Source organism: Pseudomonas sp. P867 (assembly GCF_019891455.1).
Taxonomy (GTDB): domain Bacteria; phylum Pseudomonadota; class Gammaproteobacteria; order Pseudomonadales; family Pseudomonadaceae; genus Aquipseudomonas; species Aquipseudomonas synxantha_A.
Genome location: NZ_JAFLXB010000007.1, coordinates 172,800 through 229,311, shown reverse-complemented (window position 1 = coordinate 229,311; position 56,512 = coordinate 172,800). Strand labels below are relative to the sequence as shown.

General features: G+C 58.0%; 55 protein-coding genes (2 of these 55 only partly in view). 22 read left to right on the top strand and 33 right to left on the bottom strand.

Translation table 11 applies throughout. The annotated features are described in order from the left end of the window. From ada to J1G33_RS15230, 4 genes are all read right to left on the bottom strand, one after another. On the bottom strand, positions 1–843 hold the 5' portion of the coding sequence (gene ada / locus J1G33_RS15245) for a bifunctional DNA-binding transcriptional regulator/O6-methylguanine-DNA methyltransferase Ada (RefSeq protein WP_032875492.1). Its footprint begins 207 nt before the window's first position; the window shows 843 of its 1,050 coding nt (coding positions 1–843); it begins with the start codon at positions 841–843; the stop codon falls past the left edge of the window. A 75-nt stretch (positions 844–918) separates the two neighbouring features. Then, positions 919–1,584: a DNA oxidative demethylase AlkB gene (gene alkB / locus J1G33_RS15240; protein ID WP_032875491.1), complete on the bottom strand. Its 666-nt coding sequence runs from the start codon at positions 1,582–1,584 to the stop codon at positions 919–921. A gap of 3 nt (positions 1,585–1,587) precedes the next feature. Next, positions 1,588–1,755, bottom strand: a complete 168-nt coding sequence (locus J1G33_RS15235; protein ID WP_164699482.1) for a hypothetical protein — start codon at positions 1,753–1,755, stop codon at positions 1,588–1,590. Positions 1,756–1,780: 25 nt separating this feature from the next. Further along, positions 1,781–2,083: a DUF1883 domain-containing protein gene (locus J1G33_RS15230; protein WP_003173824.1), complete on the bottom strand. Its 303-nt coding sequence runs from the start codon at positions 2,081–2,083 to the stop codon at positions 1,781–1,783. Positions 2,084–2,296: 213 nt separating this feature from the next. On the opposite strand from J1G33_RS15230, the gene J1G33_RS15225 reads away from it, so the two are divergent. Both J1G33_RS15225 and J1G33_RS15220 read left to right on the top strand, forming a co-directional pair. Continuing rightward, entirely contained in the window at positions 2,297–2,647 is a 351-nt protein-coding gene (locus tag J1G33_RS15225; protein ID WP_005788197.1) for a hypothetical protein, read from the top strand. Positions 2,648–2,846: 199 nt separating this feature from the next. Continuing rightward, entirely contained in the window at positions 2,847–3,077 is a 231-nt protein-coding gene (locus tag J1G33_RS15220) for a hypothetical protein (protein ID WP_032875489.1), read from the top strand. A gap of 9 nt (positions 3,078–3,086) precedes the next feature. Here J1G33_RS15220 and J1G33_RS15215 read toward each other — a convergent pair whose 3' ends face one another. The 11 genes from J1G33_RS15215 to J1G33_RS15165 form a co-directional block, all read right to left on the bottom strand. Further along, positions 3,087–3,368: a hypothetical protein gene (locus tag J1G33_RS15215; protein WP_032875487.1), complete on the bottom strand. Its 282-nt coding sequence runs from the start codon at positions 3,366–3,368 to the stop codon at positions 3,087–3,089. Between the two features lie 149 nt (positions 3,369–3,517). Next, positions 3,518–4,489, bottom strand: coding sequence for a fimbrial protein (locus J1G33_RS15210; protein ID WP_032875484.1), 972 nt, complete (start codon positions 4,487–4,489; stop codon positions 3,518–3,520). A 117-nt stretch (positions 4,490–4,606) separates the two neighbouring features. Further along, positions 4,607–5,146 carry a fimbrial protein gene (locus tag J1G33_RS15205; RefSeq protein WP_103735139.1) on the bottom strand — a complete coding sequence of 180 codons (540 nt, stop codon included), beginning with the start codon at positions 5,144–5,146 and terminating at the stop codon, positions 4,607–4,609. Between the two features lie 11 nt (positions 5,147–5,157). Next, entirely contained in the window at positions 5,158–5,637 is a 480-nt protein-coding gene (locus J1G33_RS15200) for a fimbrial protein (RefSeq protein ID WP_032880956.1), read from the bottom strand. 29 nt (positions 5,638–5,666) lie between these two features. Then, a complete protein-coding gene (locus tag J1G33_RS15195) occupies positions 5,667–6,161 on the bottom strand; it encodes a fimbrial protein (protein ID WP_032875478.1) in 495 nt (164 codons plus the stop codon). A 10-nt stretch (positions 6,162–6,171) separates the two neighbouring features. Beyond that, positions 6,172–6,744, bottom strand: a complete 573-nt coding sequence (locus J1G33_RS15190) for a fimbrial protein (protein WP_032875475.1) — start codon at positions 6,742–6,744, stop codon at positions 6,172–6,174. 20 nt (positions 6,745–6,764) lie between these two features. Further along, positions 6,765–7,526 carry a fimbria/pilus periplasmic chaperone gene (locus tag J1G33_RS15185; RefSeq protein WP_103735141.1) on the bottom strand — a complete coding sequence of 254 codons (762 nt, stop codon included), beginning with the start codon at positions 7,524–7,526 and terminating at the stop codon, positions 6,765–6,767. Then, complete coding sequence (locus J1G33_RS15180; RefSeq protein ID WP_223018338.1) at positions 7,523–10,135, bottom strand: outer membrane usher protein; 2,613 nt, start codon at positions 10,133–10,135, stop codon at positions 7,523–7,525. Before J1G33_RS15180 ends, J1G33_RS15185 begins: the two co-directional genes overlap by 4 nt. Before the next feature lie 19 nt (positions 10,136–10,154). Next, complete coding sequence (locus J1G33_RS15175; RefSeq protein WP_032875469.1) at positions 10,155–10,715, bottom strand: fimbrial protein; 561 nt, start codon at positions 10,713–10,715, stop codon at positions 10,155–10,157. 47 nt (positions 10,716–10,762) lie between these two features. Beyond that, the gene (locus tag J1G33_RS15170) at positions 10,763–11,284 is read right to left on the bottom strand and encodes a fimbrial protein (RefSeq protein ID WP_032875466.1); all 522 of its coding nucleotides are present in this window, start codon (positions 11,282–11,284) and stop codon (positions 10,763–10,765) included. A 507-nt stretch (positions 11,285–11,791) separates the two neighbouring features. Continuing rightward, positions 11,792–11,977 carry a hypothetical protein gene (locus tag J1G33_RS15165; protein ID WP_032875460.1) on the bottom strand — a complete coding sequence of 62 codons (186 nt, stop codon included), beginning with the start codon at positions 11,975–11,977 and terminating at the stop codon, positions 11,792–11,794. Between the two features lie 311 nt (positions 11,978–12,288). Here J1G33_RS15165 and galU point away from each other — a divergent pair, with 311 nt between their 5' ends. Together galU and gorA are read left to right on the top strand one after the other, a co-directional pair. Beyond that, the gene (galU, locus tag J1G33_RS15160; RefSeq protein ID WP_003173830.1) at positions 12,289–13,128 is read left to right on the top strand and encodes a UTP--glucose-1-phosphate uridylyltransferase GalU; all 840 of its coding nucleotides are present in this window, start codon (positions 12,289–12,291) and stop codon (positions 13,126–13,128) included. A 105-nt stretch (positions 13,129–13,233) separates the two neighbouring features. Further along, a complete protein-coding gene (gene gorA / locus J1G33_RS15155) occupies positions 13,234–14,592 on the top strand; it encodes a glutathione-disulfide reductase (RefSeq protein WP_032875457.1) in 1,359 nt (452 codons plus the stop codon). Here the strand turns inward: gorA and J1G33_RS15150 are convergent, their stop codons facing one another. Next, the gene (locus J1G33_RS15150; protein ID WP_032875454.1) at positions 14,593–15,600 is read right to left on the bottom strand and encodes a DNA-binding protein; all 1,008 of its coding nucleotides are present in this window, start codon (positions 15,598–15,600) and stop codon (positions 14,593–14,595) included. 169 nt (positions 15,601–15,769) lie between these two features. On the opposite strand from J1G33_RS15150, the gene J1G33_RS15145 reads away from it, so the two are divergent. The 3 genes from J1G33_RS15145 (at position 15,770) to ahpF (ending at position 19,095) form a co-directional block, all read left to right on the top strand. Next, entirely contained in the window at positions 15,770–16,702 is a 933-nt protein-coding gene (locus tag J1G33_RS15145; RefSeq protein ID WP_223018337.1) for a site-specific integrase, read from the top strand. 133 nt (positions 16,703–16,835) lie between these two features. Beyond that, positions 16,836–17,399 carry an alkyl hydroperoxide reductase subunit C gene (gene ahpC / locus J1G33_RS15140; RefSeq protein ID WP_005788226.1) on the top strand — a complete coding sequence of 188 codons (564 nt, stop codon included), beginning with the start codon at positions 16,836–16,838 and terminating at the stop codon, positions 17,397–17,399. A 130-nt stretch (positions 17,400–17,529) separates the two neighbouring features. Continuing rightward, entirely contained in the window at positions 17,530–19,095 is a 1,566-nt protein-coding gene (ahpF, locus tag J1G33_RS15135) for an alkyl hydroperoxide reductase subunit F (protein WP_032875448.1), read from the top strand. A gap of 83 nt (positions 19,096–19,178) precedes the next feature. Here the strand turns inward: ahpF and gloA are convergent, their stop codons facing one another. After that, positions 19,179–19,700 carry a lactoylglutathione lyase gene (gene gloA, locus J1G33_RS15130; RefSeq protein WP_005788230.1) on the bottom strand — a complete coding sequence of 174 codons (522 nt, stop codon included), beginning with the start codon at positions 19,698–19,700 and terminating at the stop codon, positions 19,179–19,181. Between the two features lie 178 nt (positions 19,701–19,878). On the opposite strand from gloA, the gene J1G33_RS15125 reads away from it, so the two are divergent. Next, positions 19,879–20,415, top strand: coding sequence for a DUF4946 domain-containing protein (locus J1G33_RS15125; protein WP_223018387.1), 537 nt, complete (start codon positions 19,879–19,881; stop codon positions 20,413–20,415). Positions 20,416–20,527: 112 nt separating this feature from the next. Here J1G33_RS15125 and J1G33_RS15120 read toward each other — a convergent pair whose 3' ends face one another. Together J1G33_RS15120 and J1G33_RS15115 are read right to left on the bottom strand one after the other, a co-directional pair. Continuing rightward, positions 20,528–20,893, bottom strand: coding sequence for a histone-like nucleoid-structuring protein, MvaT/MvaU family (locus J1G33_RS15120; RefSeq protein ID WP_032875443.1), 366 nt, complete (start codon positions 20,891–20,893; stop codon positions 20,528–20,530). 174 nt (positions 20,894–21,067) lie between these two features. Continuing rightward, positions 21,068–22,609, bottom strand: coding sequence for an EAL domain-containing protein (locus J1G33_RS15115; protein WP_223018336.1), 1,542 nt, complete (start codon positions 22,607–22,609; stop codon positions 21,068–21,070). A 425-nt stretch (positions 22,610–23,034) separates the two neighbouring features. Here J1G33_RS15115 and hppD point away from each other — a divergent pair, with 425 nt between their 5' ends. After that, the gene (gene hppD, locus J1G33_RS15110) at positions 23,035–24,111 is read left to right on the top strand and encodes a 4-hydroxyphenylpyruvate dioxygenase (protein ID WP_032875438.1); all 1,077 of its coding nucleotides are present in this window, start codon (positions 23,035–23,037) and stop codon (positions 24,109–24,111) included. 164 nt (positions 24,112–24,275) lie between these two features. Continuing rightward, positions 24,276–25,505 carry a DUF6543 domain-containing protein gene (locus J1G33_RS15105; protein ID WP_223018335.1) on the top strand — a complete coding sequence of 410 codons (1,230 nt, stop codon included), beginning with the start codon at positions 24,276–24,278 and terminating at the stop codon, positions 25,503–25,505. A 54-nt stretch (positions 25,506–25,559) separates the two neighbouring features. On the opposite strand, the gene rarD is transcribed toward J1G33_RS15105, so the two are convergent. From rarD to J1G33_RS15090, 3 genes are all read right to left on the bottom strand, one after another. Continuing rightward, entirely contained in the window at positions 25,560–26,441 is an 882-nt protein-coding gene (rarD, locus tag J1G33_RS15100) for an EamA family transporter RarD (protein ID WP_032875435.1), read from the bottom strand. A 127-nt stretch (positions 26,442–26,568) separates the two neighbouring features. After that, positions 26,569–27,585: an aldo/keto reductase gene (locus J1G33_RS15095; RefSeq protein ID WP_005788244.1), complete on the bottom strand. Its 1,017-nt coding sequence runs from the start codon at positions 27,583–27,585 to the stop codon at positions 26,569–26,571. A gap of 81 nt (positions 27,586–27,666) precedes the next feature. Continuing rightward, on the bottom strand, positions 27,667–28,569 hold the full coding sequence (locus J1G33_RS15090) for a LysR family transcriptional regulator (protein ID WP_078821340.1): 903 nt from the start codon (positions 28,567–28,569) through the stop codon (positions 27,667–27,669). Between the two features lie 101 nt (positions 28,570–28,670). On the opposite strand from J1G33_RS15090, the gene J1G33_RS15085 reads away from it, so the two are divergent. Further along, positions 28,671–29,375: an SDR family oxidoreductase gene (locus J1G33_RS15085; RefSeq protein WP_223018334.1), complete on the top strand. Its 705-nt coding sequence runs from the start codon at positions 28,671–28,673 to the stop codon at positions 29,373–29,375. Positions 29,376–29,399: 24 nt separating this feature from the next. Here J1G33_RS15085 and J1G33_RS15080 read toward each other — a convergent pair whose 3' ends face one another. Then, on the bottom strand, positions 29,400–30,272 hold the full coding sequence (locus J1G33_RS15080) for a hypothetical protein (RefSeq protein WP_032875424.1): 873 nt from the start codon (positions 30,270–30,272) through the stop codon (positions 29,400–29,402). A gap of 179 nt (positions 30,273–30,451) precedes the next feature. Then, positions 30,452–31,762 (bottom strand): MFS transporter, encoded by a 1,311-nt coding sequence (locus J1G33_RS15075; protein ID WP_032875421.1) that lies wholly within the window; start codon positions 31,760–31,762, stop codon positions 30,452–30,454. A gap of 160 nt (positions 31,763–31,922) precedes the next feature. Between J1G33_RS15075 and J1G33_RS15070 the strand changes: the two genes are divergently transcribed. After that, positions 31,923–33,038, top strand: a complete 1,116-nt coding sequence (locus J1G33_RS15070) for a sugar diacid recognition domain-containing protein (RefSeq protein WP_032875418.1) — start codon at positions 31,923–31,925, stop codon at positions 33,036–33,038. Positions 33,039–33,138: 100 nt separating this feature from the next. Next, positions 33,139–34,278 (top strand): glycerate kinase, encoded by a 1,140-nt coding sequence (locus tag J1G33_RS15065; RefSeq protein ID WP_223018333.1) that lies wholly within the window; start codon positions 33,139–33,141, stop codon positions 34,276–34,278. Here J1G33_RS15065 and J1G33_RS15060 read toward each other — a convergent pair. The 4 genes from J1G33_RS15060 to J1G33_RS15045 form a co-directional block, all read right to left on the bottom strand. Further along, a complete protein-coding gene (locus J1G33_RS15060) occupies positions 34,268–35,380 on the bottom strand; it encodes a class II histone deacetylase (RefSeq protein WP_223018332.1) in 1,113 nt (370 codons plus the stop codon). The genes J1G33_RS15065 and J1G33_RS15060 overlap by 11 nt on opposite strands. Then, on the bottom strand, positions 35,377–36,531 hold the full coding sequence (locus J1G33_RS15055) for an MFS transporter (RefSeq protein WP_223018331.1): 1,155 nt from the start codon (positions 36,529–36,531) through the stop codon (positions 35,377–35,379). The genes J1G33_RS15060 and J1G33_RS15055 overlap by 4 nt, the downstream gene beginning before the upstream one ends. Positions 36,532–36,553: 22 nt before the next feature. Further along, the gene (locus J1G33_RS15050) at positions 36,554–37,429 is read right to left on the bottom strand and encodes a transporter (protein ID WP_223018330.1); all 876 of its coding nucleotides are present in this window, start codon (positions 37,427–37,429) and stop codon (positions 36,554–36,556) included. Between the two features lie 99 nt (positions 37,430–37,528). Then, a complete protein-coding gene (locus J1G33_RS15045) occupies positions 37,529–38,500 on the bottom strand; it encodes a LuxR C-terminal-related transcriptional regulator (protein WP_223018329.1) in 972 nt (323 codons plus the stop codon). Between the two features lie 234 nt (positions 38,501–38,734). Between J1G33_RS15045 and J1G33_RS15040 the strand changes: the two genes are divergently transcribed. Then, on the top strand, positions 38,735–39,247 hold the full coding sequence (locus J1G33_RS15040) for a GNAT family N-acetyltransferase (protein ID WP_223018328.1): 513 nt from the start codon (positions 38,735–38,737) through the stop codon (positions 39,245–39,247). On the opposite strand, the gene J1G33_RS15035 is transcribed toward J1G33_RS15040, so the two are convergent. Further along, positions 39,244–39,936 (bottom strand): aspartate/glutamate racemase family protein, encoded by a 693-nt coding sequence (locus J1G33_RS15035; protein WP_103735153.1) that lies wholly within the window; start codon positions 39,934–39,936, stop codon positions 39,244–39,246. The two genes, J1G33_RS15040 and J1G33_RS15035, sit on opposite strands and share 4 nt — an antisense overlap. A 165-nt stretch (positions 39,937–40,101) precedes the next feature. Here J1G33_RS15035 and J1G33_RS15030 point away from each other — a divergent pair, with 165 nt between their 5' ends. After that, a complete protein-coding gene (locus J1G33_RS15030) occupies positions 40,102–40,596 on the top strand; it encodes a hypothetical protein (RefSeq protein ID WP_032875395.1) in 495 nt (164 codons plus the stop codon). 105 nt (positions 40,597–40,701) lie between these two features. Beyond that, on the top strand, positions 40,702–41,373 hold the full coding sequence (locus J1G33_RS15025) for a DUF3313 domain-containing protein (protein ID WP_005788271.1): 672 nt from the start codon (positions 40,702–40,704) through the stop codon (positions 41,371–41,373). A gap of 19 nt (positions 41,374–41,392) precedes the next feature. On the opposite strand, the gene J1G33_RS15020 is transcribed toward J1G33_RS15025, so the two are convergent. From J1G33_RS15020 to J1G33_RS15005, 4 genes are all read right to left on the bottom strand, one after another. Then, positions 41,393–42,793 carry a DUF1254 domain-containing protein gene (locus tag J1G33_RS15020; protein WP_223018327.1) on the bottom strand — a complete coding sequence of 467 codons (1,401 nt, stop codon included), beginning with the start codon at positions 42,791–42,793 and terminating at the stop codon, positions 41,393–41,395. A gap of 128 nt (positions 42,794–42,921) precedes the next feature. After that, positions 42,922–43,278, bottom strand: a complete 357-nt coding sequence (locus tag J1G33_RS15015) for a response regulator (RefSeq protein ID WP_216091395.1) — start codon at positions 43,276–43,278, stop codon at positions 42,922–42,924. 197 nt (positions 43,279–43,475) lie between these two features. After that, a complete protein-coding gene (locus J1G33_RS15010; protein ID WP_223018326.1) occupies positions 43,476–43,625 on the bottom strand; it encodes a hypothetical protein in 150 nt (49 codons plus the stop codon). A 129-nt stretch (positions 43,626–43,754) separates the two neighbouring features. Continuing rightward, on the bottom strand, positions 43,755–47,063 hold the full coding sequence (locus tag J1G33_RS15005) for a hypothetical protein (protein ID WP_223018325.1): 3,309 nt from the start codon (positions 47,061–47,063) through the stop codon (positions 43,755–43,757). 283 nt (positions 47,064–47,346) lie between these two features. Between J1G33_RS15005 and J1G33_RS15000 the strand changes: the two genes are divergently transcribed. From J1G33_RS15000 to J1G33_RS14975, 6 genes are all read left to right on the top strand, one after another. Continuing rightward, positions 47,347–50,844: a response regulator gene (locus J1G33_RS15000; protein ID WP_223018324.1), complete on the top strand. Its 3,498-nt coding sequence runs from the start codon at positions 47,347–47,349 to the stop codon at positions 50,842–50,844. A gap of 15 nt (positions 50,845–50,859) precedes the next feature. Further along, positions 50,860–51,675 (top strand): protein-glutamate O-methyltransferase CheR, encoded by an 816-nt coding sequence (locus J1G33_RS14995; protein ID WP_005788281.1) that lies wholly within the window; start codon positions 50,860–50,862, stop codon positions 51,673–51,675. Continuing rightward, positions 51,672–52,271: a chemotaxis protein CheB gene (locus J1G33_RS14990; protein ID WP_005788283.1), complete on the top strand. Its 600-nt coding sequence runs from the start codon at positions 51,672–51,674 to the stop codon at positions 52,269–52,271. Before J1G33_RS14995 ends, J1G33_RS14990 begins: the two co-directional genes overlap by 4 nt. Beyond that, positions 52,265–53,458: a hybrid sensor histidine kinase/response regulator gene (locus J1G33_RS14985; protein WP_078821356.1), complete on the top strand. Its 1,194-nt coding sequence runs from the start codon at positions 52,265–52,267 to the stop codon at positions 53,456–53,458. Before J1G33_RS14990 ends, J1G33_RS14985 begins: the two co-directional genes overlap by 7 nt. Positions 53,459–53,536: 78 nt before the next feature. Next, on the top strand, positions 53,537–53,914 hold the full coding sequence (locus J1G33_RS14980; protein ID WP_005788286.1) for a response regulator: 378 nt from the start codon (positions 53,537–53,539) through the stop codon (positions 53,912–53,914). A gap of 361 nt (positions 53,915–54,275) precedes the next feature. Then, positions 54,276–56,512: the 5' portion of a hypothetical protein gene (locus tag J1G33_RS14975; protein WP_223018323.1), read on the top strand. It continues 1,603 nt past the right edge of the window; 2,237 of the gene's 3,840 nt are visible here — the first part of the coding sequence; its start codon is at positions 54,276–54,278; its stop codon lies beyond the right edge, outside the window.

Genomic DNA, 56,512 nt, shown 5'->3' with positions numbered 1-56,512 from the left:
TACCGGGATTTCGCGCAATGCCTGCCATACCCGTTCCTGAAAGGCAGTGCCGCGCAGGTCCAGAGGCAGATCCAGGCCCAGGGCAGGGGCTTCGACAAAGCCCACCACCTGGGCGACCAGTTGTTCGAAATCCTGATCCGCGCCAACCAACTCTGCCTTGGGAAACTGATCTTGCAGGTCGCGCACCAGTTTATCCGGATCATCCCCGAGCAAAATCGCACACACGCCACGCTGACTCTGCGCCACCAGAATTGCGCCCAGCGAGCATTGGCCAACGGCAAAGCGAATGGTGTTATTGACGCCGCCGCCTTTGTAGTCCTTGGGTTTCATGCCGAGTAGCTGGTCAGCCGCTTCATAAAAACGGCTGTTGGCGTTAAAGCCTGCGTCATACAGGGCGTCTGTCACCGACTGCTGCCCCTTGAGGCCGTCGCGGACCTTGCGTGAGCGCAGGGCGCTGGCGTAGCGCTTGGGGGTCAAGCCGGTGCCGGCCTTGAACACACGGTGGAAGTGGAACGGGCTCAACCCGGCCTGGCTTGCCAGTACATCCAGGCTCGGGGGCGTTTCAGCCTGTTCGATCAGCCGGCAGGCGTCGGCGACTAACTGCGCATGGTAAGCCGCCAGTTGAGTCTGATCGCCCGTAGCGCGTTTGCTGGCACGATAACCCGCGGCTTCGGCCTGGGCCGGTGTGTCGAAGAACTCGATATTCTCAGGGCGTGGCAAACGCGAAGCACTGCTGGGGCGGCAATACACGCCCGTGGTTTTCACGCCGTAGACAAACAGGGCATCTGCCTTGGCATCGCGGGCAATGATGGCGGCCCAGCGCGGATCGTGTTCGTTGTTCATGGCCTGCACTCCAGACGGTTCAGGGGCAGATTAAGCGGGTCGCCCACCGGTAAAACTCCGAAGCTTGCGGTCAAATTAGCCGGCGGTGCGAAAGGTCAGGTTGATGCGCTGTGCCCCCATGACCGGATGCTCGCCGGCCTTGATCGGCATCACCCCATGAAAGCGCAGGCGATCAACCCCGCCCCACACCACCACATCGCCATGGAACAGCGAGACTTTTTGCGTTTTGTCACTGCGCTCATGGCCGCCGAACAGGAAAATCGCCGGCAGGCCAAGGGACACCGAGACCACCGGCGCGCTGTAGCTGCGCTCGTTCTTGTCCTGGTGCAGAGACATCTTTGCCCCAGGCACGTAACGGTTGATCAGGCAGGCGTCAGGCAGAAAGTCGCGGAAGCCGGCCTCGGTTGCCGCCGCCATGGCCAGTTGGCGCAACGCATCCGGCATGGCCGGCCAGGGTTGCTGGTTGCGCGGGTCGAGTGGGCTGTAGCGATAGCCGCGGGTATCGGTGGTCCAGCCCAGTTCGCCGCAACTGCTCAGCGCTGCCGACATGGTAAAGCCACCGGGCGTGACCATTTGCCGAAAGGGGGACTGGGCCAGCACGCGCCGCAACTCAGGTAGCAGCCGCTCAATCCAGGGCAGGGCATAGCCCCTTAGAACGTAGGACTCTTCACCGATCTGCTCGCGCCCGGCAGGTTGTTGCAGGGCATCATCGGCGAACAAATCGGCAGTAGGGCCCGGCATGACTTACAGCGCCTTGCTCACGGTGATGTCGGTAATTACGTCGCTGGCATCGTGACTTTCCGCCAGGGCTTGCTTGGCTTCTTCGACGCTGTTGCTTTGCAACTGGGCAAATTCGAAGCGGCGTTCGCCGTTGAGCTTGTACTTGATGACGTATTTGGTCGTAGGGGTCACTGCTTTTTTCCTGTCAGTTGCTGGTTCAGCTCAGCTTGGTGCTGGTGCGGCGAACGATGCGGATCTTGTGGGACAGCGCAGGCTTGCGGGTCACGCTGATGGCGCGACGGGTCACCACATCAAGGGTGATGTTCCAGAAGCCGGTGCTGGGTGCAGTGATCTTGGCCGGGAATTTATCGAATGCACCGCCGTGGTAGGTATGGCGCCCGCCATTTTTGAAGCTGCGAAAGTTCGCATCGCTCATCAAGCGGATGTTGCAGGTCTGTGAGCATTCGATAACGACAATGTCTCCCTCGTTGAGGTGCTCACGCTGGTGAATGAATTTCATGCGGGTGTCTCCAGAAGGGCTTTTTCTGAAAAATCAGAACGATACGTAGGTTAAGATGGAGTTTATCAGCCCCAGCGCGTTTATTATCGGGCCGTCGTCGACGACTTCGACAATTAAAAACAGTTATTTACCGTGTTATCAGAGATAAATCCTACGTTGCTGGGAGAAATTTACCATCCCCGCTGTCGTAGGGTCTTTATCGGAGGTTTTAGTATGAAGTGGAGTGTGTTGGTGCTGGCCTTGGCAATTGCTGGGTGTGCTTCGGTTGCAGATATCAAGCAGACCCCGCCAACGTTGGTGGTCATCTCAGGGAAGAAACCGCAGGAATATGCGGCGTGTGTTGTGCGCAAACTGGAGGCGACCCGTCGGCCGCCACAGATCGAACCCCATAAAGACGGTATCCAGGTCATCGTGCCGCAGAAGTTTTCGGCGGACCCTTCTGCGATCTTCGAAATCGAAGACCGCTCCAGTGGTAGCAGTATCAAGCTCTATGAAAGCATGTCCAACGTGCCGATCCGGCCGGGCGACGTGAAGAAAGCTGGGGAAGAGTGCATTTCCGGCTGAGTCTGGTTGCGCTGGCAAGGCGTCTCACCCTACGCACTGAATCCGATAAAAAGCCCCGATCCTGCAGGATTGGGGCTTTTTTTGCCTATGTGTCCGTGCTGATCGGGCAGGGCATCCGTTAAACTATCGTGCATTCACTATAAAGATGCCGCTCAAACCTTGGGTTCGAGCGGCATTTGTTCTTTCTGGAAAGCCCGTTATGAAACGAGAACACGTCAAAGCCCGTCAGGCCGAAGGTCAGATTTCGGCGACCCATGTCATCCAGAACCCCGCCGATCTGGGCGAGTGGATCGTATTCTTCAAGAAAAGCGGCGGCCGCAGTTACTTCCTGGTAGACGATCAGGACGAGGTCGAATCATTTGCACGCCTGGATGACCTCATCGAAATCTTGCGCGGCCTGGGTATCAAGTTTGCCGAAGTGCATCTGTAGCCCGGCGGTTTACTTGCACACCACCACCACACTGCGGCCCTTGAAATTGCCTACGTCCTGGCCCAGGGTCTTGTCGCTGTCCTTGAGGGCTGGCGTGCCGTTGGTGCCGACGATGCGGTAACCGGTGCCGGCACAAGAGGCGTCAGCTTTCTCGTAGCAACTGGCCCATGAGTTGGCCTCGCCCGAGCAGTCGATAGTCAAGCCTTGTTCGCCATTTTTCAGCAAAGTGTCGGAAGCGGTCGTGCAGCCGGCAAGTGCTAGTACCGCAGTCAGTGCCAGGATTTTTTTCATAAAAGGTCTTCGTCGAGAGGGTAGAGGGCGCTGACACTATCGTGGGGCGTTGGCGCGGATTATAGCGAACTGCCACCTGGTGTGCAGTCGCCGTTGCAAGTACTGCGCTTGCGCACCTTTGGTTAGCGTAAGTCAGCTGTTGGTGGCCGTCAGGGCACTCCCATCACCAGCACGCCGCTCCCGCTGATTGCCCCAGCTGCAGGGAGCGAGCCCGCTTGTCCCACCAGCGAAAACGTCACATCATCGCCTCCTACACTGTTGGTAATTTGGGTCAGGAATGAACCGTTGACTCGAACCGCAGAGCCTGCACGTACAAGGGCGGTACCTACGTTGGGGTTGGTCATTGTCAGGAGCCGATTATCAAACGACGACGGGATGCCTTTGTAGGTGATGGTTATCGGCGTGGTAATTCCGCTATTCGGGCATGAGTAGCTTAGCCTGCGGTTGGTGCGAATGGGCGTGGTCAGTGGATCGCTGCCGATCGCCCGCTGGTTTACGTCGCCGAAGTTGATCTCGATCGGGTTGTTATTGTTGATCGTGCAAGTCGATGGGGAGACGCCGAAGTTGTTCGCGGCGGTGTACGTGAGTACGAGCCTCGTAGTTCCCGAACTGTAATTGTTCGTTTGGTAGAGATTCAGCATGCCCAGGACATCCCCTCTTTGAACCTCGATAGGGTTGCTCGGATCGTTTCGCAGCAAGATATAGGGGGCCACACTGATGGGATACGCCGCACCGTTATTAGGCATGGTCGCGATCCGGATGTTAAACGGCACTGGAGTGTTATAAAACGCGCCGTTTATGCGTAAGCCGGTACCTTGGTTGGAAAATTTCGGACCGGGCACCCAGGGAGGGCCGGCTGGCGCCGCTGTTCCCCAAAAGTCTATGCGCGTAGGGTGAGCAGCCCAGAAGGTAAATCGGCAGTCCAGCCACGCGCCTTCAAGAATGATACGGGTGCTGTCCGAGCCGAGACTAACGTTGACGGGGACCTGCAGGTTAAGAATTCCGCCGTCGCCTACGTATTGCCATGGTCCGCCATTAACGCGGCAATCCGCTGCTCGCACGGTCGTGGTGACACTACTCAGCAGCACGAGAAGCACTATAGCTCCATAGAGTTGTTTCATTTTTGATCTCTCATTGCTCCTCTGTCCGCAGGTCGCTGCGCAGGTATACAGCCCCGTGCTGAAACCGTCCGGAAGAGAGTTAAGGGTTTGTCCATGCCGTTCTCTGCCGAGGAGCGGCTACGGATAGTCCAACGTAAAAGTAGAGGTCACCCTGTACACGCCTTGCCCGATGGTCTGGTCACTGATGGCCTGCGGCTCGCCCTGCACAAAGGCTTTAAGCGCGATCACATTGCTGCCGTCACTCAACACCTGCGCATCACTGACGGTGTTCAACGGCAGTGGCTTGTTGCTCGGCGTCTCTATGCCAACCCCGATACCCGAGGCGCCACTTCCTGCGTCCAGCGCGAGCATTCCGGGCAGCGCGGCATTTTCCCTGCCGCCAAACGTGATGGTGACGGTGGAGCCAACCGTGGTGTCGCAGTTCTCCAGGTGCAGCCTGAAATCTTTGCCCTGTGAGCGTGTGTTGATATAGAGGTGTTTGCTGGTGACGTCCCAGAGTTCCAACGTGACGGCATCGTCACCAGGACGCAGCGTGCAAGCCTCCTGAACCAGGTTGCCCTTGAAGCTCAGATTGTCCGCTGCTTGTCCCTCGCCGATCAGGCCCAGGGCCAGTATCAGCGCAGTAGACGGCCAAGCTGTATGGCGCTTGTGTCCCATTGATTCGACTCCTACTGGTATTCGGCCAACAGCGTGGCCACCGCCGTAAACCTTGCGGGCGCCAGGGTTGCCCCCGGCTGTTTGACCGGTACCACTTCCAGTACGGGCGGTGACGACAGGATGATGTCCAGGGGTGTGTTGAGTGGAAACGGCTGGTTATTCTGGAAAACCCGAATGCCCAGCTCCGGCACGCTGGTCTGTACGGCTGAACCGTCAAACGATGTGGCGGTACCGTTGACGCTCAACTTCAGCTCCCATGGCAGGGTGTCGGTGCCACAGCTAATGGTGTAGCCGACGCCCTGGCGGTACCTCACACCGTCGACGCGCTTTATCCCGACGTCACCAAAATCGACTTCAATCGTGTTGCCGGCATCGATGGTGCAAGGCGGCGGCTCATTCAGCGTGCCGCTGAAAGTCAGGTTGGCTGATGCACCACTGCAAAGGCCGATGGAACACAAGGCGAGCAGCGCTCTCTGCGGCCAAAGGGTCATGGCTCGGTTCTCTTTATCGGTGATCGATTTCATTGGTAATCCACCACCAGAGTGGCTGCCGCATCGAATGTTCCACCGGTCAAGGTGCTGCCTGCGCGTTTGACCGGTACTGCCTGCACCACCGGAACGTTGGGATAGGTAAAGTTCACCGCCGTGTTCAAGGGCCAATCAGCGCCATTGACGAACAGCTTCACGCCAAGATCCGGTTTGCGGGTCACGAGCACGCGATTGTCAAACGCGGCACTCGTGCCCTTGAGTTCCAGTGTCAACGCATTGCTGAAAGGGGAGGCGCAGGTGACGGTGTAGGGCACATCTCGACGGTAGTTGACGCCGTCAATCCGAGAGGTCAGCAGGTCATTGCCAAAAGGCACGTTGAGCGTGCTTCCGCTGTTGATGACACACGGGGGCGGCGCGATGATGACCGCTCGGATGGTCAGGTTGGTATCGGCCTGAACCCCCTGGCTGAGCGCCAATAGCAGGTTGCTCGCGATAAATACAGCCCACGAACCGTTTGATTTAGCCATTGCTCTGCTCTTACTCATAATTGAGCCTGAAATCCACCACGGCGCGGAATGCCCCGCTGGACAGTGGCGCGGAGGTGCGAGTGGGCCGGACGTTCCAGGTTTTGGTGTTGCCGCCCAGGGGCAAGAACAGCGGTTCGCCCCTCGATCCCAGTTGTACATCCCGCCCAAGCGAGTCGGTCAGCTGCAGGCCCATCCCGGTGATGCCTTGCACTTTGACCAGCCGTGAATCATCGGCATCCGCAGGCGCAAGGAATGCGACCGATAGCACCGGCTGAAAGGCACTCCACGTAAGATTGCCGGTGCGTTCACTGCGGATGCTGCCGGCGGTGCGATTGCAATCGGTAAAGCGCAACTGGAACGCCACCTGGTTTGCCTGATCGCCGGGCCGGCGTAACTGGCTGGTGGATACCACGCCCAGGTCAATGGTTTGATGCAGCGAGTTCATTTCCAGGCTGCAAGGTGTTTCATGCATGGACCCGGAAATATTCAGCACGCCATTCATACCCTCGACATCCGCGGCCTGCGCACTCCCCCAACAGGCCAGTAACAGGCCGCTCAGTACCTTCATATAGTGCGGTTTCATGGCTTACTCCGGCGGCAGACTTACTGGTTAGGCGGTGCTGCTTGCAGGTTCACCTTGCAAGTCTCACCGCTGCAGGAGAAGGCCAGCAGTGGGCGTGCGCCGTAATCATTGACGTAGGCAAGATGAGGCGTGGAACCGAGGGCTTTGACCGTCGGGCCTAACGTCACCGCACCTTTGGGCGGGACCATCAGCGGCTCGAAGCCCGCGACGGTCTTGCCGTCCTTGCTGCTACGTGCGTCCACCAGCGTCACGTAGTAAGGCGTCGGGTTATTGACTTGATAACGTTCGCCTTGCCGGGTAAGGGTCAGTCGCTCCTGCCAGGGGTTGGAAACTTCTTGTTGGCTGGGCGCGATGGCTTGTGGTCGGTAGAACAATTTGATACGGGTCTGCAACGCGATTTGCAACGTGTTGGCCTTATCGGTGCGAGGTGGAATTTCCCGCAGGTTGAAGTAATAGACCGTCTCCCGGTCTTGGGGCAGGGACTTGGCTGCCGGTAACGCCTGGACCTTCACTTGGCTTTGTTTGCCGGGTTCTACGCGCTGCACCGGTGGCAACACGATCAAGGGTGTGGTGATCTTCTGGCCTTGCTCATCCTCGATCCAGCCTTGGGCCAGATAAGGCAGCTGAGTGTTGTTATTGGTGATGCTCACGCTGGTGGCATCCTTGCCGCCATCAAAAATCACCCGGGTACGGTCCAGGCCAATCGCTGCGGTGGCGTTTTGGCTCAGGCTGAGCGCCAGCAGTGTGAGGGTCGAGAGTGTGATGCGTATGTTCAATGTCATGATGATGTAGTCTCCGGGGCGGTGTGCTTGCCGGTCAGCTCTGCCGGCGCGGACAAGGGTTGATCGGTGACTGCCATCCGGCAGTCCAGTTGCAGTGCATTGGTCAGGCCATCCGCAGGCAAAACGACGGGTAAGGTGAGGGTGCATTGCTCGCGGCCGCTCCAACTGACGACCATCTGCTCGCCTGGCTGGATACCGCTCAGGTACACATTGCCGCCGTCATTCACAATCCCGGTGTCCTGCTGTTTTGTGTTTTTGACCATTGCACCGAAGGGCGGCGCACTGCCATCCGGCAGACGCAGGACAGCCATGGCTTTCTCACCGGAAATGAGTTCCAGGGCGCGATAACCGATGGCCCCTTCCGTGAGCGTCAGTTGGGTGACCGACTGGGTGGCTTCGACATTGCTCGGCAAGCGTTCCAGGTCGACACTGGCGGCCGTACGCTGGTAGCTGCTCAAATCGGAAATGACGGCCTTGCCAAACGCATTACTGCGGGTTGGCGTGCCGTAACCGCGCACCGGCACATCAGCAACACCGCCGGTATCGACCATCAGGCGGGTCCCGCCCATGCTGTTGGTACGATGCAGCGCTGCCCCGTGAGGCGTGAGCGTGCCACCGCCGCGAGCTGACATGCTGAGGCTGGTGTAGTTGCCTTGCTGCCGACTGGCAGCAAGCGTCAAGTCAGCCTGGTCACCCGCATGGCTCAGATAGCCGCTGGCCGAATTGTCGCTCGCACTGAGTTGGTAACTGTTGCGCTCATCAATGCGATCACTGTAGCGGGTTGAAAACCCGTTTTTGCCCGCGGTTCTGTTAGCGTCCAACGATAGTGTGCCGCTGCGCCCCAGTGGCACACTGACCGTCAGCGCCATACCGTTATCCTTATAGTTGTAATCCTGAGTGCGGTACACGTTCAAAGACAGGCTCATGTTTTTGACGGTGCCAATATTGAGATAACGTGACAGCGTCAAGTTCCAGCGTTGAGTCGCCGGTCGGGTCCAATAAGTTTGTTTGTTGTAACTGGCGTAGACAGTGGCGCCCAAGTCTCGAAACTGCTTATTTACAGTGGCTGTATAAAGCGCCTTGCTGCCACCCACAGGCTTCCATCCACCCGTGTATTGACCGTGCTCATCGTATTTTTCGCGCCCAGCCAGTTCGCCGTTCATTCCGTAGTGACGAGCATCCAAGTATTCACTCATGCTCAAGAAGTTCTTGTCGGAGAACCGGTAGCCGGCAAAGGTTACTTGGCTGTCGTATTGTTCAAAGTTCTTGGAATATTGCAGGCGCAAGGATTTACCGGACAGCGTTTCATTCCACACGTTGGCGTGGGACTGGGTAACATCCAGCGAGAGGGCGCCCAAAGCCAAAAGGTCACGTCCCGCCCCAATCGTTGCCGCCCGGTAGTACTTATCCGTTATAGCGCCGCCAAACAGCGACCAGCCGTTGCTGACCCCCCACGAAAACTCGCCCGTGCCAAAGAGATTACCGTCAGCGCCGTACTGAAGACTGGAAGGGCGACCAGTTGCCAGTTTGTATCGAACCTGCCCGGGGCGCGTGAGGTAGGGCACACCAGCAGTGTTGAGCTTGAAAGTCTGCACCGAGCCGTCCTGCTCCTCGACGCGCACATCCAGCGTACCGGCGACGGCATCATTAAGATCCTGAATGCGAAATGGGCCGGCTGCCACCAGGGTTTCATACAGCACGCGTCCTTGTTGGCTGACTACCACCCTGGCATTGGTTTTGGCCACCCCGACCACTTCAGGGGCGTAACCGCGCAAATTAGGTGGCAACTGGCTTTCGTCCGAGTTGAGCGCCGCCCCGGTAAAACGGAAGCTGTCAAACAGATCCGAATACAGGTAGTTCTCTCCCACCAACAGGCGCGCCTTCAGCGCAGGTATCGCGCGATAAGCGTAGTAACGACTCCATTCCAGTTTTTGCTCCCCGGCAGATCTGTCCCTCGCGCTGTCGACACGCCCCTGCCAATCGGCCCGCAGGCGCCAAGCCCCGGCATTGGCACCCACGGTGCCATTACCACTGAGGTGATTGCGGGTACGCTCGTTTTTTTGAGCGTTGGACTGCGCCGTCATGTTGTAGTCAATCAAAAGCCCTGGCACCCCTTCATCCCAGCGTGCGGGTGGGTCCCAATTGATCGCGCTGTATTCAAGGTAGGCGTGGGGGAGGTTGATGCTCAGCGTGGAGGTCGCCAGATCCGCGCTGACCTCCGTACCTGGCAGGCTGTGAATGTCCAGGCACTCGCTACCTTTCCACCAGGTCAGGCTGGCCGCTTCGGATGCCTTCAGGCCCAGTTGTTCCACCAGGTCAACTGACAAACACGCCTGGCTTCCTTTGGGGTCATCCTCGGGCGGGTAAAATGCCACCGATTGCTCGGAAACAGGCTGGCCATTTATCTGTACAAGCATCGTGTAGGTGCCGGGCAAAATGAACCCGCTGCGTGCAAATCGAGACAAATCGATATTGGTGCGATCATTGAGATCAAGAACGTCCGTATTGAATTCGATATCACCGCCGGCCCATGCAGTTCCTGCCAGTGACATCAGCCCGCCAACCAGACTCGGACGCAGCTTGTTTTTGATCTTCGACGCATTCAGCATGAAAGCAACCCATCAATGTTCAAAAGTATTCCAACTTGAACCGCACGGCGACGCGATGTGCGCCAGGTGCCAGCGGCAGCCCGTTACCCACCAGCCGCAGCGTGTAGTGAAGTGTCATGTCACCTTCCGCCAAGGGGTGCGGCGCCATCTGCTCACCCGGAACACTCTCCTGGCCGGCCGAATCCCAAATATGGAAGGCGATCCCCTGTGAATCACCAAAGGCGGCAAAGGAGCGGCCTTCTCTGTCGCGAGGGCCGTCAAACGTGACGCGCAGATGTTGCCAATCAGGCAACGTCGCCCCTGGGCGATGCGGGTCGGGACGGGTCAGCGAGCAATTGACCAGGCGCAACTCGAAAGGGTGAGGCTCTCCCAACGCATTGCGTAAAAGCCGACCTATGGGTTCGGGCGTCATTTCAATGGATTGATCAGCACTGGTCAGCTCCAACCCGCAAGCCGAGTCAACGACTTCTCCGCCCAGCGTGACCACACCCTCGCCCTGTGCAAGCGTCTGCGCAAAAACGTAAGGGCTGATGAGCATCGCCAGCGACGAGGTGATCGCTAGACTTATGAATGTTTTCACCGCTATCTCCACCAGCCCCCCGCCACCGAAAGTGGCGGGGGGAAAACTTACTGATAAGCCAAGGTGAAATTAGTGACTGCACTGAAATCGCCCGGGACGATGTCGCCGGTAGCAGCGCCTTGAACATAGGCGCCGAACTCCAGGGTGTTATCACCGGTAGAAATGGCCTGGGGCACCGTCGCCACACCGAGCTGAACAGGGCTGCCGCCATGGGTCATCATGATGCCCACGCGGCCTGCACTACCGACGGTGCCGATCGCCCCAGGGACGTCGGTTGACGGCGCCGCGGTAAAGGTTGTGGTCACGGTGTTGTCGGTGAGGCCCGCCAGGTCACAGCCTTCAAGCTCTATCAGCACACGGCGGGCTTCAGACTTTCCGCCTGCCTGCAATTGATGCTTTGCGATTGCGCCCAGGTGAACGCTCTGATCTACGGATTCAGGCTTGATGGAGCAGGCCCCCGAGTGGACCGATCCCAGAAAGGTAATGGTCCCATCTGCCGCGTTAGCTCCAGAAATCGAGCCCGCGAACAGCCCGAGGGTAAACAGCGCAGTTTTGAACTTGGTTTTCATTTGCAGATGCCCGCATAAAAATGTCATTGAAGAGCCCCGTCACCATTGCGAGCGGGACTGACTGTTTCACCCCAAACGTAGCTCCCGGAACGCCGGCCAGTCGTCGGCCGAGTCGGCTGTTGAATAATCACAGTTTCCAACTAGTTGTATTGCAATTCACGGGTACGCTCGAAGTAGAAGTGATTGTGCTGTGTTGCCATGAGAAAGTAAGTCGGCACATTCCGTTAGTTGTGTAGCTACACGGTGTAAGGATATATAGGAAGGATATAGCGATTTGCCAAAAAGCTGATTTTGACTGTAGGAAATGAGCCACACTCTAATAAATAAGAATATGTTAGTTGGGGCTGCGGATGTAAGAATGGGATTACGCGAACTAAAAAACAATAGTTAATTACGAAGCGAAACAACTAAGTGTCGAGGGCGGAGAGGTCGCACGGCGCCGACAAATACAGGCGTCCAAAAAAAAGCCCCGTCGACCGGGGCTTTTTTGTGGCGGTGTGGCGAGGCTTACTTGTTTTTCGGACGTTTGCTCGACGCGTGGCCTGCTTCATCCACAAACACTTCAGCTACGGCAATCGCCTGGCTCTCGGTCGCAAATGTTCCGGCAACGCTGTCGCCGTGAAAATTGATCAAGTGCCAGCCGTCTGCACGCTGCGTGATCAGGTAGCCGTTTACACCTTTGGGTTCTGACATCTATTGGCAATCTCGTGGTCTGATTCAAGGCGGCCATGATACCGGCAAACGGCTAGGGGGGGGCGCAAGTTGTTGCAGGTCAGTGCCAGGCGGCGAAAAGCGTGCTAAAACCATTGCAGCCCTTTTAAATAAAGGGGGGGCGGGTGTGTTTCGTCTGATCGTGGGCAACCCCTTTGCAAGATCAGCGGAACTTACGCCGACATTTTTTCTCTATGATGACATCGCAACGCCAGCAGGACCCATTGTAAGGTGACTGCGGCCTGATTAGACTGCGCCGAATTCCGTACGCACAGCCCTTTGTAAGGACTCATATGATCAAGAAATGCTTGTTCCCAGCAGCCGGTTACGGCACTCGCTTCTTGCCAGCGACCAAAGCCATGCCCAAAGAGATGCTGCCGGTGGTGAACAAGCCACTGATTCAGTACGGTGTGGAAGAAGCCCTGGATGCCGGCCTGAACGAGATCTCCATCGTTACCGGCCGCGGCAAACGCGCCCTGGAAGACCACTTCGACATCAGCTATGAGCTGGAAAACCAGATCAAAGGCACCGACAAGGAAAAATACCTGGTCGGTATCCGTAAATTGCTCGACGAGTGCTCGTTCTCCTACACCCGTCAGACTCAAATGAAAGGCCTCGGCCACGCTATCCTTACCGGTCGCCCGCTGATCGGTGACGAACCGTTCGCCGTGGTTCTGGCGGATGACCTGTGTGTGAACCTGGAAGGTGATGGTGTGCTGACCCAGATGGTCAAGCTCTACCAGAAATACCGCTGCACCATCGTTGCGGTGATGGAAGTCAACCCAACCGAAACCAACAAGTATGGCGTTATCGCCGGCGACGATATTGGCGATGGCTTGATCCGCGTGCGTGACATGGTCGAGAAGCCAGCGCCGGAAGATGCTCCGTCGAACCTGGCGATCATCGGTCGTTACATCCTCACCCCGGACATCTTCAAGCTGATCGAAGAAACCGAGCCGGGCAAGGGTGGCGAAATCCAGATCACCGATGCACTGTTGAAGCAAGCCAAAGACGGTTGCGTAATTGCCTACAAGTTCAAAGGGCAGCGTTTTGACTGCGGTGGCGCCGAAGGCTACATCGAAGCAACCAACTTCTGCTACGAGCACTTCTACAAGACTGGCAAGGCCTACTGATTCACGCTTGCCGCACTGTTTCAAGAGAAAGCCACCTTCGGGTGGCTTTTTCGTTTTTCAGCCCCATGTAAGTCGGTATGCTGGTGTTCTGCCGAGGAGAGTGAAATGGCCTACGATTTTGACCTGTATGTAATTGGCGCCGGTTCCGGCGGTGTTCGTGCGGCGCGCTTTGCCGCAGGCTTCGGTGCCAAGGTGGCCGTTGCGGAAAGCCGCTATCTGGGCGGCACCTGTGTGAACGTCGGCTGCGTGCCGAAAAAGCTGTTGGTGTACGGCGCGCATTTTGCCGAAGACTTCGAGCAAGCCAGTGGTTTCGGTTGGTCATTGGGCGAAGCGAACTTTGACTGGGCAACCCTGATTGCCAACAAGGATCGCGAGATCAACCGCCTTAATGGCATCTATCGCAACCTGCTGGTCAACAGCGGGGTGACCCTGCATGAAGGCCATGCGCGTCTGGTAGATGCGCATCAGGTAGAGATTAACGGCGAGCGCTTTACTGCCAGGCACATCCTGATCGCTACCGGCGGCTGGCCGCAGATCCCGGAAATTCCAGGGCATGAACACGCGATCGGTTCCAATGAGGCGTTCTTTCTTAAAGAGCTACCCAAGCGCGTACTGGTGGTGGGTGGTGGTTACATTGCAGTGGAATTCGCCGGAATTTTCCATGGTTTGGGTGCCAACACCACCTTGCTGTATCGCGGCGACCTGTTCTTGCGCGGCTTCGACGGTTCGGTGCGCACCCACCTGAAGGAAGAACTGACCAAGCGCGGGCTGGACCTGCAGTTCAATGCCGATATCGAGCGCATCGACAAGCAAGCCGACGGTAGCCTCAAGGCCACCTTGAAGGATGGCCGCGTGCTGGAAGCCGACTGTGTGTTCTATGCTACCGGCCGCCGCCCGATGCTCGACAACCTGGGGCTGGAAAATACCGGTGTGAAGTTGGACGAGCGCGGCTTCGTTGAGGTGGACGATATTTACCAGACCGCCGAACCATCGATCCTGGCCATTGGCGATGTGATTGGTCGGGTGCAACTGACGCCGGTCGCCCTGGCTGAAGGCATGGCCGTGGCGCGGCGCCTGTTCAAGCCTGAGCAGTACCGTGCGGTGGATTACGCCAACATCGCAACGGCGGTGTTCAGCCTGCCGAATATCGGCACCGTCGGGCTGACGGAAGAAGACGCGCGCAAGCAAGGCCGCAACGTGCAGATCTTTGAAAGCCGTTTCCGACCGATGAAGCTGACCTTGACCGATTGCCAGGAAAAGACCCTGATGAAGCTGGTGGTCGATGCCGACACCGACAAGGTCTTGGGCTGCCACATGGTCGGTCCGGATGCAGGCGAAATCGTGCAGGGGCTGGCGATCGCGCTCAAGGCGGGCGCGACCAAACAGCATTTCGACGAGACCATCGGCGTGCACCCGACGGCGGCCGAAGAGTTCGTCACCATGCGCACGCCTGTGGCCGATTGATCAGGAAGGTTGTGCTGTCTCTGGCGCCGTTGCAACGGCGGCGGCCAGGCGCAGCGCGTCGATGCTGGCCTGGGCCTTGATCAGGTCCAGTTCCAGTGCCTTGTTGCGCTGCTGATTTTCAAGTAGCGCCTCCTGGCGTGCCTGACTGTCCAGTGCTGCAACCCGCAGGCGCTCCTGAAGCAGGGCGCGCTCGCTGTCGATCTTGCTCAGATGCTCATTGAGCTTGAGTTGTGCGGCCTGATCCTTGCGGGTCTGATCCTGCAATGCGTTCAGTTCCTTGGTGGTCACTCGCTGCTCAATCAGCAGGCGTTCATTATCGCGATGCAGTTGGGTGATTTCATCCTGGCGTACGAGTGCGCTTTGCTGAGCCTGGCGCAATTCGGCTTGAACCTGCTGCAGCTGGCCTTCATGGCGACGCTGCTCTTGCTCGCGCTGTTCCTTTATCGCGTTGCGGTAATGCTCAAGCGCGTCGCGTGCGTGCAGGTGTTTCTCTTCCAGTGAGCGAATCTGTTCGTCCTTGTCGTTGATCCGCAACTCGTAATCACTGCACGCCTGGCTCAACCCGGCGTTACGGGTTTGCTCGGTTTGCAGGCTGGTGCTGACGGTTTGCAGCGCAGCGCTTTCTTCCGCCAGGGCTGCGGCCTGGATATCAAATTGCTGCTTGAGCTGAGTGTGTGCCTCTTCAAGCGCCTCAACCTGGGCGAGCAGGGCGGTTTTCTGCTGTTCAAATTGCGCCAGCGCCAAGTCAATCGGCTCCTGAGCCTTCTCTTTCAGGCGCTGGGCCAGACGTGCAACCAGCTCGCCTAGCTCGTCGTCAATCGGCGCCTCGGTAATGGTCAGCCGGGTTTCACTTTCGTCCAGCTCCTTCAAATAGCGATGAATAGTGGTTTTGGAACCGGTATTACCCATCTCGATCCGTACTGCGTCGATGCTGGGGTTTTCGCCGCGGGCAAGGATTGCCAAGCGTGCCGTTTGAACTACTGCTTTGTTTATGCCGCCGCGAGCCATGGAGTCTCCGTCGATTTAGTACTGTGGTACATGGTATGTATATACATACTTTAGCACGTATAAAAAATCGTTGAAATTCATGATTCAACAGATGGGATATTGGCGTATTATCCCGTGTCATAACGGTTTTAACCGCCACTTCCCCTGACGGCAGTACGAAACGACACCCATGAGCGAGCTGGATCGATATCTCAACGCTGCGACCCGCGACAACACGCGCCGCAGCTACCGTGCGGCGATCGAGCACTTCGAAGTGAGTTGGGGAGGGTTTCTGCCGGCCACCAGCGACAGCGTGGCGCGTTATCTGGTGGCGCACGCCGGAGTGTTGGCGGTGAACACCTTGAAACTGCGGCTTTCGGCACTGGCGCAGTGGCATACCAGCCAGGGCTTTGCCGATCCGACGAAAGCGCCCGTGGTGCGCAAGGTGCTCAAGGGGATTCGTGCCGTGCATCCAGCGCGCGAGCGGCAGGCAGAGCCTTTGCAGCTACAGCATCTTGAGCAGGTCGTCACTTCACTGGCGCTTGAAGCAAGCCAGGCCAGCGAAAACCAGGACCAGCCCCGATTGCTGCGCGCCAAGCGTGACACTGCGCTGATCCTGCTGGGCTTTTGGCGGGGGTTTCGCAGTGATGAGCTGTGCCGATTAAGCATTGAGCACGTCCAGGCTGTGCCCGGCGCCGGGATCAGCCTGTACCTACCGCGTAGCAAAGGCGATCGGGAAAACCTGGGCAAGACGTACCAGACGCCAGCGCTGCTGCGCCTGTGCCCGGTGCAAGCTTACAGCGACTGGCTCAGCGCCTCGGCGATGGTTCGCGGCCCGGTCTTTCGCGGCATCGACCGTTGGGGCAACCTGGGCGAGGAGGGGCTGCATCCCAATAGTGTCATCCCATTATTGCGCCAGGCCCTGGAACGTGCAGGCATCCCCGCCGAGCAATACACCAGCCACTCCCTGCGGCGCGGCTTTGCCACCTGGGCCCATCGCAGTGGCTGGGACTTGAAGTCGCTGATGAGTTACGTCGGGTGGAACGACATGAAATCCGCCATGCGCTATGTTGAAGCGACGCCGTTTCTCGGCATGACCCTGGCCACCCAGCCGTTGATTTGAAATTTCTTCTATTAATACCGCCACTTGATAGAGAAAGCCAATCATCAGCATCAGGTTTGCCAATGGGCCATCGACCGAAAGAGTCGGTAGGATTCATCTCATCAACTTCTTAACCCCTGACGGAGAGTCAACGATGCCTATCATCAACAGCCAAGTAAAACCGTTTAAAGCCACCGCTTTCAAAAACGGCAGCTTCCTGGATGTGACCGACGCTGACCTGAAAGGCAAGTGGTCGGTAGTGTTCTTCTACCCAGCCGACTTTACCTTCGTTTGCCCAACCGAACTGGAAGACCTGGCTGACAACTACGCCGAATTCCAGAAACTGGGCGTCGAAATCTACAGCGTGTCCACCGACACCCATTTTGCCCACGCTGCCTGGCACAACACTTCGCCAGCCATCGGCAAAATCCAGTACACCATGATCGGTGACCCAACCCTGACCATCTCCCGCAACTTTGACGTGCTGATCGAAGAAGCTGGCTTGGCTGACCGCGGTACTTTCGTGATCAACCCGGAAGGTCAGATCAAGATCGTCGAACTGAACGACGGTGGTGTTGGCCGTGATGCTTCCGAGCTGCTGCGCAAGATCAAGGCTGCTCAATACGTCGCTGCCCACCCAGGCGAAGTGTGCCCAGCCAAGTGGAAAGAAGGCGAGGCCACTCTGGCTCCGTCCCTGGACCTGGTCGGCAAGATCTAAGTCTGTGAAGACGTATCAAGGGCGGGAATCCGCACTTAAGTAAGCTGCATCCGCCCTCAAAACGCCCGGGCGAGATTCGCTCGGGCGTTTTTTTGTCTGCAATAAACCGAATGAACAGGAAATCGCCCGTATGTTGGACGCCAATCTTAAAGCTCAGTTGAAGTCATACCTGGAACGGGTCACCCAGCCGATCGAGATCGTCGCCTCCCTCGACGACGGCGCGAAATCCCAGGAAATGCTTGCTCTTTTACAGGACGTCATCAGCCTCACCACGCTGATTACCCTGAAAACCGATGGCGATGATGCGCGCAGGCCATCGTTCTCCATCAACCGCCCGGGTGCCGATATCAGCCTGCGCTTCGCCGGCATCCCCATGGGCCATGAATTCACTTCGCTGGTGCTGGCTCTGTTGCAAGTCGGTGGCCACCCGTCGAAGGCCAGTGTCGAAGTGATTGAACAGATCCGCGCCCTTAAAGGTGAGTTCAGCTTCGAGACATACTTTTCGCTGTCGTGCCAGAACTGCCCGGACGTGGTCCAGGCCCTGAACCTGATGGCGGTGCTGAACCCCAATATCCGTCATGTGGCCATCGACGGCGCGCTGTTCCAGGCCGAAGTCGACGAACGCCAGATCATGGCGGTGCCCAGTGTCTACTTGAATGGAGTGAACTTCGGCCAGGGCCGCATGGGCCTGGAAGAAATTCTTGCCAAGCTCGACACTAGCGGCCTCGAAAAAGCCGCCGAGAAAATCAGTGCCAAAGAGGCGTTCGATGTATTGGTTGTCGGCGGCGGCCCAGCCGGTTCCTCGGCGGCCATCTACGCAGCCCGTAAAGGTATCCGTACCGGTGTAGCGGCTGAACGTTTTGGTGGCCAGGTGCTGGACACTATGTCCATCGAGAACTTTATCTCGGTACAGGAAACCGAAGGGCCGAAACTGGCCAGTGCGTTGGAAGCGCATGTGCGTCAGTACGACGTGGACATCATGAACCTGCAGCGCGCCAGCAGCCTGGTGCCGGCGAAAAATGCCGGTGAGTTGCATGAGATTCGCTTCGAAAGCGGTGCGACCCTCAAGTCCAAGACCGTTATCCTGGCCACTGGCGCCCGCTGGAGAGAGATGGGTGTGCCGGGCGAGCAGGAATACAAGGCCAAGGGCGTGTGCTTCTGCCCGCACTGCGATGGGCCGCTGTTCAAGGGCAAGCGCGTTGCGGTGATCGGCGGCGGTAACTCCGGTGTGGAAGCGGCTATTGATTTGGCCGGGATCGTCAACCATGTCACGTTGCTTGAGTTTGACAGCAAGTTGCGCGCCGATGCGGTGCTGCAACGCAAGCTTTACAGCTTGCCGAACGTGGATGTGATTACCAGCGCGCTGACCAGCGAAGTCAAAGGCGATGGTCAGAAAGTCACCGGCCTTGCCTACAAGGATCGCGACAGTGGTGAGTTCAAGACTATCGACCTGGAAGGTATCTTCGTGCAGATCGGTTTGTTGCCCAACACCGACTGGCTCAAAGGCACGGTGGAGTTGACGCCTCGCGGCGAGATCATCGTGGATGCCCGTGGCGAGACTTCACTGCCGGGTGTATTTGCGGCCGGTGACGTCACTACCGTGCCCTACAAGCAGATCGTCATTGCGGTGGGCGAGGGTGCCAAGGCCTCCCTGAGTGCATTCGATCACTTGATTCGCACATCAGCCCCGGCATAAGTGACACGCGAAAAACCAAAAAAGCCCCATGAGCAATCATGGGGCTTTTTTATTCCTGCGTACTGCGCGAGACGCGCCGCGTGTTACATCGGCGCCGGCTGGATGATCTCGACCCAGTAACCATCCGGGTCCTTGATGAAGGCCAGGCTCTTCATGCGGCCATCCGTCAGGCGCTTCTGGAAATCGCAGCCCAGCGCTTCGAAACGCTCGCACGCAGCGACGATATCCGGTACCGAAATACAGATATGGCCAAAGCCACGCGGGTCGGTATTGCCGTTGTGATAGGCAAAGTCGGCGTCGTTTTCGGTGCCGTGGTTATGGGTCAGCTCAAGGATGCCCGGAATCGATTTCATCCACTGGGTGCGCTCGGCGGCGTCGGCCGGGATTTGGGCCTTGTCCACCAGGGCGAGGAAATACAGGCTGAATTCGGCTTCCGGGAAGTCGCGTTTTTCAACCAGGGAGAAACCCAGCACGCGGGTGTAGAAGTCCAGCGATTTGGTGATGTCCTTGACCCGCAACATGGTGTGGTTAAACACAAAATTTGCAGTGGCGGTGTCAGGTTGGGCAGTGACGCCCGGGAAGGTGTTCAGTTCGTGCAGGCTCATGGGCCCTCCAGAAAAAATGGGGCAAAGCGGTCCCTTGGCGTGCGGCAAGCATCCGTGCTGCCGGCTCATGATACGCAAGGGCTACCTGCCGCGCCAAATGAAAAAACGCACGCGGCCCTTGCGAGCGGCGGGTCCGGGGCCGCAAACTTTGCGGCTTGAACCCTGGGCGTTTTTCATAATGATCGAGTTTCGTAAATCGCTGTTGAGTACGTTGTGCCTGATGCTGGGGAGCCCGTTCGTATTGGCGGCCGACCCGGAGATTCATTGGCCCAGCGGCTGGCAGGTCGAAGAAGTCATATCTGACGACGAAGTCCCCGCGAAGGCTCAAACAGTGTCTCGCCAGCGCGCGATCAAAAATGATGAAAACGGCGCAACCCTGATGGTCATGGAGTTGACCGGCACGCCAATTGAAACCGGACATAAAGTTAATCTTCCAGGCGTGTTACTGGAAATGCGCAAATCGATTCAGAAAGATTTCGCCCAGGGCGGTTATCAAAGCGTGTGCAGCAAGATGCATCCTACGACACTGAGTCGCCTTGAAGCGTTGGAGACTACTTGCGTGATAACCGAAAATGGACGGCACGTGTTGTCACAAACATTAGTCGGCGCAGTGGATACAGATAAGGCCTATGTATTTTCTTACGCGGGCCAGGCGCAAGCCTACGAGGCGAGCAAAGACGAAGTCAGTTCGGTGCGCAACAGCCTGAAACTTTGAATCGACCCTTTTTAGTGGTTTTGAACAAAATGAACGGCTGGTTAAGTTCGCTTTCGAACCGTCAACTGCAAAAAAGCCCCGCATGTGCGGGGCTTTTTTTAGTGCGGGATGATTAACCGCGCAGCCAGGAATCTACCGTGGCAGCGCCGTACTCTTCTTTCCACGCTTTCAGGCCGCGGTGGTTGCCGCCTTTGGTCTCGATCAGCTCACCAGTATGCGGGTTGTGGTAAACCTTGACGACCCGTGCACGGCGCTGCTTTGGCGCTGCGGCGATGGTTGCACCCGCCTTGCGCGGGGCTGGATCAAGAATGGCGATGACATCGCGCAGACTTTTGCCGTAGCTGTCCATCAGCTTTTTGAGCTTTTCTTCGAATTCGATTTCTTTCTTCAAGCCTGCGTCATTCTTCAAGGATTCCAGCTGGGCCAGCTGCTCTTGAAGGGCTTTTTCTGCTGCGCGAAATTCGGCGAGTCTGGACAAAATCTGTACTCCAATAGTGTAGTGGCTGATATCAACTGCAGACAAAGCTATAAGCCAGAAACGTTAACACGACGTCAACGAAGAAGACCCTTCTGCGAGTTCTGCACAGGCAGAAAAATTGTAGTAGTTAATCCCTCTGGAGTAAATCATGTCTTCTGTCCAAATAACAATCTTTCATCGGTTGCCTAACGATTTAATGAACTCATCGCAGGGTAGCGGCTTGCCGAACAGGTAACCTTGTAAGAAATCCACACCTTGGGCGACGAGGTATTCACACTGTTCTGCTGTTTCCACGCCTTCGGCAACAATGCCAAGGTCAAGCTTGGCTGACAGTTCTATGATGCTGTCCAGAATATGCCGTGACAGTGCATCCACACCGATCATGGCGACAAAGCTCTGATCAATCTTCAAGTAGTCGACATTGAAGTTGCGCAAGTAACCGAGGCTGGAATGGCCGGTGCCGAAGTCATCGATCGCGATCATCACCCCCAACTGATGCAGGGCGTCAAACAGTCTGCGGGTGGTCTCGGTGGGCTCGATCAGCTCGCGTTCGGTCAGCTCCAGTACCAAGGTGACCTGGCCGGGCGGGAAGGCTGCGAGAAACTCCTGGCAATCGTTCACCAGTTCGAGGTCCTGGCAATGCCGCGCGGTAATGTTCACGCCAATATGAAAACCGGGGTTGAAGCGTTCGGCATGGGGCGCCAGTTGCGCGGCGGTCTGGCGCAGCAGGGCGCGGGTCATCGGCACGATGAGGCCGGAGTCTTCGGCCAGGGGAATAAACAAATCTGGCCGCACCAGGCCCTCTTTGGGATGTTTCCAGCGCATCAGCACTTCGCAACCGGCCCACTGACGCGTATCACCGCGCACCACGGGTTGGAAGTACGGGATAAATTCGTTGGCGCTTAATGCACGTTGCAGTTCGTGGGTGGGTGCCGACGAGCGTTTTTGCAGCCAATGGGCGAGGATGCCAGCCAGCACACCAAAGAACGCCACCAGGCTGAACACCGCCGGATAGCGGGCCTGCATATAACGCCAGGTTTCCCCGGCAGGCATCCCGGCCTCGACGCTGTAGTGATAGCGCGCCGACGCCAGGTGATGATGCGCCACGGCGAACACGGGCACTGCGTCGTTATGCACTTTGCCGTCGGCATCCAGCCAATTGGGCCCGACTTGCAGCACCAAATAGGCGTAACGACTGATCAGGCGCAAGGCATTGGTGAGGTGGTAGCTGTCGATCGAGGCAAACGCGCCTTGCTCACCCTCCACCAGGCGGTAAACCAGTAACGCAGTATCTGGCGTGACAGGGTTGCCATTCATCAACCACAACCGGCCATCCACATAGTCGTCCGGGTTGACCGGCGATTGGTAGTCGCCGCCAAACAGTGAGCTGCAATAAATGTTTTTCTGCCAGGACAACGTGGTGGCGCGTACGAACGGCCGGCGCGTGACCTGTTCGCGCAGCGCCAGTTTCGCCGCGTTATCGCACGGTTTGCCTGCCAATGGCAGCAAATCCCGGTCGGCGAGGGCGGTATTGTCGAGCATCAAATCGAACTGGCGCACTGCTTCCTGAGCCGTTTGTGTGGTGCTTTGTTCAAGTGTGCGTTCAGCTTGCCAGTAAAGAATCGCGACCCCCAGCAGAATCGGGAGCAGTCCACAGGTTGCGCTGATGACGTAACGTGTGGCTCGGCCTCGTGGGCCTTTGGAGGTCAGGGGCATAGGGACAGTCAGTCGCTGAAAAAAAAGGGTATGTGCCGATGATAGATGGCATTGCTCAAGTACGCTCGCTACCGATTGTTGATTCTGGGCTGAGGGCCTATTCACGCGTGTCCCAGGTGCTCAACCAGCCGGCGCGCTTGCTACAAACCTCTTGCACGAAGCAGGGCAATGGGGATTTGATAAGAGTACGGACAAATCTGTTTACGCTGTGTAGAATCGGTTTACGCATACAAGAATATGGACTTGCGCTCACGCAAGCCTCGGCCGTCAGAGACTGATGACACCATGAAGCTACTCGGCTCCCCCCTCATCTTTGGTGACTTCCTCGCCCGCAGCGTGCGGGGTCTTTCCTGTGCGCCACCCTCGAACCTCATCCTTGCTCGCAACTGATCAATTGCTACCTACAAGAATGATGAGGCATCGAAATGACCGACCAATATGAAAACCCGATGGGCCTGATGGGCTTTGAATTTATCGAATTCGCATCGCCGACGCCTGGCACGCTGGAGCCGATCTTCGAGATCATGGGCTTCACCAAGGTGGCGACCCACCGTTCCAAGGACGTGCACCTGTATCGCCAGGGCGAGATCAACCTGATCCTCAACAACGAACCCGGCAGTCTCGCCGCCTACTTCGCGGCCGAACATGGGCCGTCGGTGTGCGGCATGGCATTCCGCGTCAAGGACTCGCAAAAAGCCTACAACCGGGCCCTGGAACTGGGCGCCCAGCCGATTCATATTGAAACCGGGCCGATGGAACTGAACCTGCCGGCGATCAAGGGTATCGGCGGTTCGCCGCTGTACCTGATCGACCGCTTCGGCGAAGGTAACTCGATCTATGACATCGATTTCGTCTATCTCGAAGGCGTTGACCGCAATCCGGTAGGCGCCGGCCTCAAGGTCATCGACCACCTGACCCATAACGTCTATCGCGGACGCATGATCTACTGGGCCAACTTCTACGAAAAACTGTTCAACTTCCGCGAAGCGCGCTATTTCGACATCAAGGGCGAATACACTGGCCTGACCTCCAAGGCCATGAGCGCACCGGATGGCAAGATTCGCATCCCGTTGAACGAAGAATCGTCCAAGGGCGCCGGGCAGATCGAAGAGTTCCTGATGCAGTTCAACGGCGAAGGCATTCAACACGTGGCGTTCCTCACCGACGACCTGGTCAAAACCTGGGACGCGTTGAAGAAGATCGGCATGCGCTTTATGACCGCACCGCCAGACACTTACTACGAAATGCTGGAAGGCCGCCTGCCGAACCACGGCGAGCCGGTAGACCAGCTGCAATCGCGCGGCATCCTGCTGGATGGCTCCTCGATTGCAGGCGATAAGCGCCTGCTGCTGCAGATCTTCTCGGAAACCCTGATGGGGCCGGTGTTCTTCGAGTTCATTCAGCGCAAGGGCGACGATGGATTTGGCGAAGGCAATTTCAAGGCGCTGTTCGAGTCGATTGAGCGCGACCAGGTGCGTCGCGGCGTACTGACTGCCGAGTAATTCAATGGATAACGAAAAAGCCCGGTTTTTACCGGGCTTTTTCGTGTCTGTTATATCGGGTTGTAATTGCCGGGCGGTGGAATAGGAACAGATGGTTTTTCAAATATCACATAGAGGCGAGGAGTGCAGAAAAACCTGCGCTTCCATTCCGAAGAGGTCCGCTTATGAATGTGAATTGTCCTACCCCTCAACGCCCGATCGAGCCCAGCCTACCAGCGGAACAGACCGAGCCAGTTCGCTATGTGCGTTCATCCGATGATGCAGACCTGGTCAATCAGGCGCGTAAGAAGTTTCTGGATGATGGCGAAACCGAGTTCCTGGGCGACACCCTCAGTGCCGAGGGTTATCAGTTGGTGAAGGCTGTGGTCTCACCCAACAAACCGGGTGCGCCCGGAGTGCAGGTCTCGACATTCGCGGTTGATGGCGCCCAGTCCAATGACATGATGGTGATCAAGCGGGTGCCGCCTACCGAAGATGGGCCTAATCTCGTCCTGTATATGCCGGAAGATGACGTGACCTCGTTTCATGAGTTCAAGGATGCAGAGGAAATGACGGCCTGGCTCAAGGACGTAGCCAATGACCCGACTGAGCGAAAGCGATTTACCCAGCATTTTTCCAATCCTGAAGCACCCAAACAGCAGGAACGGGTCAACAAGCAGTTCGGCGAGTTCGCGGCTGGCGATATTAATGCGGTCGTGGGTAGTTTCGGCCATGAGCGGGGGGATATTTTCGAGCGGTTGAACAAAGACGCCTCGGTCCCACCCGCTCAGGTCGACGGGCTGGTGCGAACGCAGCTCTATAAACTGGAACCAGATGGAAAGGCGTTTTATGTCGGGTATCGGCCAGATGGAGAAGCCATCGTCTATAGCTACGACGCTTATGGAAACTTGCAAGGCGGCGGCCAAAAAAAGGACGCCAAGGCGAGGAGATTTTATTTCGTCCAAAACGGGTTGAACCAAAACAAACCGCTTGAACCCATGACCTTCAACGAGTTCCGCAAGAAAATAACCAGTGTCTCCCTGGACAACGTGCGCGCTAATGACCTAATGGGTCTTTACGACGAGTTCCTGAAGCAACTCAGAAGTCCTGGGCATGGCCTCGCCACCGCGTTGAAAGCGCTGGGTCTTTCTGACAACGTGGCGAATTCCATCGAAACCATCCTGAAAGACCCCATCAAAGGAACGCTGCTTGAATTGAATCACGACAATCGTGTCGGCAAGGTGTTTGGTGTTGATAAGGCAGAGATGGATGCCAACTTGGAAAGGGTGGGCAGTCAAATCCAGAGCAACATCCCCCATTACGGTAAGTGGAGGAAAAGGTTGGAGAACACAGCCGACGTCATTGAACAAAGCGTAGGTACGCCTGAATTACCGACGACCGAAGTCAGGACCTGACTCGACAGAGGGGAATGGATACCCCACGCCATTGCGCCACTTCCATCCAGCCACTCAAGCTCGGTGCTGACGCACTAGATGTTTGAACCCTTCATACACCAGGACCATCACCGCCAGCCAGATCGGGATATAGGTCAGCCATTGCCCGCCTTGGATGCCTTCGCCCAACAGCAGGGCCACCGCCAGCAGCAGCACCGGTTCTACGTAGCTCAGCAGCCCGAACAGGCTGAAGGCCAGCAAGCGACTGGCAATGATGTAGCTCACCAGCGCCGAAGCGCTGATCAAGCCCAGCATCGGAATCAACCCGTATAGCTTGGGATGCACATCGAGCACCGCAAAACCCTGTTCGCCGCTCTGCACAAACCACCAGGCCACCGGCAGCATCAACGCCATATCCAGCCACAGCCCGCCCAAATGATCGGTGGTCAGGTATTTGCGCACCACGAAATACACCGGGTAGCCTATGATCACCACCAGCGTTGCCCAGGAAAAACCACCAGCCTGATACAACTCGTTCAGTACGCCCAGCGCGGCAAACACCACGGCGATCTGTTGCAACCGTGACAACCGCTCGCCATAGACCAGGCGCCCGGTGAGCACCATGGTCAGCGGCAGCAGGAAGTACCCCACGGAAACGTCCAGGCTGCGCCCATTCAGCGGCGCCCACATAAACAGCCACAACTGCACGCCGAGCAAGGCAGAAGACACCAGCACCCCGGCGATCAGGCGCGGCTTGGCCGCCAACATCCGCAACAGTTCCCACACCCGCCGCCACTCGCCGCTGACGATCATGAACACCGTCATGCACGGTACTGTAAGCAACATGCGCCAGCCGAAAATCTCCAGACCACTCAACGGTGTGAGCAGTGACGTGAAGTAATACATCACGGCAAACAACACCGAGGCCAAGACCGATAACACAACACCTTTAGACACACTGTCCTCGCGAAAGCCGATTCATATCCAGTTCCAGGAGGGGAGTATGGCGTTTTTTGCGAGAAATAGAATGTGGGCGGGAGTTTGCTCCCACCCACATTTTAATCTCCATGCTATCAGGCAGATTTCAGCCCGCTCGCAACGCCACGCGGCCGGAAACAAAATGGCCCACGTCGTTGAACCCCGGAGTGGACGAGTGCCCGGGCGTGACCAGCGAATCAATGAAGGCCTCATCCTCAGGCGTGATGTTTACGTCCAGCGCGCGAGTGTAGGCATCCCACTGCGCCTCGGTACGCGGCCCCACAATCGCCGAACTCACTGCCGCGTTGTTCAGCACCCAGGCAATTGCGAACTCTACAATCCCCACGCCACGTCCCTGGGTGTATTGCTGGATCAGCTGGGCGATGCGTAGCGATTCCACCCGCCATTCGGTTTCCAGGATGCGCTTGTCCTGGCGCGCGGCACGGCTGCCTGGCTCAGGTGTAACGTCAGGTGCGTACTTGCCACTGAGCACCCCACGTGCCAGCGGGCTGTAAGGCACTACACCCAAACCATAGGCTGCCGCCGCTGTGATTTGCTCGACCTCGGCCTGGCGGTTGACGATGTTATACAGCGGCTGGCTGATAATGGGTTTATCTACCCCCAGGCGCTCGGCCACGCGAATCACTTCAGCGATGCGCCAACCGCGATAATTGGACAGGCCCCAGTAGCGGATCTTGCCTTGGCGGATCAGGTCGCCAATGGCCGACACGGTTACCTCCAAAGGCGTGTCGTGATCTTCACGGTGCAGATAGTAGATGTCCAGGTAATCGGTATCCAGGCGCGCAAGGCTGGCTTCCAACGCATTGAAGATGCGCTTGCGGTTCAGCCCGCTGCGGTTGGGCAAACCATCGGCGGGGCCGAAGCCGACCTTGGTGGCCAGCACCCAATCCTGGCGATTGCGCGCAATGGCTTCGCCGACGATCTCTTCGGAGCGCCCGCCGGTGTAGACGTCGGCGGTGTCGATAAAATTGATACCCTGGTCCCAGGCCTTGTCGATGATACGTAGCGAGTCTTCGGTGCTGGTTTGTTCGCCAAACATCATGGTGCCGAGCGTCAGTGCGCTGACTTTCAACCCGGACTGGCCCAATGTGCGGTAAATCATGCAAAGCTCCTCATTGCAGGCAAATGTGAGTCATGCAATACCAGACCCGACGGCTCTGGAACAAGCCCTGGGCGCATTTCTTCATCCGCGCAGCAATGTCTGGCAGCGGGCCTGTAAAAAACGATGCAGCACTTTCACCCGCTCCGACACTTGCAGACGGTGAGGGCACATCAGGTTGAACGGCGTGGGTTCGCCTTGCCAGTCGGGAAGCAGCGGCACCAGCCGCCCGGCCTGGATGTCTCGGGCCACATCCAGGTTGGCTTTATAGGCAATGCCATGGCCGGCCAGCGCCCAGCGCCGAACGATTTCGCCGTCATCGCTGAGGTAGTCGCCGCTGACTTCGACCTCCTGCAGCAGTGTGCCCTGGCGGAAATACCAGGTGCTATTGGCCTGCCCGCGGCGCATGTAGCGCAGCGTACTGTGCTGCGCCAAATCTGCAGGCACCTGCGGTGCACCGTAGCGCGCCAGGTAGTCGGGGCTGGCGCAGACGATGCGCTGGTGGCCGGGCACCACCGGCAGCGCCACCAGGCTGGAATCCCTCGGCACGCCAAAGCGCAGGGCGATATCGACGGTGTCGCGAAACAAATCGGCATTGCTGTCGTTGAGTAACAATTGCAGGCGGATGTTCGGATGCTCGAGCTTGAACTCATCCAGCCAGCCCAGCAGCACATTGCGGCCAAAGTCCGAGGGAGCGGCCAATTGCAATAAACCACTGAGGCTTTGGCCTTGTTGCTTGATGGCATGTTCGCCTTCGGACAGGGCTTCCAGCGCCACTCGCACGCTGTCCAGATAACGCCGGCCTTCTTCGGTCAGGCGCATGCTGCGGGTGGAGCGGGCAAGCAGTCGGATGCCGAGCCGGGTTTCAAGACGCTTGAGGGCAATACTGGCCGCTGCTGGGGTAAGGCCGAGGCTACGGGCGGCAGCGGTCAGGCTACCGGTGTCGGCGCTGCGCACAAAGACTTCAAGGTCGAGAATCGAGCCCATTGATAAAAATCCTTTAAAGATCTTGTCGTTTTACCCGGATTTTTCACCGATTGCCAAGCTGTGAAGATGAAGGCTCACTTTCTTATCCAGGTAGTTTGCACATGGTCTCTTCTCTGAGCGGTAAAACCGTCATCGTTATTGGCGGCAGCAGCGGTATCGGCGCGGCAGTGGCCCAGGCGGCCATTGCTCGCGGCGCGCACGTGGTGCTGGCCGGGCGTCGCTTGACCTCCGGCATCGAGAAAGGCGCACGCAGCGAACCGGTGGACGTCACCGATAGCGCGTCGTTGCAGCGATTGTTCGAAACGGTGGGGCATTTTGACCACCTGGTCTACACCTCGGGCCCTTCGGTGCGGGCCAAGCCCCTGATCGAAACCGACCTTGACGAAGCCCAGGAAAATTTCAATGTGAAACTCTGGGGCGCGCTGCGTGCGATTCAACAGGCGCTGCCGTTCCTGAATGAACACGGCAGCATCAGCCTGACTTCCGGTCAGTTGGGGCGCAAGCTGGCACCGGGGCAGTTCATCAAGACCGGCATCAACGCTGCGACCGAAGCATTGGGCAAGCAACTGGCCAAGGAACTGGCGCCACGTCGAGTCAATGTCATCAGCCCGGGCGTGATTGACACCCCGGCCTATGCCGGGTTGGCGCAAGAGCAGCGCGTGGCGATGTTTGCCAACGCAGGCGGGGCATTGCCGGTTGGCCGGGTAGGGCAGGCTGAAGAAGTGGCGGCGGGGTATGTGCTGGCCATGGAGAACAGCTTTATAACGGGAAGCATCATCGATATCGACGGCGGCGGGCAGCTGTAACCGCCCACCGCCGGTGCCCTTTGGTTAATGACGGGCCTTGTCCAGTGTAAACGTCCCTATGGCAGTAAACTCAGGCCCGTCATTTCTTCGAAAGGAACAGGCAAACTCACCCGAGCCATGCTCGTCAGTGACTTCTTCGTTCAGTTTCAGCACCCCAGCATGGGCTGTCACCGTCCCATAAGTGTCGAGTCGTTGAAACTGAACGCGGACGTCATTATTGCCGGCCAGGTCATGGATCAATCCCTTCGCGTCGTTATAGACCACGATGGCAAAAATATTCCGAGTCCGCGGCAAGCCGTCATCGTAATAGTCGCCCATGAAGATTCGGCGATCCGGGCGGTGGCCCCCGAAGTCGGAGCTATCAATCCGCAGGTCGGTTTTGAAAGAGTAAGAACCCGGTAGCGGCCCACCCTCGAAAGTCAGGTCCAGTTCACCCTTGGCCGGATACTGGGCGCTGTGAACCATTGACACGCCTGTCAGGTCGACATCACCTTTTGTCAGCGTTATTTGTTTATCGCTACCAAACTGCGCTTTACCCGAGAAAGACGCCTGCATCCGTTCACCGTCGAATGACACTGTTATCTCCCCGGCAGTTGCCCAATAGGGAGAAATGCCCGAGTTTTCATACGCAGAAAAGAGCAACCTGGCGTGCCCATCGGCAAAGCTATAGCTGTGTTCGGTCCCGTCACTCGGTAGCTCAGCGGGAAGATAAATATCAATGCCATAAAAATGGTTGGGCTCTGGAGAGAGACGTTTTGTCGCCACCAAATGCCATATTCCATTTGGCTCCTGGTACATATCCATTTTATCCGCGTCACCTTGGAAGGTCAGGTTGTGCGCGCCTGCTACTGTGACTGTTAACTTACCTTGGGTGCCCTGTGCTGTTTTACTGATCATCTCGATAGCCCTTCAAGAAGTGAAATGAATTCACAGTGAAGGCTAAATGCGATCCAAAAATTTGAATACTGTCAAAAGTGACAGGTATAAAAAGCAAGCCTTTAATTCCATTCAAGGCAGCGTGTGCCGACGCAAACACCCTCACGCCTTCCAAGAGCATCTGCGCCGTCCCATGGAGGTTAAACCTTGAGCGCACGCGTCATCCGCAAAGCCAACATACTCCCACCCACAATCACCGCCGCCAGCAGGTACAACGCCACATCGGTTGAACCAGTGGCATCTTTCACAAAACCGACGATATACGGGCTGAGAAACCCCGCCATCTGCCCCATGGAGTTGATCAACGCCAAGCCACCCGCTGCGGCACCGGCACTGAGCATGGCGGTGGGCACCGGCCAGAACATTGGCAGGCCGGTAAGTGCACCCATGGTGGCGATGGTCAAGCCAAGGATGGCGATGGCCGGGGTGGTGGCGAAGTTAACCGCAATCACCAGGCCGATGGCGCCCATCAGCATCGGCACTACCAAGTGCCAGCGGCGTTCCTTGCGCAAGTCAGCGGAGCGGCCCACCAGCAGCATGAACACCGCCGCCAGCAAATAGGGGATCGCGCTGAGCCAGCCAATCACCAGGTTGTCGCTGAACCCCAGGTTCTTGATGATCGAAGGCAGCCAGAAGTTGATCGCATACACGCCGCTCTGGATGCAGAAGTAGATCAGGCCGAACGCCCAGATCGCCGGGTTCTTGAAGACTTCGGCCAGCGAATCGCTGGTGGTTGCGGGCTTGTTCGCCAGGTCCGTGGCCTGGTCGGCTTCCAACACTGCGCGCTCATGGGGCTTGAGCCACTTGGCATTGGCGAAGCTGTCACTGAGCAGAAAGTAGGCGAGGGCGCCGAGGATCACAGTCGGGATGCCCTGCAGCAGGAACATCCACTGCCAGCCCGCCAGGCCACCTTGGCCGGCTGCGAAGTGGTTGAGGATCCACCCAGAGAACGGGCTGCCGAGCAAGCCGGACACCGGGATTGCCGACATGAACAGTGCCATGATCCGCCCACGGCGGAAGGTCGGGAACCACTGCGAGAGGTACAGCACCACGCCGGGGAAGAAGCCGGCTTCAGCGGCACCGGTAAACAGGCGTAAGGTGTAGAAATGCGTCGGCGTGGTCACAAACAGCAAGCAGGTAGACAGCGTCCCCCACACGATCATCATCAACGCGATCCAGCGCCGTGGGCCGAACCGGGTGAGTGCCAGGTTGCTCGGCACGCCGCACAGCACGTAGCCGATAAAGAAAATCCCGGCGCCCAGGCCGTACACGGTTTCGCTGAACTTCAACGCATCGAGCATCTGCAGCTTGGCAAAGCCAACGTTTACCCGGTCGAGGTAATTGAACAGGTAGCAGATAAAGATGAAGGGGATCAGGCGCAGGGTGATGCGCTTGTAGATGGCGTTTTTATCGTCATCGCTGGCCAGTGCTGCAGTGGCGCTCTGTGGCATGGGATTCTCTCTTTATTATGATTTTTCGCGGCGCGAGGGTAACGTTGACCGCCCCAACAGTCTCGGCGACGTAATGGGCGACTGTCTTTGTGCCGGCGCACAGCGAAGCCGCCTTTGCGCTGTGCCGGTGAACAACCCGTCTTTTCAGGAAATTAGCCCCATGTTCGAGTTGGATCATGACTTGGCGCAGGAGATTGTCGATCGCACCATGGCAATCCTGCCGTATAACGTCAACGTCATGGACAGCCAGGGCCTGATCCTCGGCAGCGGTGAGCCGGAGCGTATCAATACTCGTCACGAAGGGGCGCAGTTGGTCCTGGCCAATGGCCGGGTGGTGGAAATCGACGGGCAGACCGCCAAGCACCTCAAGGGCGTGCAACCGGGCATTAACCTGCCGCTTATGCACGATCAGCGGCTGATCGGCGTGCTGGGCATTACCGGCGAACCCGATGGCCTGCGCACCTATGCCGAACTGGTGCGTATGACGGCTGAAATGTTGGTCAGCCACCGCCATCAGCAAGCTGAGCAGCAATGGCGACGCCAGCGTTGCGATGATTTGCTGGCCTTGCTGCTGGCCGACAATGGCGACTCCCCCCGCCTGGTGGACGAAGCCCGGCAACTGGGCCTCAAACCGCATCTGGCGCGCACGCCATACCTGTTCGAACTGGGCCCGGGCCAATCGGCAGAAGCCTTGAGTGCCTGGCTTACCAGCCGCTATCCCGACAGTTGGTGCGTCAGCCCTGCGCAGTTCTCCCTGCTGTGGTGCCGGCCTGCCGCTGTGCAGGTCGATAATCCGCGTTTGCTGGAAAAGCTCGACGGCCTGGGTTGGACTATCCTGCGTGTTGCGGTTGGCGGGCAAGCGGATGGCTTGCCAGGGCTGCGCCGCTGTTACCGCAGGGTCAGTGATCTACTTGCCTATGGCCGCGATCTCCTGCCGCAAACACGCCTATTGACCCTCACCCGTTATCGTCTGCCGGTCATGCTCTGGCGTCATCGCAACGACGACGCGCTGGACGAGCTGCTCAACCCATTGCGCAAGGTGCTGGCCAAGGATAGCAATGGGCAACTGCTGGCGACCTTGCGCAGTTGGTGCGAGCACGACGGGCAAAGCCAGGCGTGTGCCGATGCCTTGGGCATCCACCGCAACAGCTTGCGTTACCGCATGGAGCGTATTGCCGAACTCAGCGGCGTCGACCCGCTGACCCTCGACGGTATGCTTACCTTATACCTGGGCGTGCAGTTGTTGCCTCAGCCTCTGGAGGCGCAGGCTTTGTAGAAATGACCAACAAACCCCACCTGCACTTGTGCATCGGACCGGCGTCATTGCCCAGGCCAACTGGCAGCATGGGCATTATAAAAACCGGAGAAAGCCCATCATGAAGATCATCATCGCCCCCGACTCGTTCAAGGACAGCCTCAGTGCCGCAGGCACGGCCCAGGCCATTGCCGAAGGGTTGGCCCAGGTCTGGCCGGATGCGCAGTTGGTCGAATGCCCGATGGCCGATGGCGGTGAGGGCACGGTGGATGCGGTACTTGCCGCGTGCAATGGCCAGTTGCGCCGGCAAACCGTGCGAGGCCCACTGGGAGACGAAGTCGAGGCGCGTTGGGGCTGGTTGGCCGACAGCCATACCGCAATTATCGAGATGGCCGAGGCCAGTGGTTTGCAACTGGTCGCGCCCGGCCAGCGCGACGCGTGTTCGACGACAACATATGGCACCGGGGAGTTGATCTGCGCCGCCCTGGATGCGGGCGCGCAGCGTATTATCCTGGCGATTGGCGGCAGTGCTACCAACGATGGCGGGGCGGGTGCGATGCAGGCCCTGGGTGTGCAACTTTTTGACGCAGAAAGTCAGCCGTTGTCCCCGGGTGGGCTGGCGTTGGCGGGTCTGGCGCGTATTAGCCTTGAAACGCTCGACCCGCGTTTGGCGCAGGTGCGTTTTGAGATCGCTGCTGACGTCAATAACCCCCTGTGCGGTCCTCACGGTGCCTCAGCGATTTTCGGCCCGCAGAAAGGTGCGAGTCCCGAGCAGGTGGCACAACTGGACGCCGCCCTTGACCATTTCGCCCACCACTGCGCCCAGGTGCTGCCCAAGGATGTGCGCGACGAACCCGGCAGTGGTGCTGCCGGTGGTCTGGGCTTCGCGGCCAAGGCATTCCTCGGTGCGCAATTTCGTCCGGGCGTGGAGGTGGTCGCCGAACTGGTCGGCCTCGAAGACGCCGTACGCGGCGCCGACCTGGTCATCACTGGCGAAGGCCGCTTCGACGCTCAGACCCTGCGCGGCAAGACCCCGTTCGGGGTTGCGCGCATCGCCAGCCAGCACGGCGTACCGGTCATTGTGATCGCAGGCACCTTGGGCGACGGTTACGAGCAGATGTATGCCCACGGTGTGGATGCAGCATTTGCCCTACCGTCGGGACCAATGAGCCTGGAACAAGCCTGCAGCGAGGCGCCACGCCTGTTGCGCGAGCGCGCCGCGGATATTGCGCGGGTGTGGCGCCTTGCTGCTAATCGCTGACCCCCTGCGCCAACCGCTCCACCCACTGCTCCTGAAACGCTTGCAGCGCCGCACCGGGTTGCTGCAATTGCACAAACTCCAGCATTGGGTCTTGCACCGCTGTGCGCACGCCGCTTAATTCCTCGAGGGTCGCCAACCCGCAAAACGGTACGTAGGCTTCGCTGTAACCGCCTTCATGCACCAGCACCAGGCGGCCCTGGCACAAACGCTCGGCTGCCTGGCGCAGGCTGCGGGTCATCAGCCGGAACGATTCGCTGTGCAGCAACATGCGCGCCAGTGGGTCGACGGCGTTGGCGTCATAGCCGCAGGCGATGATGATCAACTCTGGCTCGAAACGCTCCAGGGCGGGCAGCACAATGCGTTCCATCGTATGCGCATAGGTTGCGTGACCACTGCCCGGCGGCAGCGGGATATTGATGTTGGCGCCCAGGCCGGCACCCCGGCCACGATCCCGTTCGCCGCTGTAGCCCGGTGGGTAGCAAGCGTCCTGGTGCAGTGAAACCGTCAACACATCGGCGCGCTCCTCGAAGATTGATTGCGTGCCGTTACCGTGGTGCACGTCCCAGTCGATCACTGCGACTTTGCCGAGCCCGTTATGGACCTTGGCCGCTTCGATGGCAATGGCAATATTGGCGAGAAAGCAGAAGCCCATGGCGCTGTCTGCCAGGCAGTGATGCCCAGGCGGCCGAGACAGGGAATAGGCATTGTGCGCCTGACCCTTGAGCACCGTGTCTACGGCGGCGATGGTCAAGCCCGCAGACAGTTTCGCGATCTCGTAGCTGCCCGGCCCAATCGGCGCCTGCGGGCCGAGCTCGCCGCCGCCAGCATCGCTCAGGGCCTTGAAGCGTTGCAGATAAGCGCTGCTGTGCACCCGTAGCAGGTCTGCTTCACTGGCCGGCGGTGCGCTAAGCAGGTGCAGATGACGCGTCAATCCAGACACATCCAACAAGCTTTTCAAGCGGCGTTTGGTCTCCGGGGATTCGGCATGACCGCTGCCAGCCGGCGGCTGTACCCAGCCGCCTACGGGTAATGTCAGCGCGTGCGCACCTGCGCTGTGCCACAGGCTCATTTCATCGAAGAAAAATGCGGTGGTTCGGTTCATACCGGCTCCAGTTCGGTGAGGTGGTTGGGACGGCTGGTGAGGATCATCACCAGGGAAAGCAACGTGATGACGGCAGCGCCCAGCAGCAGGAGGGTGAACCCGCCGCTGGCCTCGATCAGGCGGCCGGCAATCGCCGGGCCGATGGCCAGGCCACCGCCGATCACCAGGTTGGAGGCGTTCATGAGTTTGCCGCTGTGATCAAGGTCGGCCAGGCAGGCCAGCACCAACGGCAGGATGAACGTCCAGGTGAACTTGAACAGCAGCGCCGCCAGGGCAAAACGCAGCAGCGCTGGCTCGCCGAGCAAAAGCAGCACAGCCGCCACCATCAGCGCATAACCCCCGAGCAACAGAATTGCTCGGGGCAGTCGCCCGCCAATCAGCGACGCGCTCGCGGCGCCAGCAATGCCCATTACGGTTGCGATGGCGAGTACCTCACCACTGTGTTGCGGGGAAATCCCGACACTGGCGCCCAAGGCACCGATAAAGGTCCAGACACCGCCCAGGCTGATGTAAAAGGCCAGGACCGCGCCGACCCCCAGCGCGGCTTTCCAGCGCGAGCCAGGCAATGAAGGGCCGTGGTTTGCCGGTGCCGTGGCATTGCCAGCGGGAAACGCCCGGGCCAGAGGCAGCAACAGGGTCATCAAGCCTGCCAGGATCAGGTAGCAGGCGTTCAGTCCAAACCGCTCGAACAAGCCCGGCAGTACGATCAGCCCGAGTGCACCGACGACTAATTGGCCCATCACCCACAGCCCGTAGACACGGCTGGGATTGGCGGTAGTGGCGGCGCTGGCCAAGCAGAGGATCATCAATGAGCCGCCGGCCAGGGCGCTGGCACAGCGCAGCGCCAGTAACGCTGCATAGGTGTCGGCGCGCATCGACAACAGATTGGCCACGATAAACAGCAGCGCTGCAATCAGGGCCGCGGTGCGCCAGTCAACGCGCTTGAGCCACCACCAGGCAGGCAAGGTCGCCAGGCTCATCGCGCCCAGCTCCACGGAAAACAAATCGCCAATGCGTGCCGGGCTCAGTTGCCATTCGCTGGCCAACTGCGCGGCCACGGCGGGTGCGGTCATCAGGATGGTCGGGGTGATGGCGGCAAACAGCACGATTGCTGCCAGCCGTGCCTTTGCCGCAGAGGGTTGAGTAGGCATTTTCAAACTCCAGGAATGGGGATCAGAACACATGGACCAGACGCAGCAATGCCTCGGTCCCGGCATAGCCGTTGGAGGCAGCGACGTTTTGCGAAAGGCTGACCATCAGTTGGTTCTGGGTGTCGAGCCAATGCCCCAGTTCCAGGCCCAGTTGCGTGTAGCGTTTGTGGGTATCGTCGATACGGCGATTGTTGATGCGCAGCGCACCACCATCCGCCTGGATCAGGCGCAGTGCCCCGTAAGTGGCGGCGCTGAAGTCATAGGACGCGAAGGCTTGCAGGCGGTACAGCGGAGCTTGCTTGAGTTCGCTGCCAAAATAGTCGTCATTCTTGGCGTAAAGCTGGGCTTCGAGGTTGGCTTCCAGCACCCAGTTATCGCCGATGCCCTGGGTGTAGTTGTAGACAAAGGTGGCGCCCCAACGGTTGGCACCCGGGGACACATCCGGGTTCTGGCTGTGGTACTCACCTAGCGGCACGCTGATCAGGCTCAACAGGCCGCTGTAGGTGCGCGATGCCGGGTCGTTGATGAAAAACAGCGTGCCGCCCACTTGTGGATCGCCCAGGCCGCGCTCGCGGGTGCGCTGCTCAGTGCCGGGCAAGCGCGCCGTAATGTCGGCAAATGGCAGGATGAACTGCGGTGTACACAGCGTGCCGCAGGCGTCGGTGAAATACACCTGGCGGTAGGCCAGGGCGTTGACCTTGAGGTCGGCCTTGCCGGTGCTGTCGGCGGGCCCGTGGAAATCGCCGGCACGGGTGGCGGGCAGGTACACCACCCCCAGGCTGGTGCCCGCCGGTGCGCCAAAAAAGTCCCGAGCGTTAAGGTCGGCAGCCTGGCTGTCGAGGCTGAGCAGCGTGCCGCCAAGCAGCACTGTGATCTTGCATAGAGGTGAATGAATCATGGCAAGGCATCTCTTGTAAGCGGCAGCCAAAAAACGGGCAACAGCTGCCCGCGACCGTGAAAACGAGCGTGGCAAAGTCTTAAGTTGAAAGGGCGAGGATCAGTCGGGTGGGGCGTGTACCAAGTGCGCTATACGCGCCTTGTCGTTTACCCCTAGCTTGGTGTAAATGGCGCGCAGATGGTGACGTACCGTATTGGGTGAAAGGCCAAGGTCGCGGGCCACTTGCTTATAAGTCTTGCCCTCGCCAAACCCCTGGGCCACGTCGTTCTCTCGCGGGCTCAACTGGGGCAGTGCACGGTTGAGGCGCGCCGCCAGCAGCAACTGGTCGCCCACTGCCGAAACCTGGATGTGAATGTGCTTGCCGGCATGGCCGCGTTCATCCAGTTGTACCGGCAGGGTAGGGCCGCTCCAGCGCGGCCACTCACTGAGCAAAATGTCGATAAAGCCGCGCTCGGCGCATTGCAATACGCCTCGAGGGTCGCATACAGCCAAGGCGAGGTTGCGTGGGCTGGTCAGGGTTTCACGCATGGCCACCAAGGTACGGATCTGGTTCGCAGACACTGCCGCCACCAGATGCAACATCAGATTATTGAGCAGCAGGCAGTCATGGGTGTTGAACCTGGGCGCACCGGGTTTGCGGTATAGCGTCAGGTGGTCGCTGAGGTGGGTTTGCGGGTCGATATGGATCACGCACAGCAATTGGCCCAGGCCGTGGCGCTGCCCCAGCCAATTCAAGGCGCTGCCATTGGCCGGGTCGCGCATGTCGATGATCACGGCCTGGCCGGGTCGCGCATGAACTCGGCCGACGGTCACGTCCAGATGGCGGATCGACTGCCAGTCGGCCAGGTAGTGTGGTGGCAAATGGTACAGGTAGCTGTTGTGCTCCTCCGGCATACCGTCAATCACCGCCGCGCGCCCCCACCAGGCACTGTCAAATGCCAGCAACTGGCTCAGCCGTGCCAGGGCATGGTGCTGGAAATGTTCGATGTCTTGATGTTGGGCCAGGCGCTGCAGATCCAGGGCCAGGGTACTGAAGGCCTGCAACAGGCCATTGGGATCAAGGCGACTCATAGGTATTCCTCTGTGGGACTTTTTTTGTTGTTCTCGTCACAGGGTGAAGGCCGGGGCCTGGGGCCTGGGGTCAGGGGGCAGGGCCTGGGTTGAGTATCGATGTTGCACGGCTGGACTGCCATCGTTCAGATGCAGGATGGCGCTGGTTGATGTGTGGGAAAACGCCGGGCTCGTCAGGCGGCTGACTTTGCCCCTACACTGGTCCGCCATTGGTCTTTCAAAGGATGAAACGCAATGCACACACCTGAGCCCCATATCGTGATCCAGCGCTTTACCGAGGCCCACCTTGAGGGCGTCGCCGCGCTCTACAACGAACCGGCGGTCTGCCGTCAGGTGCTGCAAATGCCTTTCCAATCGGTGGAAGCCTGGCGCAAGCGTTTGGTGATGGATAACGAGCGGCGCATGCAGCTGGTGGCAGTACATGGCGGTGAAGTGGTTGGCCAACTGGGCCTGGAACAGTACCTGCGCGTGCGTCAGAGCCATGTCGGTTCATTCGGCATGGGCGTGGCGACTGCCTGGCAGGGCAAGGGCGTCGGCTCGCGGCTGTTGACCGCCGCGCTGGACGTCGCCGACAACTGGATGAACCTGCACCGCGTGGAACTGACGGTGTATGCCGACAACGAAGCCGCGCATCACCTGTATCGCAAGTTCGGCTTCGAAGTGGAGGGCCGGTTGCGCGATTACGCCCTGCGTGACGGTGCGTTTGTCGACACCCTGAGCATGGCGCGCCTGCGCAAGTCGGCTTAATCCGCTAGAGCAAACGCCACCGCAGCCTGCGCATGCAGCGCGGTGGTATCCAGCAGCGGCAGGGCGCTGTGTTCGGGCTGGATCAACAGGCAGATTTCCGTGCAGCCGAGGATGACCGCCTGGGCGCCGCGCGCGGCGAGCGCCCGGATCACCCGCTGATACACCTGGCGCGAAGCGTCGCTGATGACTCCCACGCACAACTCTTGATAAATGATTCGGTGCACTTGCTTGCGCTCTTCCGCGTCCGGTATCAGCACGGTCAGGCCCTGGGCGGCGAGGCGGGATTTGAGGAAGTCCTGTTCCATAGTAAACGCGGTACCGAGCAGACCCACCGTCAAGGTTCCGGCCTCAAGGGCTGCGGCCGCCGTGGCGTCGGCAATATGCAGGAATGGAATCGACACCGCCGCCTCAATACCCGGCGCCACCAGGTGCATGGTATTGGTACACAGCACCACGCACTCGGCGCCCCCTGCCTGCAAACGGCGCGCGGCGTCCTCCAGGATCAGCGCGGTATCGTCCCAGCGCCCGGCGTGCTGGGCCTGCTCCACCGGGCCGAAGTCCACGCTGTACAGCAAAATCTGCGCGCTACGCAAAGGGCCAAGCTGGTCACGTACGCGCTGGTTGATGAGGCGGTAATACTCGGCGCTGGATTCCCAACTCATGCCGCCGATAAGGCCGATGGTGCGCATGCAATGCTCCGGACAAGGGGGTAGGGCACAACCTTACTCATCGACGGTGGGTTCGTCATACGCAGTTGCCGACAAAATCACCGGAGCAGTTTTTAACCCATACGGTAATGCTCTGCATCTGCCATGATCAGGCTTGGCAACCTGGCTCACCCAAGGAAATCCGCAATGGACGATGTACAGCAACTGGGCGAGATGCTTCGTCATTACGCCGATAGCGAAGCACACAAACAACAGCAGTTCGACCTGCAATCAGCACGTTGGGCGCAGAAGCTTGGCGAGCTGTTCGGCCAGATTGAACAGTGGCTGGAGCCGGTAAAAACCGTAGGTTTGCTGGAGGTTCAGCGTGAGGCTTACACCGCCAGCAGCCCGAGCGTGCCGGTGGAGAGTTCACCCTTCAAGAGCGAAAAACTCAGTGTGCACATCACTGGCAAAAGCGTGGAGTTCGTGCCGGATGTGATGGGCGTCGGTGGTTTGATTTCAGTATCGGTGATGGGCCTCACCGCCGCTCGCCACGGCAGTGTGTCGCTGGTCCTGCCGGTGGATAAGCACGACTGGCTGTGGAAGAAAACCAACGGCCTGAAAGACCCGGACACCTTCGGTTTCGACGCCAACTTCCTGGCCACTCAGCTACAGAGCCTGATCCCGCGCGAACGCGCATGATCGGCACAGAAGAAAACAGGCTCTGCATTTAATCAGGTGCATTGCCCAAGTATTGGCTATACCTAAAACTCATTCTTACGATGATGGTCGCCAGGGAGTTCAACAATGAAATTAAGGCTCATGATCAGCACACTGTGCGTCGCCTCGCTCGGCATGGCAGGCTGTGCCAGCAAGGTGCCGCAACCAGATGAGTATTCAGGGTTTCTCTCCAATTACAGCCAGCTCAAGGAAGCCAAGTCGCCCTCCGGGGCAGAGGTGATGCGCTGGGTCGATCCGCAGTTGGACTTGAGCCGCTACACCGCGGCGTACATCGAGCCTACCCAGTTCTATCCCAAACCCCAGGCCACCGCAAAGATTCCGGACAGCACCCTGCGGGGCATCAGCGACTATTACAACCAGGCGCTCAGGCGTGAACTTGCCAAGTCACTGCCCCTGGCCAATGCTCCAGGCCCAGGCGTGATCGTGGTGCGTGCGGCGATTACCGCCGTGAGCAGCAAGACCGAAAGCCTCAAGCCCTATGAGTTTATCCCCGTGGCGCTGGTGGCCGCAGCAGTCAGCACCGGCACGGGCATCCGCGATCAGGAGACCACGCTGGGCACTGAGGCGCAGTTCCTCGACGGAGGCACGAACAAAGTGGTGGCTCAGGTGGTACGCAAAGGCACCGGCAAGCCATTGGCCAATGACTCACAGGTGCTCAAGGCCGACGACGTGAAAGTCGTCATTGATGGCTGGGCGTCGGACCTGCATCAGTCCTACGTGAAGCTCAAAAAACATTGAGCCTCGGCAAGCCCAGGTGCTATTTCAGCGGTGTCAACGGGGGCAGCTTCCATTGACCGTTACCCACCTCGGGCTTGGGCAGGTAAATACGCAGGACCGCATAGAACGGACCGGGCGGGGCCGGCAGCCAATTGCTCTGTTCGGCCTTCGGTGGCTCGTGGTGTTGCAGCGCCAGGGTGAGGCCACCGTCGGCGTCACGCTGGAGGGTCGATAACATCCGCGAGTTGATCAGATAGCGTTTCTTGTGGTTAGGCACCAGCATTTTTGTCTTGGCGTCGTACAGGGTCAGCGACCAGAACGCATCGGTCGGTGGCAGCTGGTCCTTGGCAAAATGCACGGTGTAGCTGTGGCGTGCGCCGTTGGCCGGCTTACCCTCACTGTCGACGTCGTAGGTCAGGTGAGCCGCTTCGTCGCTGGAGTGACCGAAAATGCCCAGCTCGGCACCGGCGTAGCGATACAGGTAGTTGTTTTGCAGGCGGTCGCGGCTACCGAACAGATCAGCCTGGGCAACCTGATGAGTGTCGAGTTTGTCCTTTTTGAACGCGGCAAATTCGGCCCGGCCATCGGCGATGCCTTCTTCCAGGGCCTTGCGCTGTTCTGCTGTCAATTGGTTGACCTTGAACGGCGCACCCGGCGCTATGCCGATTTTGGCAAAGCGCGCCAGCAGGTCTTTTTCGCTGTCCTGTGGGGCGGCGAAGGCCAGCATGAAGTTCAGGTAGCGAAACAGTTGCGGGCCTTCGGTCATGGTCGCCGTCGGCTTGGGCCATTCGATCTTCGGCACCTTGGCCGGGGCAGGCTGCTTCACATAGCTGCTCAGGGGCTGCACTTTGTAGCCGCTCTGGATTTGCTTGACCTTGGCCAGGTCCTTGTCATCAAACAGTTGCGTGCGGTACAGGGCGTAGGCGATGTTGCTTTCGCTGTAGACCACGCGGTCGATGTCCACCGGTTGCTGACCCTTCCAGTCAGGCCCGGCAATCATGTAGTGACCGCCGTTGTTACCGGTGCTGCGGGTGCCCAGATAAGCAATGTTCTGGGAATAGAGGTCGATCAACTGCACCGAGTAGTAGCGCTCGTCTTCAATCCTGGGCAGGGTCAGTACCAGAGGCTCTTTGCGCAGGTCCATCCATACGAATGAGTAGGGTGTGTCGGCGTTCGGGCTAGGGAGCGCGGTGTCCTTGGGGGTCAATACCTGCGCGGTATTACCGATATGGTTGAACGGCGCCTTGAAGTGGGCGCCGCCCTTGTCAACGGCCTGGGTGTAGAGCGTCTTGTACATTTGCACCACCGGGAACCCGTACAGGTAGGCTTCCTTGGCGATTGCCCGGGCTTCACTCGGGCTGGCGGTGAAGTCAGCCCAGGCGCCGGTACTCATAAATATCGAGAGGCTCGCCAACAGCAGGCGCGTCGGTTTTCCAATCATGTTGTTGCGTCCTTCCTGAGTTCTGTCTAAGAGCGTGAGGTGAAGGCGCAGAGTTTCCAGTTTTATTGGCCGAACGTCACGTTAATCCCTTCGCCGACGCGGACAGATCACTAAAGGAGGGGGCAGGCTCAAAGCATTGATTTGACTTTGTCACGTAGTTGGTCGATGGAAAATGGCTTGGCGATCACCTGCATGCCGGACGTCGCATCAATATTTTCGGCATAGCCACTGGCAAATAGAATAGGCAGGGTGGGGCGCAGTTCGCGGACCTTGGTCGCCAGCTCCCTGCCATTCATGTCTGGCAGGCCGACGTCGGTCATCATCAGGTCGATCACCTGGCTAGTGTCCTGCACCATAGAGAGTGCCTCTTCGGCGTCAGCGGCCTCAAGCACCTTGAACTCCAACTCTTCGAGTACATCGACGATCAGCATGCGCACGATGGCATCGTCTTCGACTACAAGGATGGTGGATGCTTCAGCGGACATAAGGGAGATTCCTGAAAAATAAAGGGCGTGTCTTCAACGCTTGAAAGACCATTCTCTAATGAGTCGCGCCGATCTCGGCAAGTTCCGTTGCGGTGGGGCATTGTGAAGGGTATGCGAGCAAATGTCGCGGGAACAAAGGGAAGAACGTCAATGGCACTGCGCAACCATGCCATTGACGCAAGTGATTCAAACGAAGGTCAAAGATTTGCGGTGATCAGCGGATAGGGCTCGTTGTACGGCACGGTGTTGACAAAGCTCTGTTCGTTGAAATAACTGACGTTGAACTCTGGTACGCCGCTGGCAACGTCGACGGGTTTAAGCGTGCCGGCGGCCCATCCACTGTTCAAAGAGACCTCCAGCCCCCGGCGCATTGAGGCCTCATCCGCAAACGTCGCCAACCCGAAGTTGGGGTTGAAGAAAAACCATTCTTTCTCGTTGTTTTTGTTCAGGGTGACGCCTGCGAGCAGCCCATGATCTTAGGTACTGATCGCCAAGAGTGTCGGAGGAGTTGCCTTGCTGAGATTGTCGATAATGTCGGTGTACGGCAATTGGCTGAAAGGTTGCGTACCGTGATACTGACTACTCAGAAACTGATGCATTTGGTTCAGTTGCTTACGAAAAGCCTTTACGTTGGGGTCGTCAGCATTCCCAACTGCTTTCATGAAGTTACTGATGAACTGGTCCCTGCGACCGTGCAGAATCGCCAGCGCCATGGTATTCACGATAGCTGCGCACTCCCCATTAGAAGCCAGGTCCGTTTGGCTGAGGTAGAGGTTTTGCGGCATTGCGTAGGCTTTACCCCCTTGGGCAACTATCTCATTTTGAAAAGCTTTGTAATGTTCAAGGCTAGTGTGCGCCATGCGTTTCTGTATTTCCTTGGCCAATGTGCCTACCGCCTCAGGATCATTGGTCTTCGTGACTGCCAGATCCCTAACCTCCGATTGCTTCATCGTTGGGTGGTAGCCTGGGACATCTTCGACCCGGCCCGAGTTAAAGCCTCGCATGTAGGCAACGCTATCATTTCTCTGGGCGCTCTCTAATGTGTCTCTGAATATCTCGCGACTGGTGGATGGATTGGGCGCGGCGTACCTGGCTATCCAGTCAATAAAGTTACTGTTTATCTGACCATTGGCGGCAACGGTCGCAGGTGTGAAATCAACCAGTGCAGCTCCGTAAGGCTTCTGCGTGATAGGGTCGTAGGCGTACCACTTGCCCTCTCGAAACACAGCGCCGCCTTCGACCGTCTGCTCTGTAACCTTGTAGGTGCCGGTTGCGACGATGCCCTCCTGTTTACTGGCGGCTTTAAGCAGGTCATAACTACCGGTTGCGCCTTTGAGCATGTTCACGCATTCGAGCCCCTTGGTCGCAATTTTATGTAGCACGGTCCCAACCCCGGTTATCCCGCCGACCAGACCGCCGAGTACGTTGAGTGAATCAATTGCCATTGCACCGAAGAGCTTTGCTGTCTTCACGGCCCTGGCGCCAGCACTCAAGGTCCGCACGCCCTTGAGCGCGGCATTGCCGGCTTGCGCAGCTTTGCCCACGCCAAAAGTGAGGAATCCGAGGATATCGAAGGCCAGGTCAGATACCGCCTCGCCGTAGTTGCCTTGCCGAATGTTGTTAACGGCAGGCCGAAATGGGATCAAATTGAGCAGGAACTCACCCACCTGACTATCGCCCATCCGATCATGCTCGAAGGAAGTAACGCTCTTGGCGTAATTGAGCAACTCCTTGCGGTCGAGGTCCATTTTTTCCAGGTAGAAACTGGCAATCGCATTGGTTCGGCTGGAGTCGAAGCTATTGGGAATCGCATCACTGCCAGGTTTTTCTGCAGAGTCAGGGGCGGGCGAGTTAGTGAAAGGGTGATAAGGCCTTGATATCGCGTGGAGTTGTTCCCCGGCCTTATTGGTTTTTTCTAGGGGGAGCAGGCCAGGAAAATTTGAGATCAGCTCGTTTTTTTTCTCGATACTGCCGGTGCTGGTGTTGATGTGGTAAAGGGTTTCCACACCTTCTCGGGTGGTTTTCACATACAAGGTACGGTCACGTTTGACCAACTCTAATCTGCCGTTCTTTGTTTTGCGGTATTCATCGTTGTAGAAGTATTCAAGTTTGCCGAATTCAAAGTTTTTGCGATCTTCCAATGGCAGCTCGCCAATCAGATGTTTGACCATCCCATGGTGGCCTTTCTTTTGTGCCGTTATAGCCTTTTCATATTGGTCCATGAAGTTTGCGGTGATGTCACACTCTTCGGTGCGTGCAAAGCGATTGAATGCAGTGATCGGAAGCCGTTTGTCGTTGGTGATCCATGCGTATTTCTCCCCTAGACGCTCCCCCTCCAGCAGAATATCGAGCATGGAGCGCATTCTCGGGTCACCGCTGGGAGCGCGGCCATCACCGGTGTAACGCTTGGCCAATACTCGGGCTTCGAAAACCGCCGGATCTACGTCGGGAAACTCAGCTTTCAGGCAGTCAAGCGCCATCTCCGTGCGATTGGGGATAGGCACCTGTATGGAGGACGAGATATCCGTCAACGTTTTCAGATGGTTGTTGTAAGCCACCCTGACCTGTTCGATTTGTGAAGGTGTAGGTTCGCTGTTATGGCGATCCAGCAGGTTTCGTGCCCCACCCCAAAGTATCAGGGCATCGCGCTGGGCCGTTTGAACGGCGTAGGTATTGGCCGGTAAGGATTCTGCTGCTATCAGCACTTCGGCATAGGTCATGCCGGGAACCCGACCAGGTGTGTGGGCTTCGATTTTTGCGGCGGCGATGGTCAGTTGGGCCCACAGGGCACTGCCGACTTTCACGCTGGAAGGGATGTCCTTGATCAGGTACTCAGGCGCACGGCCGGCCAACAGCAGGTAGGCCCCCACCTTGGCCATTTCCGGGGACGTTTTGCCTTTATCGATCAGCCAATTGGACAGGTTATCGATGATAGTGGACGCAGGCTTACCCCAGTGCTGGTTGCTGGCCAGATCGAAACCGGCGATTTTATTGCGATGAGGAGCGGTGATCGACTCCGGGTCCAACTGCAATGTGATGCCCGCCAAGAGGTAGTCGGTCACGCTGCTGTCGCTGGCAAGGCCTTGCATTCGCTCCTGCAGGTCTTTGCCCATCAACTGTGCCTGCGGGGTACGGATCAGTGCCAGCAGTATTTTAGCCGGATCATCCTGAGGCCCTGTGGTAATGGGTTGCTGGTAGCGCAGGAACTCCAATACACCGCCTTTGGTTTGCATCAATAACGGCTTATCACCCAGCGCATGTTCTTGATTCAGGGTGATGTTACGCAAGCGTTGTTGTTCATCTTTGCTCAAGGGCACCGGCCAGGACAGCGCGCCGCTCAGGTTGCCCAGCGGGTTTTCCAGCGAGCGGCTGGTCACCGTGGACGCGAGGCCCGTGAGTTGGACATGGCTACTGGGCAACGGCAACCCCAGGAACTTCTTGATGAAGGTCTCCAGGGTCACACTGCCACCCGCTTCTTCAGCGTAGGAAGATCCAGGGTGAATATCCAGCGGGGTGCTGCCCAGCGCGGCGAGGACGGCTGAGGGCTGCGCCTCTTCACCCAGTTTCGCCGCAATCTGCTGGAGCTTTTGGCCCAGTGACTTCAAATTTTCTTTGTCTGCCAACTGGGCGACCAAACCGGTTTTCCGGGAAGGTATCAGGCTGGTGCGCGCAGGGGGGGACGATAGGGTCGATTGAGTTTGAGGGGTGTCGGGGGCTTGTGTTTCTTCAGGGAATGGAATGGCGCTTGACACAGAGGACAAAGCACGTCGCTCGATATTCAACATGATAGATAAACCTTAAATGTGGATAGGAAATGCGCCCTCCTAATGGAGCCTCCTTGTCCCGAGACGCCCTCCTGAGTGGAGGGGTGGATGGGGCAGGTTCCGATACTTCCTACTCCGCTGTGTGAGAAATAACGTCAATAACCGAATGTAAAACAGGCAAAGCCATGGCGTATTTTTTGCTCGCGGGTGATGCTTCTTGTGTATTTCGGCCTTAGAAAAATAGCGTTCAAGCGCAACTTTGGGGCAAACTCCCGGTTTTTCCGCACTTGGCCAAGGCATGCCCATGACTCCCACGTCGTCCGTCGATGAAAAGAGCTTTCGTACTCTGTTGAGCCGTAACGTGGCCCTACCCTTGGGCGTGGGGGTGCTCAGTGCGGTATTTTTCGTCTGCCTGATTACCTATCTGCTTTCGGTGATCCAGTGGGTGGAGCACACCGATCGGGTCATCAATAACCTCAATGAGACGTCCAAGCTGACAGTTGACCTGGAGACCGGCATGCGCGGTTTTCTGATCTCCGGTGACGAGCATTTTCTCGACCCTTATGAAGTGGCCAAGCCACGAATCATTGCCGACCTGCGTAATTTGCAAGACCTGGTGGCAGACAACCCCCAGCAGGTCGACCGCCTCAAACGCCTGGAAGCCTTGCAGAACGAGTGGAACACCTACGCCCAGTCGATGATTGATATGCAGCGCCAGAACGGTGACTACCGTGGCGCCGTCAAGGCTGGCCGTGGCAAACGCCTGACGGACGAGATTCGCCGGGAGTACGAAGACGCGGTGGCGATGGAGCAGCAGTTCCGCATCACCCGGAACCAAGAGGTCACCCGCACGACGGTGCTCAGCGTCACCCTGTACCTGGTGTTCGTACTGGGACTGAGTGGGTTTCTTGCTTATATCGGTAGAAAGAATTTAGTTTCACTTTCAGACAGTTACAGTAAGAACCTCGCGTCACAACAGAAGATTGCGCGACGCCTCGAACAGCAAGCCTGGCTACGCAATGGCCAGACCGAACTGGCTGAACAGGTGCTTGGCCAGCTGACCCTGAACATGCTCGGGCGCAACATCCTGCAGTTCTTCGCTCAGTACATGGGCTCGGCCGTTGCCGCTTTGTATGTGCGCGATGAGCACGGCGGCCTCAAGCGCGTGGCCACTTATGGGTTCTCCCGCGAGCAAGAGCAGCAGGAGCAGTCGATCTATAGCGACGAAGGCATCGTCGGGCAGGCCGCCCAGCTGGATCGCCTGATTCGCCTGGACGATGTGCCGGTGGATTACTTCAAGGTCAGCTCCGGCCTGGGCGAAGGCGCTACCCGCAGCGTGCTGGTGATGCCGACCAGCGATGAAGACCGCGTCAACGGTGTGGTTGAACTGGGCTTCCTGCGTGCGCTGGATGAGCGCGATGTCGAACTGCTGGAACTGATCGCCGGCAATATCGGCACCTCTATCGAAGCCGCCCGCTATCGCCAGCGCTTGCAGGAAGTACTGGCCGAAACCCAACAGCTCAACGAAGAGCTGCAAGTGCAGCAGGAAGAACTCAAGACCGCCAACGAAGAGCTGGAAGAACAGTCGCGTATCCTCAAGGAATCCCAGGCCCACCTGGAAACCCAGCAGGCCGAGCTTGAGCAGACCAACGAGCAACTGGCCGCGCAGACCCAGACCCTGGCCGAGCAGCGCGACGCCATGGATCGCAAGAATATCCAGCTCAACCAGGCCCAACTGGAGCTCGAAGACCGCGCCGATGAGTTGCAACGCTCCAGCAAATACAAGTCCGAGTTCCTCGCCAACATGTCCCACGAGCTGCGCACCCCACTGAACAGCTCGTTGATCCTGGCCAAGTTGTTGGCAGAAAACCCCCAGGAAAACCTCAGCGCCGAGCAGGTCAAGTTTGCCGAGTCGATCTATTCGGCCGGCAATGACTTGCTCAACCTGATCAACGACATTCTGGATATTTCCAAGGTTGAAGCCGGCAAGCTGGAAGTGCGCCCGGAGAACTCCAGTGTGGTACGCCTTGTCGACGGCTTGCGGGGCATGTTCGAGCCGCTGGCGGCAGATCGCAAGCTGGGCTTTGAGGTGGACGTGCAGGAGGGTGCACCGACTTTGCTGTTTACCGACCGGCAGCGTCTGGAGCAGATCCTCAAGAACTTGTTGTCCAACGCCATCAAGTTCACCGAACAGGGTGAGGTCAGCCTGACGGTCTCCAGGGCGCCAGGGGAGGGCATTGCCTTTACCGTGCGCGACTCTGGCATCGGTATCGCCCTGGACCAGCAGGAAAGCATCTTCGAAGCCTTCCGCCAGGCTGATGGCACCACTAATCGCCGTTATGGCGGCACCGGCCTGGGCCTGTCCATTTCCCGCGACCTGGCGGCGTTGCTCGGCGGCTACATCAGCGTGACCAGCGAAACAGGCAAAGGCAGCATTTTCACGCTGGTATTGCCGGAGCAGTACGTGGAGCGTGAGGAAGACGCAGCACCTATCGAGCAACCGCGCCAAGCCGTGGTCGCGCCAAACCCTGCACCGGTGAAGATTTCTGCGCTGCCAGTCACTGATACCCAGCAGATCCCACGTTTTGCCGATGACCGTGAAAAGGCCCCTTTCAGCACCCGCTGCATCCTGGTGGTGGAAGACGAACCCAACTTCGCGCGCATCCTGTTCGACCTGGCCCATGAGCTGGGCTACCACTGCCTGGTCGCCCACGGCGCCGACGAAGGCTACAGCCTTGCCGAGGAATACATCCCGGACGCGATCCTGCTGGACATGCGCCTGCCAGACCATTCCGGGCTGACCGTGCTGCAGCGTCTCAAAGAGCACGCCAACACCCGCCACATCCCCGTGCACGTGATTTCCGTGGAAGACCGCGTCGAAGCTGCCATGCACATGGGCGCCATCGGCTATGCGGTCAAACCCACCACTCGTGAAGAGCTCAAGGACGTGTTCGCCCGCCTGGAAGCCAAGCTGACCCAGAAGGTCAAGCGCGTGCTCCTAGTAGAGGACGATGATCTGCAACGTGACAGCATTGCCCGCCTGATCGGCGACGATGACATCGAGATCACCGCCGTAGGCTTTGCCCAGGAAGCCCTCGACCTGCTGCGCAACAACATCTACGACTGCATGATCATCGACCTCAAGTTGCCGGATATGCTCGGCAATGAGCTGCTCAAACGCATGGCCACCGAAGACATCTGCTCGTTCCCGCCGGTAATCGTCTATACCGGGCGCAACCTGACCCGCGATGAAGAAGCTGAGCTGCGCAAGTATTCCCGCTCGATCATTATCAAGGGTGCACGCTCACCTGAACGCCTGCTGGATGAAGTCACACTCTTTCTGCACAAAGTCGAATCCCAGCTGTCCCATGACCGCCAGAAGATGCTCAAGACTGCCCGCAGCCGCGACAAGGTCTTCGAGGGGCGCAAGATCCTGCTGGTGGACGACGATGTACGCAATATCTTCGCCCTGACCAGCGCCCTGGAGCACAAGGGCGCCGTAGTGGTTATCGGACGTAACGGACGCGAAGCTATCGACAAGCTCAACGAAGTCGAGGATGTCGACCTGGTATTGATGGACGTCATGATGCCCGAGATGGACGGTTACGAGGCCACGGCCTTGATCCGCCAGGACCCGCGCTGGAAAAAACTGCCGATCATTGCGGTGACGGCCAAGGCCATGAAAGACGATCAGGAACGCTGCCTGGCGGCCGGGTCCAACGACTATCTGGCCAAGCCGATTGACCTGGACCGTCTGTTTTCGCTGATTCGCGTATGGCTACCGAAGATGGAACGTATTTAAGTGGAGCAGTGTTTTTTGGACAAAAGCAGCGACATTGAGCTGCGCCTGTTGATTGAGGCGATTTACCTCAAGTACAGCTACGACTTTCGTGACTACTCCGGTGCGTCGGTCAAACGGCGCGTGGCCCACGCCTTGCGCCAGTTCGACTGCGCGACTATTTCGGCGCTGCAGGAGCGAGTGCTGCACGACCCGGCAGCGTTCATGCAGTTGCTGCAATTCTTGACGATCCCGGTGAGCGAAATGTTTCGCGACCCGTCGCACTTCCTCGCCATCCGCCAGGAAGTGGTACCGCTGCTCAAGACCTACCCGTCGATCAAGATCTGGATCGCCGGCTGCAGCACGGGCGAGGAGGTATACTCCATGGCCATCCTGTTGCGCGAAGAGGGGTTGCTGGAGCGCACGATCATCTACGCCACGGACATCAATCCGGCATCGCTGGAGAAAGCCAAGCAGGGCATCTTCTCCCTTGAGAACGTTCGCGCCTACACAGCCAATTATCAGCAGGCAGGTGGGCAGCGTTCATTTGCCGACTATTACACCGCAGCCTACGATTATGCGATCTTCGACAAGACGCTGCGCGAGAACGTGACCTTCGCCGACCACAGCTTGGCGACCGACAGCGTATTCTCAGAAACACAATTAATTTCATGTCGTAACGTATTGATTTACTTCAATAAAAAGTTGCAGGATCGCGCATTCGGATTGTTTCATGAGTCGCTGTGTCATCGTGGCTTTCTCGTCTTGGGCAGCAAGGAAACCCTGGATTTTTCTGCCTACAGCAAGCAATTCGAACCCTTGGTCAAACAGGAACGGATCTACCGAAAATCATGAGCGAGGCGCATGACCCCCCGATGCGTGGGATTGAAGCTATCGTTGTCGGCGCTTCCGCCGGCGGCGTTGAGGCCTTGCTGAGCATTTTTGGTGAACTGCCTGTGACCTTCAGCCTGCCGATCATCGCCGTGCTGCACCTGCCGGATGAGCGTCGCAGCCAGTTGGCAGAAGTCTTTGCGCGGCGCCTGAGCATTCCGGTCAAGGAAGCCCGGGACAAAGAGGCGGTCGAGGCGGGCACCTTGTACTTTGCCGGGCCTGGTTATCACTTGTCGGTGGAACATGACCGCAGCCTGTCCCTGAGCCAGGAAGACCGTGTGCACCACTCACGGCCGGCCATCGACTACCTGTTTGCCTCGGCTGCCGATGTGTATGGGCCGCGCCTGCTGGCGATCCTGTTGACCGGCGCCAACCAGGACGGTGCGCAGGGGCTGGCCCACGTCAAGCAATCTGGCGGCACCACCATCGTGCAGGACCCCAAACAGGCACGGATCGCCGTGATGCCCCTGGCGGCCCTGGCCTTGCATACACCTGACCATATTCTTTCCTTGAGCCAGATCGGCTCATTGCTGGCTTCCCTGGAACCCTTCCCATGTTAAGTACTGTCCAGGCCAAACTGCTGATCGTCGACGATCTGCCGGAAAACCTGCTGGCCCTTGAAGCGCTGATCAAGCGCGAGGATCGCCAGGTCTTCAAGGCATTGAGTGCCGACGAGGCGTTGTCCTTGTTGCTGGAACACGAATTCGCCATGGCGATTCTCGACGTGCAGATGCCCGGGATGAACGGTTTCGAACTGGCCGAACTGATGCGCGGCACCGAAAAGACCAAGAACATTCCCATTGTGTTCGTCAGCGCCGCCGGCCGCGAACTCAACTATGCCTTCAAGGGCTATGAAAGCGGGGCGGTAGATTTCCTGCACAAGCCGCTGGACATCCACGCGGTCAAGAGCAAGGTCAATGTGTTCGTCGACCTGTATCGCCAGAGCAAGGCGATGAAGCTGCAAGTCGAGGAACTAGAGCGCAGCCGCCGCGAGCAGGAGCTGTTGCTTACGCGCCTGCAAGCTACACAGGCCGAGCTGGAGCAGGCGGTGCGTATGCGAGACGACTTCATGTCGATTGTCGCCCACGAAGTGCGTACGCCTCTGAACGGGCTGATTCTGGAGACCCAGCTGCGCAAGATGCACCTGGCCCGTGACAACGCCGCCGCGTTTACCCTGGACAAGATGCATGCGATGGTCGACCGCGATGAGCGGCAGATCAAAAGCCTGATCCGCCTGATCGAAGACATGCTCGATGTGTCGCGCATCCGCACCGGCAAGCTGTCCATACGCCCGGCGCGTTTTGATCTGGCGCAACTGGTGCGCAACCTCGTACATAACTTCGAACCACAGGTCGCCGCTGCCGAGTCGTCGATGCAGTTGGTGGCCGACGAGGCTGTGGAAGGCAACTGGGATGAGTTTCGTATCGAGCAGGTGATTACCAACCTGCTGACCAATGCCCTGCGCTACGGGGCCAAAAGCCCGGTGGATGTGCGGGTGTATACCGAGCATGGCGAGGCGCGCGTGGAAGTACGGGACCGTGGCATTGGTATCAGTGAAGCCAACCAGAAGCGCATTTTTCAGCAGTTCGAACGGGTTTCTGCCAACCATGCCGCCGCTGGCCTGGGCCTGGGGTTGTTTATTTCCGAGCAGATTGTTGCCGCCCATGGCGGCACCATTGAGGTCGAGAGCCAGATAGGCGAGGGCGCCCTGTTTCGGGTGTGCCTGCCCCTTGAGGCGGCTGCGTGAAATCAATCGTCAGCTCAACGCAACCTCTGCGTGACCCCATGGTCGTAACTGCAGCAATTGACCGGACAAAGGCTTCCCATGAGTGAAGATGCGCAAGATGTCGTACTGATCGTCGAGGATGACGAATCCATTATGTTTGTGCTGGGTGAATACCTGGCAGGTTTGGGCTACCGGGTCTTGAAGGCAATCGATGGGGAGCAGGCCTTTGAAATCCTAGCGACCAAGCCGCACCTGGACCTGATGGTCACCGATTATCGCCTGCCTGGCGGGATTTCCGGGGTGCAGATTGCCGAGCCGGCGCTCAAGCTGCGACCGGAATTGAAAGTGATTTTTATCAGCGGCTACCCGCAGGAAATCCTCGACTGCAACAGCCCGATCACGCGCAATGCACCTATCCTCGCCAAGCCGTTTGATTTGGATACGTTGCAAGAGCATATCCAGCGTTTGCTTGCATAAGTACACGTCCTCCACCGCGAGGGAAAATCCTCGCGGATGAGTCCAACATCAGCCGATGGAGTAATAACTTCAGGTTGGGCAACTCTGCTCACCCGGTGAAAGGCTGACTCAAGCAAAAAGGTAGTGGCAACATTCATATCGATCTTGGTTTTTTAAGCGAGGAAAGTGGTAACAATGTCGGATGACATAACGAAAGTATATTTCAGCCTGTCATGACGGCCTTTTGCCAAGGCGGCGTCGAAATATCGTTGCTTTATATATCCTGATCGGAACCTTCTGACAGATTCAGCCCATTAATCTCGTCGGTGATGAGCCACATTCATCACTGACTTTATTAATTTGTCTTTCAGAAGGTTGACCCATGACCCTATCCAATATTTCCTCAAGCAACCGCCTGTCTGATCCGGTAATGAACTCGCACCCGCTTTCTATCGAGGCGCCCATACAACAAGCCCAAGCCACCGGGGCAACTGACGATAGGCGGCTGTTGGAGCTTTATGCGAGTGCCATACGCCAAGCAACGCAGACAAACACGGGCGATGAAACAATTGACAATATTCCTAATGACTCGCGGTTTGGCGCATGGTGGCAGCAACTGTACAACGCTACCCATAGCCCGGTTTTCCTGGAATGGGCGAAATCGAAGAATATCGATACCTCACAAGCCATCACCATCAACCCTCACAGTGACGTGCTGACCGTTACGATCAATGGCGAACGTACTGAATTGCGCGGTTCGGAACAAGGCCCCGGCTGGCGGGAGGCTACGGGCCCGATCATGGTGGCCGCGAAAGCGTTGGGGTCTTCCACCGTCGACGCGCCAACCCGCCCAGAACTGGCGCCGTTGATTCTGGTTGCTCGATTTTATGGTGAGGTACTGCTGCCTTACAGAAAAGAAGAAGTGCTCGCCCGAGCCACGCAGCTTGAACATAATCAGGAATTCGATGTGTTGGGAGCTGAGACTTATGTCGATCTTGGCGCTCAATCGCCCGAGATACTGGAACAGCAAAAGCGCGAGCTAGGCGATAGCGCCAACAAATTCGCGTTGCTTGAAAAACTGAAGAAATTCAACCACGTCCATCCTCAGTTCCTTGCCGGGTATCTGGCCGATACACGGGTCTCGGCCCACCCAGACTCATCCTACCGACAAGACACTCAACAGCCCGACGCCAGTCTGCAAGACCTGCTTCATGCAAACGGCTGGTACGTGCCAAATAATGTGGACGAACTGAAAAATCTGATCCATGTTCTGGGCTCCCCTGCATTGCCTCAAACAACCGACGGAAACTTTGCCGGCGCATTGGCATGGCCCACGCCAATGTCCGCCGAGGACCAGTCTGAACTGGTGCGCATAGTCATTGACAACCAGCCGCCATTGCCTGGCTTGAGCAGTGACGCTCGGCTTGGCAGCGCTGATGTGTTGGGGGCATTGGTAAAGCAGGTCCCCCGTGCCGTACTCGATCAAGGGGATCCAGTCGCCACCGTAGAGTGGATCCTCAACAGCGGTGTGGGCCAAAAATTAGGCACGGAGCTGAAAAAGCGAATGGGGGCGGTGGCGCAACACTCCACACCACGGGAAGTATTGTTGACGGTATTGGCTGTGACACTGGACTCACAAAGTCTGGTTGAGGCAAAACCCGATCACATTGCCGGGTTTAATCTCACCGCGCCCGAGTTCAATCACCAGCCCTTGTCCGTCATCAAACAAGGGCTGATCGATCATCTGGTGCAGACCAACAAAACCACACCAGAGGCCGCGCCAGTTGCAGCAATGCTTCTACTGAGTCGTGCCGCACCAGAGCTATGTGTCAAAGACATTCCCGAAGACGTGACCTATCTCTCAGCTAACTGGCTCAAGCTCAAGGCAGCGGTAGGCCGGCTCGAAGCAACCAGCCCGGGTGCCGCGACACGCATGAGCTTTAGCGAAATTGTTAATTTCGACGCTATTGAGCCTATTACAGACCATGAGCAAGAGATTCAAACGCTGACGGCCTTGCCTGGGCTCCGCGAATGGGGCAAAGCTCATGGCAAGCTCTCGCTAACAAAGGAGCATACAGCTCAACAGCTGGAAGAAACCCAGAAGGCATTCAGTCAGGAGCAACAGCAGATATTGAGCGCCGCTGACGTATTGACGTCCTCACCCCCGACGCAGCGTTCTATAGCACTGGCCGAGCTCAAGGCGCACTTCGGTGAGGACATGCCGTTTGAAGAAAAGAGTATCCGTAGCCACGTCACTCGGACGGATGGCTACAGGTTAACTCCATCGCTTACATTAGATCCTGAAGGCAGTTATTCATTGCTGGACCTTTTTCTGGCGAAGAAGGCAGGGTTGACGGTGGGTTGGTACTCCACCAACCCCAAGATTACTGAAACAGTCATCAACAAACTTTTAACGTTGCCGGATCCGATAACAAAACACAGCGAGGTGTTCGATCAGTACGCGGAGGATTTGTCGCAGGCCTGGAGTACAGTGACCAAAAAGCTTATTTCCAACTTACCTCTGGAAGACCGCAAAAACATCGAATGGGGCGATTTGGAGTTTTATGAAAAAGGTCAGACAACGCGTACGGAAACAATCGCAGGCCGTGCGGGAGCTCT

Excerpts from the sequence above, each read along its gene's own strand:
- alkB (WP_032875491.1), bottom strand. The coding sequence starts at position 1,584 with ATGCCGGGCCCTACTGCCGATTTGTTCGCCGATGATGCCCTGCAACAA.
- J1G33_RS15230 (WP_003173824.1), bottom strand. The coding sequence starts at position 2,083 with ATGAAATTCATTCACCAGCGTGAGCACCTCAACGAGGGAGACATTGTC.
- J1G33_RS15225 (WP_005788197.1), top strand. The coding sequence starts at position 2,297 with ATGAAGTGGAGTGTGTTGGTGCTGGCCTTGGCAATTGCTGGGTGTGCT.
- J1G33_RS15220 (WP_032875489.1), top strand. The coding sequence starts at position 2,847 with ATGAAACGAGAACACGTCAAAGCCCGTCAGGCCGAAGGTCAGATTTCG.
- J1G33_RS15215 (WP_032875487.1), bottom strand. The coding sequence starts at position 3,368 with ATGAAAAAAATCCTGGCACTGACTGCGGTACTAGCACTTGCCGGCTGC.
- J1G33_RS15210 (WP_032875484.1), bottom strand. The coding sequence starts at position 4,489 with ATGAAACAACTCTATGGAGCTATAGTGCTTCTCGTGCTGCTGAGTAGT.
- J1G33_RS15205 (WP_103735139.1), bottom strand. The coding sequence starts at position 5,146 with ATGGGACACAAGCGCCATACAGCTTGGCCGTCTACTGCGCTGATACTG.
- J1G33_RS15200 (WP_032880956.1), bottom strand. The coding sequence starts at position 5,637 with ATGACCCTTTGGCCGCAGAGAGCGCTGCTCGCCTTGTGTTCCATCGGC.
- J1G33_RS15195 (WP_032875478.1), bottom strand. The coding sequence starts at position 6,161 with ATGGCTAAATCAAACGGTTCGTGGGCTGTATTTATCGCGAGCAACCTG.
- J1G33_RS15190 (WP_032875475.1), bottom strand. The coding sequence starts at position 6,744 with ATGAAACCGCACTATATGAAGGTACTGAGCGGCCTGTTACTGGCCTGT.
- J1G33_RS15185 (WP_103735141.1), bottom strand. The coding sequence starts at position 7,526 with ATGACATTGAACATACGCATCACACTCTCGACCCTCACACTGCTGGCG.
- J1G33_RS15180 (WP_223018338.1), bottom strand. The coding sequence starts at position 10,135 with ATGCTGAATGCGTCGAAGATCAAAAACAAGCTGCGTCCGAGTCTGGTT.
- J1G33_RS15170 (WP_032875466.1), bottom strand. The coding sequence starts at position 11,284 with ATGAAAACCAAGTTCAAAACTGCGCTGTTTACCCTCGGGCTGTTCGCG.
- J1G33_RS15165 (WP_032875460.1), bottom strand. The coding sequence starts at position 11,977 with ATGTCAGAACCCAAAGGTGTAAACGGCTACCTGATCACGCAGCGTGCA.
- galU (WP_003173830.1), top strand. The coding sequence starts at position 12,289 with ATGATCAAGAAATGCTTGTTCCCAGCAGCCGGTTACGGCACTCGCTTC.
- gorA (WP_032875457.1), top strand. The coding sequence starts at position 13,234 with ATGGCCTACGATTTTGACCTGTATGTAATTGGCGCCGGTTCCGGCGGT.
- J1G33_RS15150 (WP_032875454.1), bottom strand. The coding sequence starts at position 15,600 with ATGGCTCGCGGCGGCATAAACAAAGCAGTAGTTCAAACGGCACGCTTG.
- J1G33_RS15145 (WP_223018337.1), top strand. The coding sequence starts at position 15,770 with ATGAGCGAGCTGGATCGATATCTCAACGCTGCGACCCGCGACAACACG.
- ahpC (WP_005788226.1), top strand. The coding sequence starts at position 16,836 with ATGCCTATCATCAACAGCCAAGTAAAACCGTTTAAAGCCACCGCTTTC.
- ahpF (WP_032875448.1), top strand. The coding sequence starts at position 17,530 with ATGTTGGACGCCAATCTTAAAGCTCAGTTGAAGTCATACCTGGAACGG.
- gloA (WP_005788230.1), bottom strand. The coding sequence starts at position 19,700 with ATGAGCCTGCACGAACTGAACACCTTCCCGGGCGTCACTGCCCAACCT.
- J1G33_RS15125 (WP_223018387.1), top strand. The coding sequence starts at position 19,879 with ATGATCGAGTTTCGTAAATCGCTGTTGAGTACGTTGTGCCTGATGCTG.
- J1G33_RS15115 (WP_223018336.1), bottom strand. The coding sequence starts at position 22,609 with ATGCCCCTGACCTCCAAAGGCCCACGAGGCCGAGCCACACGTTACGTC.
- hppD (WP_032875438.1), top strand. The coding sequence starts at position 23,035 with ATGACCGACCAATATGAAAACCCGATGGGCCTGATGGGCTTTGAATTT.
- J1G33_RS15105 (WP_223018335.1), top strand. The coding sequence starts at position 24,276 with ATGAATGTGAATTGTCCTACCCCTCAACGCCCGATCGAGCCCAGCCTA.
- J1G33_RS15095 (WP_005788244.1), bottom strand. The coding sequence starts at position 27,585 with ATGATTTACCGCACATTGGGCCAGTCCGGGTTGAAAGTCAGCGCACTG.
- J1G33_RS15090 (WP_078821340.1), bottom strand. The coding sequence starts at position 28,569 with ATGGGCTCGATTCTCGACCTTGAAGTCTTTGTGCGCAGCGCCGACACC.
- J1G33_RS15085 (WP_223018334.1), top strand. The coding sequence starts at position 28,671 with ATGGTCTCTTCTCTGAGCGGTAAAACCGTCATCGTTATTGGCGGCAGC.
- J1G33_RS15080 (WP_032875424.1), bottom strand. The coding sequence starts at position 30,272 with ATGATCAGTAAAACAGCACAGGGCACCCAAGGTAAGTTAACAGTCACA.
- J1G33_RS15075 (WP_032875421.1), bottom strand. The coding sequence starts at position 31,762 with ATGCCACAGAGCGCCACTGCAGCACTGGCCAGCGATGACGATAAAAAC.
- J1G33_RS15070 (WP_032875418.1), top strand. The coding sequence starts at position 31,923 with ATGTTCGAGTTGGATCATGACTTGGCGCAGGAGATTGTCGATCGCACC.
- J1G33_RS15065 (WP_223018333.1), top strand. The coding sequence starts at position 33,139 with ATGAAGATCATCATCGCCCCCGACTCGTTCAAGGACAGCCTCAGTGCC.
- J1G33_RS15060 (WP_223018332.1), bottom strand. The coding sequence starts at position 35,380 with ATGAACCGAACCACCGCATTTTTCTTCGATGAAATGAGCCTGTGGCAC.
- J1G33_RS15055 (WP_223018331.1), bottom strand. The coding sequence starts at position 36,531 with ATGCCTACTCAACCCTCTGCGGCAAAGGCACGGCTGGCAGCAATCGTG.
- J1G33_RS15050 (WP_223018330.1), bottom strand. The coding sequence starts at position 37,429 with ATGATTCATTCACCTCTATGCAAGATCACAGTGCTGCTTGGCGGCACG.
- J1G33_RS15045 (WP_223018329.1), bottom strand. The coding sequence starts at position 38,500 with ATGAGTCGCCTTGATCCCAATGGCCTGTTGCAGGCCTTCAGTACCCTG.
- J1G33_RS15040 (WP_223018328.1), top strand. The coding sequence starts at position 38,735 with ATGCACACACCTGAGCCCCATATCGTGATCCAGCGCTTTACCGAGGCC.
- J1G33_RS15035 (WP_103735153.1), bottom strand. The coding sequence starts at position 39,936 with ATGCGCACCATCGGCCTTATCGGCGGCATGAGTTGGGAATCCAGCGCC.
- J1G33_RS15030 (WP_032875395.1), top strand. The coding sequence starts at position 40,102 with ATGGACGATGTACAGCAACTGGGCGAGATGCTTCGTCATTACGCCGAT.
- J1G33_RS15025 (WP_005788271.1), top strand. The coding sequence starts at position 40,702 with ATGAAATTAAGGCTCATGATCAGCACACTGTGCGTCGCCTCGCTCGGC.
- J1G33_RS15020 (WP_223018327.1), bottom strand. The coding sequence starts at position 42,793 with ATGATTGGAAAACCGACGCGCCTGCTGTTGGCGAGCCTCTCGATATTT.
- J1G33_RS15015 (WP_216091395.1), bottom strand. The coding sequence starts at position 43,278 with ATGTCCGCTGAAGCATCCACCATCCTTGTAGTCGAAGACGATGCCATC.
- J1G33_RS15005 (WP_223018325.1), bottom strand. The coding sequence starts at position 47,063 with ATGTTGAATATCGAGCGACGTGCTTTGTCCTCTGTGTCAAGCGCCATT.
- J1G33_RS15000 (WP_223018324.1), top strand. The coding sequence starts at position 47,347 with ATGACTCCCACGTCGTCCGTCGATGAAAAGAGCTTTCGTACTCTGTTG.
- J1G33_RS14990 (WP_005788283.1), top strand. The coding sequence starts at position 51,672 with ATGAGCGAGGCGCATGACCCCCCGATGCGTGGGATTGAAGCTATCGTT.
- J1G33_RS14985 (WP_078821356.1), top strand. The coding sequence starts at position 52,265 with ATGTTAAGTACTGTCCAGGCCAAACTGCTGATCGTCGACGATCTGCCG.
- J1G33_RS14980 (WP_005788286.1), top strand. The coding sequence starts at position 53,537 with ATGAGTGAAGATGCGCAAGATGTCGTACTGATCGTCGAGGATGACGAA.